Genomic DNA, 57,671 nt, shown 5'->3' on the forward strand with positions numbered 1-57,671 from the left:
TTACAGGCACGCCGTAAACCCGTCCCTGGGGGCTCCGCTGCTGCTTCCCTGCGGCAGAGGGCCTGAAATGCCAGCCAGTCACACCGCCCTTGCATCACCTAAGCATTAAAATGCTGGCCTTTATTCGCTTGCAGCGTGTGTCGGATTTCCAGCCCCTCGAAGAGCTCAGCCCTGAGTCTCATCGAAGAAACACGTCATTGCGGCGGAGGCCGCAACCTCCCAAATAGCGTGGCTGATTTGAAATCGTCCTTTTCACTCGCTATCGCAATAACTGGCTCATTGGTAATTGCAACGCTGCGAGTTGCAGCAGGAGGTCCCGGCCTTCGCCGTATGACGGTAGTATTTTGTAACGCACAATGGTCAGGCTCGCTGTAAAATCAAATGACTATCAAAAGCGCATAAAAAGCAGTTTTTTGTGAATAAATAGTCTGATGCCCACCCATCCCGGTTGTTTTTTAAAGGGGTGCGTGATACTTATTCTGTTTAAAATCAACTTAACCGGATCGATCATGGATGCAAATGCAGTAACATCGTTACTGGCCGAAGCGGGCACACTGATGATAGTGGGTATGGTCTTTGTCTTTACCTTTCTGACACTGCTTATCGGTGGCATTGACGTTATTGCGCGGTTCTGCCGGCGCTTTCCGGGAGAGCAGGAATCTCTCGACACGCCAGACATTGCGGCGCCGCGTCCGCAACGCAATGAAAACGAACATGATCCCCGCATCATCGCTGCAATCAGTGCGGCCGTTCAAACGCATCGTAAATCCCGTCAACGTCGTCTCACAAAGGAGTGACCATGACCAAGCCCCTAGCTTTAACTGAACTTGTGCTGCGTGACGCGCATCAGTCTCTGCTCGCAACACGCCTGCGCATCGAAGATATGCTACCCATTGCGCAGCAACTGGATAACGCAGGTTTTTGGTCTGTAGAATCCTGGGGGGGCGCCACCTTTGACGCCTGTATACGTTATCTTGGTGAAGATCCCTGGGAGCGTATTCGCCAGTTGAAGGACGCAATGCCTAATACCCGTCAGCAGATGTTACTCCGTGGTCAGAATTTGCTCGGATATCGCCACTATGCCGACGATGTAGTGCAGCGTTTCGTTGAGCGCGCGGCAACCAATGGCGTTGACGTTTTTCGTATTTTCGATGCCATGAATGATGTCAGAAATCTGGAAACGGCAGTTAAAGCGGCCATTGAGTGTGAGGCGCACGCCCAGGGCACCATGGCCTATACGGTATCGCCGGTGCACACGCTCGACACCTGGCTGGAGATGGCACGAAAAATTGAAGACATGGGTTGTCATTCGTTGTGTATCAAAGACATGGCGGGGTTACTAAAACCGTATGAATGTGAGCAGCTGATTAAAGGGCTTAAAGAGACCATTGATATTCCCATCGCCATGCAATGCCATGCCACAACAGGCTTAAGTACCGCGACCTATCAAAAGGCAATTGATGCCGGCATTGATATGCTCGACACGGCAATTTCGCCAATGAGTATGACCTACGGCCACACGGCAACCGAGACCATTGTCTCAATCGTAGAGGGCACAGAGCGGGATACGGGTATTTCGCTCCCCGAGCTTGAAGATATTGCCGGGTATTTCCGTGCCATTCGTAAGAAATACAGTCAGTTTGAGGGTAGCCTGAAAGGCGTTGATGCACGGATTTTGCTCGCGCAGGTGCCTGGTGGCATGCTGACCAATATGGAAAGCCAGCTCAAAGAGCAGGGCGCGCAGGATAAATTTGACGAGGTGCTGGAAGAGATCCCGCGGGTGCGTAAGGATCTTGGTTATATTCCGCTGGTTACGCCTACGTCTCAGATTGTCGGTACGCAATCGGTCATTAACGTACTTACCGGTGAGCGCTACAAGAGCATTACCAAAGAAACCGCCGGTGTACTGAAAGGTGAATATGGCGCAACGGCCGCGGCGGTTGATGAAAAGCTGCAGCAACGTGTCCTCGATGGCGCTGAGCCCCTGACATGCCGGCCGGCTGATCAGCTTGAGCCGGAAATGGAAAAACTTGAAAAAGAGCTGGACTCGGTAGCAGGCGAGAAATCTATCACGCTGGCTGACGACAAAATTGACGATGTGCTTACCTATGCTTTATTCCCGCAGATCGGCCTTAAATTCCTTGAAAACCGCAACAATCCGGACGCGTTTGAAGCGCCACCATCGGAAGAGTCGGAACAGCAGGCACCTGCGCAGCCCGACGCCGGGGAGCCCGGGCAATATGACGTCCGGGTTGACGGTAAAGTGTATTCAGTTGAAGTCGCTGCGTCCGGTCAGTTAGAAAAGGTAGAAGCGGCCGACGATAGCAAGCCGGCTAAGGCTGAACAGCCGGCAGAGACAAAGTCCACAGCGACGGGCGGCCAGGCGATTAACGCTCCTATGTCAGGGAATATCTTTAAGATCAACGTGACAGAGGGTCAGCAGGTCGCCAATGGCGATGTGGTGATGATTCTGGAGGCCATGAAAATGGAAACGGAGATCCGCAGTGCCCATGACGGTGAAGTCACGGAGATTCTGGTGAAGCAAGGCGACAGTGTTACCAGTGGCCAGCCTCTGATTTCACTGGGGTAGGGCATGGATAAACTAAGTGTTCTCTGGGAGAGTACGGCGCTGGCCCATTTTCAGCCCGGTCAGCTGGTAATGATGGCCGTTGGGCTACTGCTGCTTTATCTTGCCATTGTGAAAAAATTTGAGCCGTTACTGCTTATCCCGATTGGGTTTGGTGCGTTGCTGACCAACATTCCGTTGGCCGGCTTCAGCGAGCCTGGTGGGTTGCTGTACTTTATCTATGAAGTAGGTATTGATACCGGTGTGTTTCCCCTGTTGATCTTTATGGGGGTGGGCGCGATGACGGACTTCGGCGCGCTGATTGCCAACCCGCGTATGCTGCTGCTTGGTGCTGCTGCGCAGTTTGGTATCTTCGCTACGCTGTTTGGTGCCATTGCACTGAATCTTATTCCAGGGTTTGATTTTTCACTTCAGGATGCCAGCGCGATTGCTATTATCGGCGGGGCCGACGGGCCTACCGCCATTTTCCTGGCCTCTAAACTGGCTCCCGAGCTACTTGGCGCCATTGCGGTTGCGGCCTATTCTTACATGGCGCTGGTACCCATTATCCAGCCGCCCATCATGAAAGCACTGACCACACCTGAAGAGCGTAAAATTGAAATGGCGCAGCTGCGGCCGGTGTCGACCCGCGAGAAAATTTTGTTCCCGCTGGCCGTGCTTTTACTGACGATTTTATTTCTGCCTTCGGCGACCCCGCTGGTCGGCATGTTCTGCTTTGGTAACCTGATGCGGGAATGTGGCGTGGTAGAGCGCTTAAGTAAAACCGCACAGAATGAACTGATTAATATCGTTACTATCTTTCTTGGTCTGTCTGTGGGCTCGAAGCTGTCCTCCGATAAGTTTCTCACTGTCGAAACGCTGGGGATCCTGGCACTCGGGGCGGCGGCGTTTGCCATAGGTACCGCGACTGGCCTGCTGATGGCGAAACTTATGAGTCGCCTGTCCGGCGGTAAGATAAACCCATTAATCGGCGCTGCAGGCGTTTCAGCGGTCCCAATGGCGGCCCGCGTGGTGAACAAAGTGGGCTTGCAGGCTAACCCGCATAACTTCTTGCTGATGCATGCCATGGGCCCGAATGTGGCCGGCGTGCTGGGCTCAGCAGTAGCTGCCGGGGTATTGCTGGCGCTGGTGGGGTAAGCAGGCCAGCCGTTGCGCTGGCAGTATTCCAGCCCAGCCAGCGCTGGGATTGGTCCGGATGATAAATTCGCACCTCTTCTAGCGCAGGGTCTGCTGGGGCACCAGCGACTGGTACGCCAGGATCAGCTTTTTGGTGACCTCATGCTGTGGCCAGCGAAACAGCGTTTCTGTTTTGCCAGCCTCAACGATATTGCCGTCCTGCATCACAATAAGCTTGTCGGCAATATGACGAACAATCCCCAGATTATGGCTGATAAACACAAACGCCAGTCCCATTTCCTGCTGGAGTTTCAGGATCAGGTTCACAGTTTGCGAACGAATAGTGGGGTCCAGTGCGGCAAAAGGTTCGTCTGCCACTAACACCTTAGGTTGCAACATAATAGAGCGGGCCAGCGCCACACGCTGTTGTTGTCCGTCAGACAACATATGCTGATAAAAATAATAGTGCTCTCTGAGCAGCCCGACTTTGACCAGGTTGTCACTGATTATGGCCTTGCGAGTGGCTTCATCAGATCCAGTATTGAGGCGTAACGGCTCGTCCAGGATCCGGCCAACGGTAAGCGCGGGGTTCATCGACTCGTTGCTGTGCTGGAATATCATTCGGATATCAGAGGTGCGGCTGTTACGGCTGGCCTTTTTATTAAACCTGGCGTCATAAACGTTATTATTCAGGACAATCTCGCCACTGTTGGCTTCAACAGCGCCAACCAGCAGTTTTGCCAGCAGCGATTTGCCCGAACGGTTCTCGCCAATAATGGCAATGGTCTCACCGCGCTTAACATTCAGTTCAATCGGGCCGAGCTGGAATATTTCAGGCTGTGCAAACCAGTGTTTTTTCTTTTCATTCTTAAAAGTCAGCCCCTTCACCTGCATGATGTCTGTCATAGCTTCTCCATATGTAAGGGGAAATGGCAGCTGTAAGTATGATCATGGATACGTCGCACTGCAGGCGTCGATACACAGGCGCGTTGTGCCCGGGGACAGCGGGGACCTAACCGACAGCCGATGGGCATATGCTGCAGTGTCGGAATCGATCCATCCAGCGTCGGCAGACTGGATTTCGGCGGCAGATTGGTACGAAAGCTTGGCGCACTGTCCAGCAGCGCTTTGGTATAGGGGTGCAGCGGCCGCTTGCGAAGGTGCTTCATTCTACCCGATTCGACGGTCTGTCCGGCATACAGTACGGTCATTGAATGCGACATACTGGCGATAGCCAGCAGATCATGGCTGACGAACAGGATAGACAATGCGCGGGTCTGATTTAAGCGTGTAAACAGCTTCAGTACCTGCGTTTTAGTAGTGGGCTCCATGCCCCGGGTCGGGTCATCGGCTATCAGTAGTTTGGGTTGCGATACCAGCGCCATGGCGATCATAAATTTTTGTACAATATCCGCCGACACCTGATGGGGAAACGCATGGATATAGCGTTTGTGCTGCTTAATACCCACTTTATGCATGGTGCTGATAGCGATTTTCCGGCGCTGCTGACTGCGTTGCCAGAACCAGGTACCCCGTATAAACTCGTTGGGAATACTTTCTTCCAATTGTGCGCCCAGTGGCGCTGACGGATCCATTGCACCGAGCGGATTCTGAAACACAACCGCGATGTCTCTGCGCATTACTTCGCGTCGCTGAGACACCGACATGCTCAGCAGGTTGTCACCATTCCAGCTCATGCGATCAGCGGTAATGCGCCATTGTGGCGGTAATACGCCGGAAATGGCTGATACAATCAGGCTTTTACCTGAGCCGGATTCACCTACCAGCGCGCGAATTTCGCCACTGTTGACCGACAGGCTGACTTTGTCCAGCGCTTTAATCACCGAGTCGCCGGTATTAATTTCCAGTGTCAGATTTTTGATATCAAGCATGGCCATTAGTGACTGACCCTCTTTCTTAATGCGGAACGCAAGCCATCACCCACAACATTGATGGATAACACCATCAAAAAGATGGTCAGGCCGGGCAGAGCCACGTTCCAGGGCGCGATGTAGGCCACATCCAGTCCGTCGGCAAGAATGGCGCCGAGCTCCGGCAGCGGTGGCTGTGCGCCCAGGTTCAGAAAGCCCAGCGCCGAAACATCCAGCACGGCAATCGACAACGCCAGCGTACCCTGCACGACCAGCAATTCAATCATATTGGGTAATATCGAGTTAAAAAACAGCTGAAAATTACTTGCCCCGTCGAGTCGTGACGCCAGTACATATTCTTTTTTCATCTCGTTGCGCACGAAGGTGCGGGTATGGTGAATAAACTGCGGGATGAGCGCCAGCGTGATGGCCCACATGCTGTTGACTAGACCGGTACCGAGTATGGCCACAATAATAATCGCGATAAGCAGTGTAGGGATTGCCATGAGCGCATCAAGCAGGTGGTTGAGTATGCTTGAGCGAACCCCGGACATAATCCCGGCGATCGCGCCGATACTGACGCCAACCAGCATGGCCAGAATGACCAGTATAAAACTGCTTCCGAGGGTCACGCGACACCCGTAAATAATGCGGGAAAACAAATCCCGGCCCAGTGCATCCGTGCCGAACAGATGACTGACAGTGCCGTTGAGTTGCCAGCTTGGCGGGATGAGCAGGCCATCCACATTCTGCTCCAGGGGATCATAGGGAACCAGCCAGGGGGCAAAGACTGAAAAAATAATAAACATGAGCAGCACAAACAGACCGACAAGGGCAATGTGACTGGCACGAAACTCCTGCCAGGTCTGTTGCCAGGGGGAAGGGTGGAATTCCTCGTCGTAGAGGCTAAATCGCGCCACGTTCGAACCTCTCTCGGCCGGGGTCGAGCATGCGGTTGAACATGTCGACCAGAATGGTCAGTGATATCACCAGCGTTGATACGGCCAGCATACCAATCCGCAGTGCCGGGTAATCCCGCTGATAAATGGCCTGGATCAGCCAGTTACCAATCCCTGGCCAGGAAAACAGCGTTTCAACAATCATGGCATTGGTGATAAGTGTGGTTATCTGAATGGCCATTAACGGCAGTATAGGTAATGACGCGTTACGCATCACATGGCGAACAAAAATCTGTGGTCGCGACAGGCCCCGCGCCCGTGCGGCCGCAATATAGGGTTTTTGCAGAACATCGATCACCGAACGTCGGGTAATACGGATCATCGCTGCGGTGGTAATTGTGCCAATCGCCAGGGTTGGCAGCAGCAGATGGTGAAGCGCGTCCCGTAAAGCCAGCCCATGATCGATATGTTCACTCAATAAAATATCGATCAGGATAAAACCAGTGACGGACGGAATGTCGAACATCAGGCTGATACGCCCGGATAGCGGGGCGACACCAAGCTCGAGACTAAAAAACAAAATAAGCACCAGCGCCAGCCAGAAAACGGGAACGGAATAGCTTATCAGGCTGACCGAGTTTATCGTCCGGTCACTTAACGAATAACTGCGTATACCGGCGTAGTAGCCTACCGGAAGTCCAATAAACAGCGCCATCAGCATGGCATAGGTACTTATTTCTATTGTCGCAGGCAACGCCAGTCCTACTTCCTCGCGTAGCGGCAGTCCCGACGTGAAGCTGTAGCCCCAGTTGCCGTTCATTAATTGTTGGAGGTAGTGCCAGAACTGAATCAGGTAAGACTGGTCCAGACGGTATTGCCTGACCAGCGCGTCGCGCTGCACCTCGTTTTCCGGGGTAATCCCGGACAGGTTAACCAGCACATCACCAGGGAACAGGTAGGCAAGCACAAACGACAGCGCGGTAAGTACCAGCAGAGTGAGCACAAAAAGTACACTGTAACGGACTAAAATACGAATCACTGCGCTTTTTTCACCCCGCTAAATCTGACACCGCCATAGGGATTTATCGCCATACCAGAAAGGACTTCGCGATAGGCCTGATACCGATAGGCGTGGGCGATAGGAACCAGCGGTAATTTCTCGTAGAGCAGCCGGTTGGCCTGCCGGTAGATAGCGCGACGTTTTTCGATTTCATCGGTTTGCAGCGCTTGGTTGATCAGTTGCTCGTAGTCTTCATTGCACCACATTGCGCGGTTGGTCCCTGAAGGGATGGCGCTGCAGCTTAACAGCGGGCGATAAAAGTTATCAGGGTCGCCGTTGTCAGCCGACCAGCCAATCAGCACAGAGTCGTGCAGGCCGTCGCGCAGGTGACGCCGGAAGGTACTCCAGTCATAACTGACAATGGTTGCACGGATCCCGACATCGGCCAGGTAACGCTGGATCAGCTCTGCCATTTTCGTGGCATTTGGGTTGTATGCCCGTTCGACAGGCATCGCCCATATCGTCATCGAGAAGCCCGGTTCAATACCGGCATCATCCAGTAGTTTTCTGGCTAATACCGGGTTATAGGCGGTATCGTCAGCATCATCCTGGTAGGCCCAGCTTGCCGCAGGCAGCAGTGTCTTGGCGCGAGTGGCACTGCCAAAATATACGGCCTCCAGCAACGTGTTTTTATCGATGGCAAATGCCAGTGCCCGGCGCACATCTGGATTATCAAAAGGCGGGCGCTGGGTATTGAATGCCCAGAAGCCGATATTCAGTCCCGGCTTTTCTGCCAGCATCAGGTTTTCACGGTTGCGAATCACATTAAGCTCGGTTTGGGCAGGGAAGGCTGTCGCATCGCATTCCCCGGTAATGAGCTTTGCCAGACGTAATGAACTGCGCGGTGTAATATCAAAAATCAGTTGCTCGGCACTGTGTTTGTTCTGCCAGTAGTCAGGGTGGCGGTGATAACGGATATAGTGATCTTTTCGATGTCCGACAAACCTGAACGGGCCAGTGCCAATTGGGAATTGATCGAGACGGGCCGGGATACCCTGCTTCAGCAACTGATCGGCATACTCTTTAGACAGAATAACCGAAAAGTCAGTGGCCAGGTTGGCGAGAAATGAACTGTCACGCTGGCGCAGCGTAATTTCTACCCGGTACCCGTTGATGCGTTCGACGGACGCGATGTTATCCGCTAAACCGAGGCTTTCAAAATAAGGGTAACGACCGCCGGAAACCGGGTGATACGGATGAGACGGCAGGCGCCAGCGATTAATGCTGAAAATAATATCGTCAGCATTAAAGTTTCGTGTCGGCGTGAAATAGCTGGTGGAATGAAACGAGACGTCTTTGCGCAACTGGAACGTATACGTCAGGCCGTCATCGGATATCATCCAGCTGCTTGCCAGGCTGGGCACAATACGGCCGCTGTCTGGTTCGAAGTCCAGCAACCTGTCATATAACTGATGCGATGTGGCGTCGGTTGTGGTGCTCGACGTATCCAGTTGTGGGTTGAAATATACCGGGTTGCTTTCAGAACAGTAAATGACACCGCTCTGATAAAACGCATCATCAGCAGACTGGGTACAGCCGCTAAGCAGGCACAGCGCTGTGATGAAGAAAAGTGGGAACGTAAGCTGGCTGCGCGGTATCATCAGGCTTCCGCCGATTCCGCTGAAGAATCGAGCAAATTATACTTTTTAAGGTAACCCCGCAGCTGATGGTAGGTAAGACTCAATTTTTCGGCCGTCTTTTTCTGATTAAACTGACTGTCTTCCAGCGCCTGCCGAATCATTTCAATTTCGTACTCCTGAGAGCGTTCTTTTAGATCGATAGGATAGGTCAGTGCCGCTGCTGTAGGGGCTGTCACCACGGCCGGCTCGGCAGCAACTTGCTCCTGAGACTCGACAGATATCGGCTCTGGTGTCGCAGCCACCGTGCGATCCTGCGTTTTAATACGCGTGCGGGGACGAAAGGCTGATTCAAAAGGATTTAATACAATATCGTGAACGGGCAAATGGGGGTTATTGGTCCGGTATACCGCGCGCTCAACCACGTTTTTCAGCTCCCGGATGTTGCCTGGCCAGTCGTAATCGAGCAGGATGCGCCTGGCTTTCTCAGTAAAGCCGCTGAACAGCTCCATTTCCAGCTCACGGGCCATATTGATAGCAAAATGCTCGGCCAGCATCATAATATCTTCCCGTCGTTCCCGTAATGGCGGGATCGTAATGACATCGAATGCCAGCCGATCCAACAGATCGGCGCGAAATTCCCCGGCATCGGCCAGCGTTGGAAGATCTTCATTGGTAGCAGCAATCAGGCGTACATCCACTTTAAGGGTTTTGTTACCGCCAACCCGCTCAAACTCACCATATTCAATCACGCGCAGCAGCTTCTCCTGAATAAGGCCTGATGTATTGGCCAGTTCATCCAGAAACAGGGTTCCGCTGTGCGCGACTTCGAAGCGTCCTTCCCTGCGTTTTGCTGCACCGGTAAATGCCCCTGATTCGTAGCCGAACAGTTCACTTTCCAGCAGGTTTTCATTGAGGGCGGCACAATTGAGTTTGACGTAGTTTTGATCCCAGCGTCTAGACAGGTAATGTAATCGCGCTGCGATTAACTCTTTACCCGTCCCGCGTTCGCCAATCACCAGCACCGGTTTATCCAGCGGTGCAATCTGCGAAATCTGCTCAAGAACTTCCAGGAAACTGTTGGCCTGGCCCAGCAAATTATCCTGTTGGCGATATCTGCTCATTAAATCCCTCAAATGTTAGTCATTTCGACCAATATGTAGTGTAGAGTAAAATGCAGTCATATTCGACTACTATTTATAATTCGCAAAAGTCTTTATAAACAGGGTTTTATAAATTCGTGTGAGTTGGCAAGTAATTTGAATGGTACTTCACCAGGAATGCCAGTTGGCATAATTTCAACACGAGTTAGAGGTAATGATTATGGGTATCTTCTCGCGTTTCACTGATATTGTGAATTCAAATATAAATGCTTTACTGGATAAAGCTGAAGATCCGGAAAAAATGGTGCGCCTCATCATCCAGGAGATGGAAGATACGCTGGTAGAGGTACGCTCGGCATCGGCGAAAACGCTGGCCAACAAAAAAGAAATTGTGGCCCAGATTGCTAAATATGAAACAGATGCGCAGGACTGGGAAGCGAAAGCCGAACTGGCCTTAAGTAAAGAGCGCGAAGATCTTGCCCGCGCAGCCCTTCAGGAGCGCAAAAAATGCGCGGAAGCAGCTGAGGCATTAAATACTGAGCTTAGCGCAGTCGAAGAACAGATTTCGAAGTTGCAAGATGAGATTTCGCAGCTTCAGGAGAAACTGGCAGATGCGAAGAGTCGTCAGAAAGCGATTATCATGCGTCAGAAAACGGCCAGCTCGCGTCTCGAAGTCAAGCGTACGCTGGATAGCAGTAAAGTAGATGATGCGATGGGGCGCTTTGAGCAGTACGAGCGTAAAATTGATGACCTCGAGTCGCAGGTAGACGCCTACGACTTAGGTAAGAAAACGCTGAATGACGAGTTTGCTGAACTTGAGTCCGATGACAAAGTTGACGAAGAGTTAGCTGCGCTTAAAGCCAAAGTGAAAGGTGGGCAAAAAACCACCGCAAAGTCTAAGAAAAAGTCATAAAACGGCTATAAGCACTGTATTGCGTCCCGCCCGTTGTTGCCGGGCGGGGATAGCAGCGAACTAACGTGGAGGTATGGTTATGGAAGAGGGAATTTTAGCACTACTCATAATGCCCTTTGTCATTTTCATGATATTTGTGGCGCCTATCTGGCTGATTCTGCACTACCGCAGTAAAAAGCAGGTCAGCCAGGGGTTAAGCCCGGAAGATTACCGCTCTTTGAAGGAGTTAGCAGCGAAAGCGGAGAAAATGTCTGATCGCATCGAAACCCTGGAATCGATTCTCGACAGTGAAGCGCCAGAATGGAGGAATCGCGCATGAAGAAGCAGCGGTCTTTATATCGGGATAGCGAACACGCACGGATCGCCGGTGTATGTGCCGGTATCGCTAACTACTTCGGACTGGAAACCTGGTTAGTGAGGATCCTGGTGGTCACGGGCTTCTTTCTGTTGGCGGGGCCGTTCATGATTGTCGCTTATGTGGCGGCGTGGTTTATCCTGGACAAGCAGCCACCGGATTATGATACCAGTGTTGCCTCTGCGCCCATCGATTTATCAGGGAAAGGCTGGCGAAATGCACCAAGCGAGTCTGGTTCACGCAGCGCATCAAAGGTTGAGGTGAAAACCAAAGTTTGGCAGGCCGGCGAGCCGCCTAAACAGGCACTGCATGATATTTCCAGTCGTTTCGATGCCGCAGAGACACGGTTACGGAAGATGGAGACGTATGTCACCTCGAAAGAGTTTCAGCTCAATCGCGAAATCAGCCGTCTCTAAAAAAAGTAAAAAGTAAAAAGTAAAAAGTAAAAAGGTCCCAAATATAAAGCAGGCTTTCCATTAGGAGCCTGCTTTTTTTGTCTGTTGTGCAGGGTCAATTACGCCGCCTTGTAAATTTATTGTTACGTCAGTTTCAACGTCTCGTTATGGCCCATCTCTTTAGTCGAGGGTAAATATCATTAGACTGATAGCAAGGTTAACAATAAACAGGTCAGACGTAATGAAGTCTACGCAGTATAAGTCGAGAGAATCTGACGAAAATGGCATCATCCACTGGAGCGATGAGGAGAACCAGATATGGTCAGAGCTCTATGCCCGTCAAATTCCCCTGGTGAAATCCAGGGCGTGCCCGCAGTTCCTTGAAGGGCTGGACAGAGTAGGACTGAGCGAAGATCGGATCCCACAGCTTCCGGACATCAATCGTGAGCTGAAAGCCGCGACTGGCTGGCAGACAGCCGAAGTGCCGGCGTTGATCCCGTTTTCAGAGTTTTTCCGGCTGCTGGCAAACAAGCAGTTTCCGGTTGCTACGTTTATCCGTACCCGTGAAGAATTTGATTATCTTGAAGAGCCCGACATCTTCCACGAGGTGTTCGGGCACTGTCCGCTGCTGTCTAACCCTGCGTTTGCGCACTTTACGCATACGTACGGCAAGCTGGGGCTGGAAGCGAGCAAAGAAGACCGTGTATACCTTGCACGTCTGTACTGGTTTACGGTGGAGTTTGGTCTGGTCAAATGCAACGACGAGTTGAAAATTTACGGGGGAGGCATTCTGTCTTCACCCGGCGAGACGGTGTATTCACTGGACAGCGATAAGCCTCAGCGCAAGCCGCTGGACCCTATGGCGGCGCTGCGCACACCGTACCGTATCGATATAATGCAGCCGCTTTACTACATTCTTGAACAGTTTGATGATCTGTTCTCGCTGGCAGAAATGGATATCATGGCGATGGTTCAGGAAGCCAAAAAACTGGGGCTGTTTGAGCCGCTGTTTCCGCCTAAAGAGAAAAAAGCCGGCTAAGCATCTTGCCACCACCCGGCGCACTGTCGCCGGGAGCGCTTCCCTAATCTTCATCACTTGTTATTTGTCGTGACGGCGCACACGTTACGCAGTTGTCACATTTTTATTACACCCTGCATAAAGTGTGATATCCTGTAAATATTAGTTTACAAGTGAAGTCGTTATGCGTTTAGAAATCAGTTGTCAGGATCGTCTTGGGATCACTCAGGATGTATTGGATATCCTTGTTGCTCATGAGATTGACTTACGTGGAATTGAGATAGACCCAACGGGTAAAATTTTTCTTAATTTCCCCAATATTGAATTTGCCGACTTTCAGCACCTGATGCCAAAAATCCGTCGTATTCAGGGTATTGATGACGTTAAAACAACGCTGTTTATGCCCGGAGAGCGCGAGAAAAAACAGTTGCTTGCGATATTACGGACCCTGCCAGACCCGGTGTTTTCAATCGATACACGGGGACAGATACTGATGTGCAATGAAGCGGTCACCAGCGGCCTGGAAATGGCCTATGCCGAGATAGGCGGAAGTGATATCAGTGAACTGGTCAAAGGGTTTAATTTTCATCGGTGGATGGAAAATGACGACGTGCAGCCACAGTCGTCAAAGGTTAAGTTTATCCAGCAGGATTATCTGGCGGATATGTTGCCTATTACCGTAGCTGACGAAGAAAATAATGTGATCATGGCCGGCGCTGTGGTCATGCTAAAGTCTGAAATGCGCCTGGGGCAGCAATTCAGTGCTTTCCATCAGCCGCAAACGGACAGTTTCGATCATTTTGTTACCGTGTCATCCGCCATGGCTAGAACGGTAAAAGAAGCCAAACAGGTTGCGGATCTGGATGCGCCAATTGTTATTTTTGGCGAAACCGGGACCGGCAAAGAGATGATTGCCCGGGCCTGTCACAATGCCAGCCGTCGCCAGTCGGCAGCTTTTCTTGCCCTTAACTGTGCCTCGTTGCCTGACAGTGTCGCTGAAACAGAGTTATTTGGTTACGGTCCGGATACCTACAATCAGCAGGAGGCACGTCCGGGACTGCTGGAGCAGGCAAAAGGCGGGACATTGCTGCTTGATGAGGTGGCAGACATGTCGTCGCAGCTGCAGGCCAAACTGTTAAGGGTACTGGAAGACGGTGAGTTCCGACGGGTCGGTGAACGGGACCCTGTGCCTGTGGATGTACGTTTTATCTGTACGACCTGTCGCGACCTTGGTCAACTGGTAGAAGAAGGGCGGTTTCGCAAAGAATTGTATTACCGTCTGAATGTACTGAGTCTTATCATGCCGTCGCTGAAAGAGCGCCGTCAGGATATCGTGTCGCTGGCAGAAAGCTTTATTCAGCAGCATAGTGCCAAGCTTGGGCGGCGGCCTGCAAAACTGAGCAAGTCATGTGTCGACTTTCTGCTTCAGTACCCATGGCCGGGCAATGTACGGCAATTGCAGAATGCGCTGTACCGGGCTCTTTCATTGCTTGATGGCAACGAGCTGACCAAAGAGGATATTCAGTTGCCCAGTTGTGCGCCCAGCGTCACCTACATCGATGAAAACTTTGAAGGTACGCTGGATGAAGAGGTGAAAAAGTTCGAAAAAGATCTGCTTCGTCGCCTGTATCCGTCTTATCCCAGTACCCGCCAGCTTGCCAAAAAACTGGGACTAAGCCATACCGCCATTGCCAATAAGCTCAGAGAGTATGGGATTAACAAGGCCACGGTAAAACTATAAACGAAGCATCAGACAGGGGCATAGCTCCTTTCCCGACAGATGTGAATAATTCGTTACAGCGCTGCAGGGCTTATCCGCTGAGCCCTCCGCTGCTTTCCTTTCCGAATCGCTGTACAACTCGGCTTACATGCACAGTTTTGCCTGACACACGATGACTTTTCAGCGCTGCATTAATGGTGTCTAGTATGTACATCAGAATTGCAATGGTAAGGAATCGGGCTCAATGAAATTTGCGACGTACAAAAATGACACACGCGACGGCCAGCTTATGCTGGTTTCCAGAGATTTAAGCCGCACCTGTGATGTGGGGGATATTGCGGCAACGCTGCAGCAACTGCTGGATAACTGGCAGACACTGGCGCCGCACATGGAGCGACGCTACCAGGCATTAAATAATGATGATGTAAAAAGTGAAGCGTTTGATCAGTCACGTTGTGAGTCGCCACTTCCCCGCGCCTATCAGTGGGCAGACGGCAGTGCGTATGTCAACCATGTTGAACTGGTACGTAAAGCCCGTGGCGCTGAGATGCCGGAGAGCTTCTGGAACGATCCGCTGATGTATCAGGGCGGCTCTGATGATTTCATCGGGCCCTGGGATGACATTATTTTACCCAGTGATGACTGGGGAATTGACTTTGAGGGCGAAGTGGCTGTGGTCACGGACGATGTGCCTATGGGGTGCACACCGGAGCAGGCTGGCGAGCGTATTCGCCTGTTGATGCTGGTAAATGATGTGTCATTGCGCGGGCTTATCCCCGGTGAACTCGCTAAAAGCTTCGGTTTCTTTCAGTCGAAACCCGCGTCAAGTTTCTCGCCTGTGGCCGTGACGCCGGATGAACTGGGCGATGCATGGCAGGACAACAAGGTCCACTTTCCGCTGCGCTCTACGTACAACGGGGCCCTGTTTGGTGAGCCGGAAGCAGGCGAGGATATGACCTTTAATTTTGGTCAGTTGGTGGCGCATGCTGCTAAGTCCCGGAATCTGGGGGCAGGCGCAGTCGTCGGCTCAGGTACAGTGTCGAATAAACAGGGGACAGAGCATGGCTCTGCAATCGAGGAAGGGGGGCGCGGATACTCCTGCATTGCGGAAGTGCGCATGATTGAAACTATTCGTGACGGCAAGCCGTCTACCCCCTTTATGCAATTTGGTGATCGCATCAAAATTGAAATGCTGGACCATGACGGCCACAGCATCTTTGGCACCATTGACCAGCAGGTAAAGCCACTGAACTAAGTGGCTCACAACAGGTGAGTTTTGGCTATGAGCATTAAACTGTATGGGTACTGGCGTTCTACTTCTACCTACCGGGTAAGAATTGCGCTGAACTTAAAGCAAATTGATTACGAGTATGTGCCTGTTCATCTGCTGGAAAATGGCGGTGCGCAGCACGCCAGTGCATACAAGCGGATAAACCCCTCAGAGCTGGTGCCGTGCCTGGTTGATGACGATGCAGACATTATTCTCAATCAGTCGCTGAGTATCATTGAGTATCTGGATGAGCGCTTTACTACTGGCAGCCCGCTACTGCCTGCGCATGCGCTGGAACGGGCCCGGGTGCGGGGATTGTCGCAGGATATTGCGTGCGATATCCAGCCACTTGGAAACCTGCGTGTGCTGAACCAGTTGCGGGAAACGTTTAGTGCCGATCAGGACGCTATTAATCGCTGGACCGCGCACTGGATAGAGACGGGACTCGGTGGCATAGAAACACGGCTGCAGACGCAGGCCGGTAAATATTGTTTTGATTTTGATGTCACCATGGCAGATGTCTGTCTGGTGCCTCAGGTGTACAATGCAATTCGCTTCGGCGTCGATATCAGCAAGTACCCGCTGATTGCCAAAATCACTGAAAATTGTGAACAGCTTGAGGCGTTTCAGAAAGCGCACCCGCAAAACCAAATTGATGCTGTAAGTTAAGGAAGATGCGAATAAATCTATCATCACTCAGCGAGTCCTGAAGTGCGTAGTCGCAAGGCAGGTTTCGCAAGCAGTGGCTTATCCCTTGGTAAGAACTTGCTTAAGGGGGAAGGCAGTCTTCCCCCATAGATTACTGGCTCTTGATGGGCAGTGCGGTGGTGTTCTTCACTTGTTTGAGCGCAAAGGTCGAACTCAAATGATCGACTAACGGCAGATGGGTGAGTCGATGCTTAAGCAGGTATTCGTATTCTTCAATACTTTCCACAATTACTTTCAGCAGGTAATCTTTTTCACCACTGGTCGTGTGGCACTCAACAATCTCATCTATCGACTGCACGGCATTCTCAAAATCAGTCAGCGAGTCGCCGTCGTGATTTTTCAGTGTTACATAAATAAATACAGACACGCCCAGGTTGAGTTTTTTACTGTTTAGCAGGGTGACTTTTTTTAGTATTATGCCGTCGGCTTCCATGCGCTTTACCCGACGCCAGCAAGGCGTATGGGAAAGGCCAACCTGCTGACTGAGATCTGCCATGGAAACGGTCGCGTCCTGCTGTAAGACGCGCAAAATTTCACGGTCAAATTTGTCCAGCTTCATACACAATATTCCGGAAAAATGATGATGGGCATTATATATTAAAAAGGATCCTAGGATACACATCCTAGCTTCAATCTGATCACTTTATTTTTCATCCACTTTGTTAATTCCGTTAACAAAAGTTTGCAAGGCCTGTCCTCCCACAAATGCGTTACACTACGGGCAAATTCATCAACCATGAGTCCTTATGTCGGTATTTGATCACCCGGAATTTGATAACCACGAACATGTGTCGTTCTACCATGATGAGAAAGCAGGCCTGAGCGCAATTATTGCCGTGCACAATACAAATTTAGGGCCCGCACTTGGCGGTTGCCGGATGTGGCCATATATCAACAGTGCAGAGGCGCTGACAGATGTACTCAGGCTGTCGAAAGGGATGACCTACAAGTCGGCGATGGCTAATCTTGAGCTTGGTGGTGGTAAATCTGTAATTATCGGCGATCCTCGCAAAGCCAAAACCACTGAGATGATGACGGCCATGGGGCGTTTCGTTGACTCTTTTAATGGCTCGTATTTTACTGCAGAAGACTCGGGCATTGCGGTGACTGATCTGCAAACCATGGCGAAACAGTCTGACTACATTGCCGGCGTGAATGCGAAATATCACGTTGCCGGGGAAGTGCCTGATGGCAATCCGGCCCCGTCAACAGCCTATGGCGTATTCGTCGGGCTTAGGGCAACGGTAGAGCAGGCATTAGGTCAGGGGCTGGATGGTATCAGTGTCGCTATTCAGGGAATGGGTCACGTTGGCTATCGTCTTGCGCAACATCTTAAGCAGGCTGGGGCCAGGTTATACGTGACCGATATTTTCCCGGAAGGTGTGAATAAGGCGGTCGAAGAACTGGGGGCAACAGCGGTTGCACCAGAAGAAATCTATAACCTGGATGTGGATGTTATTGCACCTTGTGCACTGGGCGCCTCAATCAACGATGAAACGCTGCCGACCATTAAAGCTAAGGTGATTGCCGGTGCGGCGAACAACCAGCTGGCACGCGAAGAAATGGGCGATCTGCTGCGTCAGCGGGGCATATTGTATGCGCCTGATTATGTCATCAATGCCGGTGGGGTTATCGATATTTTCCATCAGCGTATGCCAGAGTCATCTGACGAGAAAATGCGTGCCCATATTGAACAAATTGGCGTCACACTAAAAGAAATCTACAGCCGCGCCGATGATGAGCAGGCACCCACCAACCGGGTTGCTAATATCATTGCCGAAGAACGATTCCAGTCTAAAGGTTGAAAGTTAGCGGCCAAGTCGTCATAATGCGCCGCGCATCGGGGCAGTGAACACGCTTTCACTGCCCATGCAAGTTTCAATGGTGGACCCCTGGTCCTCCCGCAATGATACTTTGTGAACCCGGTCAGGCCTGGAAGGGAGCAGCCGCAGCAAACGACTCATGTGCCGGGATGTGGCTGGGGGCCCGCCACCCTTCTCACGCAGACGCTGTCGGCGTCTTATTCTTCGCCTGATCCAGATACCGAAGCGCTTTATCGACGGCGTGCTCTACATTCATTTCCATTTGCTTACGTTCGCTTAACGGCAGGTAAAACGCCATATCCACCTCAAAACGAATATAGCGTGGCGGAACCTGATTCAGCGCCAGACAACATAAGTCAGCCAGGTAATCATCAGACTTACTTTTATCCAGCCCCAGCTCAGTAATACGCTCGGTGACCAGGTGTTCATAGTAATTATGGATGTCATTATCAAGCTTCATTCAGCGTTTCCTATTGTTTACAGGTAAGAGGCAGAGGGTCGGGTGCACCGACACCTGTTAAGCATGGTAGACTGCGGGCAAAAAGAAAAGACGGGCAGAGTATGAAAAAGAATATTGAACCTTGTTATTACGGTGACTATCTGCAACTGGATAAAATTCTGGGCGCTCAGTCGCTGGAGAGTAAAAAGTATGGTGAGCCGGCACATGATGAGATGCTGTTTATTATTGTGCATCAGGTTTACGAGTTATGGTTTAAGCAGGTGTTGCATGAGCTTAATGCGGTAATTGATACATTTACCCCGGAACGGCTGAGCGATACTGATCTTATCGGCGTCGTACACCGGCTTAACCGTATTATCCAGATCCAGCAACTGATGAATGATCAGATAAGTGTGATGGAAACCATGACACCCCAGCAGTTTCTCGCCTTTCGGGATTATCTGGTGCCAGCGTCAGGGTTTCAGAGTATCCAGTTTAAGCGACTGGAAATCTCACTGGGCTTAAAACGCGAGTACCGCATTGATTTTGATAAGCAGAGCTTCTACAGCCGCCTGACGGACGAGGACCGGGCTTTGCTCGAAGGGCTGGAGGCCAAACCGAGCCTGTTTGAACTGGTTGATCGCTGGCTGGCGAGGTTACCTTTGCTTAAAACAGCCGATTTTGATTTCTGGCAGCATTATAAGCAGGCCACGGATACGCTGCTGAATAATGACAAAGACACTATCGAAAACAATGACACGCTGAGCGATAAGGAAAAGCGCCAGGAATTAAATGACTGGCAGTCAACCAGAGAGAACTTTGATGCACTGTTTGATTCCTCGCAGTACGCGTCTCTGCGTAAAGAGGACAAATTCAGGCTCAGTCATAAAGCCATGTTGTCAGCACTGTTTATTAAACAGTATTCAGAAGCGCCCATATTCAATCTGCCGTTTCAGCTGATTACCGCACTGACGGAAATTGACGAGAAGCTGACCATCTGGCGGTATCGTCATGCGATGATGGTGCAGCGCATGCTTGGCACCAAAATAGGTACTGGCGGATCATCCGGCCATCACTACCTTAAGAAAACCACCGAGTCGAACCGAATTTTCAGTGATTTTTTCAACATGGCTACCTTTCTGCTGCCTAAAGATATGTTGCCGCCACTGCCAGCGAGTGTTTCCCGGTACCTCGGCTTCTATCTGAGCGAATCAACGGCGAACGACAGCGCCAAATAATTCTGGTTGCTGAAATACTGAGCAGAAAACTAAGTAAAAATAAAATTTTCTTTAAAATCAGCCATCTGACATTCACTTTTGTAAAGTGTTTGCGTATTTAACGTTATCTGTAAGTTAAATTTTACAGAAATGCGTAATTTCGATGAAAAAAAATTGAACTTTTGAAATACGCTCGTCGGATCACAGTTGACCCCTCGCTAAGGATGTGGTTATTATCAATCCCGAGGTTCAGACCTTATTAATAATAAGTCGTTCAAAGCGATTTAAAAAAAACACACACTAAGAGTTTTAGTGGTCCAGGGAGACAATACATGTTTACAAACTCTAAACTGGCGAAGTCAGTTAAGCTGGCTTGTGCCTTCGGTGCTGCATCAGCAGCCATGGTTGCACCTAACGCAGCTTTCGCACAGGAAAACACCGCCGACGAAGGTGAAGCAATCGAAAAGATTTCCGTAACGGGTTCACGCATCAAGCGTACTGACCTGGAAGGTGCGGCTCCTGTTGTTTCTATTACAGCACAAGATATCGAACTGGAAGGTGACTACACTGTAGCCGATGCGCTGCGTTCAAGCTCACTGAACTCTTTCGGTTCATTCTCAGAGCGTTCAGGTAGTTCAGCCCAGTCACAGGCTACCATCAACCTGCGTGGTGCCGGTTCTCGTCGTACACTGGTACTACTTAACGGTCGTCGTTTCCCAGGTTCTCCAACACTGGGTGGTGCATCTGCTAACCTTAACGCTATCCCAATGGCAGCTGTTGAGCGTATCGATATTCAAACCGAGGGTGCATCTGCGATCTACGGTTCTGACGCCATGGCGGGTGTTGTTAACGTTATTCTGAAAGAAGACTTCGAAGGTCTGACATTCAACATTGGTGCGGGTAGCCGTGACCGTGATAGCGGCACAACTAACACCGAATTCTCTATCCTTGGCGGTCTGTCAAACGACAAAGGTAACATCACCTTTGCTTATGACCATCAGGAGCGTGAAGGCATTGCTGACGCTGATCGTCATTACACTGCAGCGCAGCGTAACGATCTGAATGGTGACGGTGTTATCCAGGCTTACACAGAAACAATTGGTTGGTCTTGGTACGGTGCGACTGCCTTTAACAGCGATTTCTCGCTGGCGACTGCATCACCTGTATGTTCTGATCTTGAGTCAGAGTTCGGAAGTGATATCTTCCAGGAAACTGCGGCAGATGACGACTGGAGTGAAGGTTCTACCTACTGTATGTTCGCTTATGCGAATACGTCATACAACACGGCATCTATCGACCGTAACACGCTGTATGTATCCGCAGATTATGAACTGACTGATGATATTGAATTCTGGGGCCAGGCAATGGTTGTACAGAACTCTTCATTCGGTCGTTATGCACCACCAGCAGCACCAATTTTCGGTGTTGAACCTGAAGGTGTTCTGGGAGACGTTTACAACCCGTATGACGAAACGTCTCCACAGATTCTGGTTCGTTGGGCGGACGTTGGTACCCGTGACGGTAACGTAGACGACTACAACCAGGATTACACTGCAGGTCTGCGCGGTTCTCTGGACTGGAACAACGCAACGTGGGAAGTGTACTACCACTACAACAAGGCTGATAACAAGTCTGTAGGTAAATACTACCTGTCTTACGGCGGTCTGGCTTACAACGTAGCTAACGATATTCCGCTACGAAGCGATGCTGGTATTGCAAATACTAAAGTAACGACACTGCAAAACTCACAAGCGACGTTTAACCACTACTACGCAGGTATGGGCTTTGACATGTTCGATCTGCCAGGTGGTCTTGCATCTCACTATGTGGGTGTTGAGTACTTCGAACAAACTTACCTGGATGAGTATGACGGTCAGTCAGAAGCTGGTCTGGTAGGTGGTTCTGCAGGTAACACCTCTTCAGGTGAGCGTGACGTAACGGCTGCGTTCTTCGAATCTGTTCTGCCAGTAATGGACACAGTAGAACTGAACGTTAAAGCGCGTTTCGATGATTACTCTGACTTCGGTAACGAAACATCACCAGCCGTTTCTCTTCGTTGGGAAGCAACAGAAGACGTGATTGTTCGTGCGTCATACTCTGAGTCGTTCCGTGCACCAGGTCTTGACCTGCTGAACGCGGCGCTGACCTTCTCTGCCGAGCCAGCGATCGATTACGCGTCAGGTGCGACAACGTCTCGTCAGTACGATACGTATTTCGCGCCAAACCCTAACCTTGGTCCGGAAACGTCTGACTACATCAACCTGGGTGTGGCTTGGGATGTTAACGACAACCTGGGTCTGAAACTGGACTACTTCGAACTTGATATCAAAGACGTAATTCAGGAAAAATCACTGCAAACGTTGCTGTCTGAAGAGCAGGCTGGTCTTATCACTGCTATCTCTCCAAGTGCAACGCCAACAGATGTTTTCTACATCAAGCGTGCAGCCTCTGGTGGTCTGATTGAAGCAGGTACATCTTACTTCAACGGCACAGGTTTCACTGTTGAAGGTATCGACTTCCACATTAACGCGAACCTGTCTACCGAGTTTGGTGACTTCCGCTTCAACAACATCAACAGCTTCGTGCTGTCGTACGATACTGAAGTTGGTGGCATCATTCAGGATACTGCGGGTTGGTCTGGTCAGCCAGAATTCAAGTCAGTGGCAACGCTGGCATGGTCTCTGGACGATCACCAGATTTCGTGGAACGCAACCTACACTGACAGCACTACAGAAAACGAATCTGCACCACTTGACGCAGATGGCGACCCAATCGCTGGGGTGCCGTTTGAACAAACTGGTAAGCTGGACAGCTGGTTAATCCATAACGTTACCTACTCTTATGACATGGGTGATTATGGCCGCGTTCGTCTGACTGCAGAAAACGTAACTGACGAAGATCCGGTACTGACGTCTAACGGCGCTTGGGACGACCAGGATCTGTACAACAACTTTGGTCGCACATACCGTGTGAACTACGAAATCAGCTTCTAATTGAAGCGGTTTTAACGTAAAACAAAAGGCCGATGAAAATCGGCCTTTTTTATTTGTGGTAAAAAAATGAATAACTACTGGTCTACATACTGGCAGCAGGGGAAGCTGCACTCATTCGCTGATGCACCAGGTCAGAACTATGATGGTGACCTGGCACAACACTGGCGTAACTTTTTTGCGGAATATAAAAATAAGACCGCATCCATTGTCGATATTGGTTGTGGCAATGGCGCACTGTTCGAACTCGCGTTACGCCATCAGCAAATGGATAATGTCACATTCACAGGTGTAGATACCGCGACACTCAGCGTGCCTGACGCGCTGGACAAGCCAAATGTACGGTTTCTTGAAAACTGTCCAGCAGAGCATACTGGCCTGGAAAGTGGCAGTGTGGATGCGGTTGTCTCTCAATTTGGCATTGAATACAGTGACACTGAACAATCTTTTATTGAGGTCGCCCGGATCTTAAGGCCAGGTGGAAAAATCAGAGTCGTTGTCCATGACAATAATTCTATGATTATAAAGCGTAATGCCCGTACACTTGCGGCAGTGGAGGCGTTACTCGGACCAGCTAGCGCCATAGATGCGCTGCGTAAGTTAAGCAATGCACTGGACAAGTACGGCAAGCAGTCTTCATCCTCTGAACAGGCAAGGCGACACCTTAATCAGCTAACTGAACAGATGGTAAAAACGCACGGCCAGCAAGCTGTGTTAGACACCAATTTTTCAATCCTGCTAAAAACGGTTTTGTCCTCCTCACATGCTAAGAGCGACAAAAAAGCGGCTTTACGAGCGTTTGAAAAAGAAATGAAAGGGCACCAGCAACGCCTGATGCAACTGGTAAACGCAGCATACTCTGCTGAGGATAAAAAACAGACGCAAACGAAACTTGAGGCGTTGCATTTCGAAAATATCCGGTTCACTGACGTAAAAGAAAATAACCAGCTTATTGGCTGCGAAATTCAGGCAACAAAGCAATAGCAGACTTACCATGAACCGATTGAAGAATCCGCTCGACCGCCCGGTTTTTATTATTGCTGCACCTCGCTCAGGGAGCACCCTGCTTTATGAAACGCTCACCCGGCACCCTCAGCTTGTTTCCATGCGTAGTGAAAGCCACGCCATAATTGAACACATTCCTGAACTGAGTACAGTGAAGCGAGGATTTGCCTCTAATGCACTGGGTGCTGACGATGCAACACCGACAGTCAGGCAGACACTCACTGCACGTTTTCTGGACCACGCATCTGATTGCAAGGGGAACCCAGTCACGGCTAACGCACCGGTACGGTTTCTTGAAAAAACCCCGAAAAATGCGCTGCGGGTTACGTTTTTGCATGCGCTGTATCCAGATGCAAAATTCATCTATCTGATAAGGGAGCCGGTTGCTAATACCGCGAGTATTATTGATGCCTGGCATTCGGGGCGCTTCGTTACCTACCCAGACCTGCCGGGCTGGGATGGTAGCTGGTCATTGCTGCTGCCGCCTGACTGGCAAACCATGCGCAATCGGCCGCTAAGCGATGTAGCAGCATTTCAGTGGGCTCAGACCAACCGTCTTGCGACCGATGCCTTTAAAGGCATTGACAGCAGCCAGGTACTGCCGGTCTTTCATGACGATTTTCTTCGCTCGCCTCAGGCCGTTATCGACAGAATTTTAGCGTTCGCGGAATTATCACCGCAACCGAGTCTGATTGGGTCAGCCGAGCTGCCGCTTTCCCGTTACACACTATTGGCGCCAAGTAAGACAAAATGGTACCGGCATGCGGCAGCGATACAGCGCAGTCGCGCATTACTTGATACTGCGCTTCCCAGTATCAATGCGTATTTGGCCTCACACCATCATCAGTCTGTCGATCTGCATCATGAACTGGATGAGGTGGCTCAAAATCACGCACAAGCAGCGTCTGACACCAGTGTGATAACGGCGCCAGCTAGCCGAAACGCACCCTGCCCATGTGGTTCGGGACGACGTTACAAACAGTGTCATGGTAAGCTTAGTTAAGGAAGATGCGAAGATAACGTGCAACACAAAGTGATCACCACCAATGAAGCTTAAACACGAATTTATACAACTGCCTGTGCGATTTGATGTCGCTGAACTGCAGCGTGAGGTCGAGGCCATACCGCAGGATCGCTGGCGAGCCCATCATGAGGGATTTAAAGGGAATTACTCAGTTCCGTTGATTTCGGTAGAGGGTAAAGACAACAATGAATTTAAGGGGCCAATGGCACCCACTGATATTCTTCATCGCTCACCGTATCTGAAGCAGGTGATCTCCAGCTTCGGTGAAGTTATTGGTCGTTCGCGTCTGATGGCGCTGGACTCGGGTGCCGAGGTGCCGGTGCATTCTGATATCAACTACCACTGGTACAAGCGCGTACGCATTCACGTACCTATTACCACCACACCGGACGTTCGCTTTCATTGCGGCGATAAAGAGGTCAATATGCAGGCCGGTGATGCCTGGATATTTGACTCATGGAAATACCACACGGTGAAGAATAATTCCGATGTATTCAGGGTTCATCTGGTCATTGATATCTGTGGCTCAAGCCGCTTCTGGGAACTTACTGAGCGTGGCAATGTGCCCTGGCTGGATCCAGTGTCCGACGACGCTGACTTTCGTTTTATTGCGCCACATACCGACACAGACCCCGCCATTCGTACTGAAACGTTCAATACGCCGCTGGTTATGACGCCAGGCGAAATGGATGGCATGGCGCAGGAACTATTTGCTGAACTGCATCAGGGAAAGGGCAATGCTCAACAGGATGTAAGCGCGTTTATTCAACGGGTAGAGCAATTCTGTCAGGACTGGCGAGTACTTTGGGCGCAATACGGGATGTCAGAAGCCGGCTGGCCGCACTATCATTTGTTACGGGAAACGGCCTATGCGTCAGTGCGTGAGTATGAAAACAGGCTCACTCTGGGTAATGGCACACAAGCCCCGCGGATGTACCTTTTCTGTATGATTGATCCTGCACTAAACGTTGAAGTGGCCGGGCAGTTTGCGACGATAAACGCCAACCAGGCCGACCCTGGCGGCGCTCAGCCTGCTGGCGCACAACGTGATGCTGTGCCTGAGCCTCATTCACGTAATGCTCCCTGTCCCTGTGGCTCGGGGCAGCGGTATAAAACCTGCCACGGTAAACTGGCCTGACGACCAGGCGCACGTGTTCGCTTCCTTTATCGCATTTTCCCCAGCGCAGCATCACGCATAGCAGTGAGTTCCGCGATAGACGGGGTCGTTGTGGCAAATACTTCGGCGTACTGATCACCGCTGCCAATATTTCGGGTGCTGATAGGCTGACGCACCTGACTGGCGCTGGGGGTCAGCACCGGGCTGTCAGCCTGATGGAACGTCAGGCAATCAGCCTCAAAGGCAATACCGATTTGGCAAAACAGGCCTTTGATCGTCGCTTCCGGTGATTCCGCCAAAGCCTGATAGTCCAGAACCGTTACCCGGTCACCCAGTTTGGTTTGCCACAATGCCAGTAACCGGTAAAAACCCTGAATATACGTACTAATGTCCGATGGCGAATACGCATAGTCGTTGCCGTGACTAAAAAACTGGCGGTATAAGCTGCTGGCATTGTCCAGAACCGGGCGGGACAGGCAGATAATGGGTGAATCGGGAAACAGCGTGCGGATAAGGCCAAGGTGCAAAATATTATTGGGGTTCTTATCAATAAAATAAGTATGGTTGTTAACCGGGTATTGGCATGCCTGCTCAAAATAAAACTGGCGCAGTTGCGTTTTCTCGGACTCTGATATCTGAGCCAGACCAGATGGGTACTGACCGCGCTGCATTAAATGTAATGCGATACGTTCAATATAAGGCAGTTCATCAGTCGTGGTTATCTGACTGTGTGCGGCGAGGATCTGCTCAGTTAATGTAGTGCCACTGCGCGGGAGGCCGACAATAAAAACAGGGACGTGCGATGCCACTGACGACGTCGGGTCAAGCGACACATTATGTAAATCGTCGACTAGCTGTAAAAAGCCCTGGCGATTAAATGGTTTTACTGTGCACATAAGCCGGTTGGCTTCATGTAACTGTTGCAGCGCCGCCTTCTTATTACCACGCTGATGGAACATGTGATGTCTGGCAAAGCATAATAACGCGCACTGAAAAGGATCGTCAGAATGGGCAGTCTGCAGCGTCGCTTCATCGTCGTCGGTAAACCGATAGTGCTTGAGATCTGCCAGTGACCAGTACCCCGATCCTGCTGTCGCGGGCTGTAACCGGATATATCGGTGATACGCGGCAGCCGCCTTTTCTGTATCCGGTAGCGCTTTATAGGCATGGCCAGCTAACAGGTGTAATCCCGGAGAGTCGGGATCCCGCTCAATACAGGTATGTAGCAGTGAAATGGCATCCGTTACATCCCCAGTTTGCAACAAATACTGGGCAAGCCTGCTTTTTACACTGACATCGTCAGGGAGCAATGTGCAAAGCCGCCGCAGAACCCGAACAGCCGGAAAATAAAGTTCATAGCGTACTAGCACAGTAAGCAACGCCTGATACTGTGACGCTGTCCAGTTCTCGGCACCACTTAAATCAGTAAGCTGCCGCGTGCCTGTGATGAGATCGCCGCTGAAAAATGGCAGCTGGCCTTCAAGTATCGCGAGCTCAGGTGCGTCAGCATACTGACGGCGCAACTTACTGAGTGCCAGTTGTGCTGATGTGGTATTGCCCTGCGTGAGTGCCTGCTCCGCTTTAGTGATTAATCGGCGACCTCTGTCATCCATATACCGAACCTGCTTTTACTGCCATATTAGAAAACACTACGCGGGATGGTGTACCGCTTATTCGTACCAATGTTTATGGTATCTTGTGTAAACAACAATTAATAGAAAAGTTCCAGCAGGAAGCAATGGCGAATTCCCAGCAAATCCAACAGTATGTAAATCAGGCGATGCAATTGTTGCAGCGCGGTGACTATGAACAGGCACTAAAGATATTTGTGGCGCTGGAACAGGCAGGAATGCAGGACTTTCGTCTTTTCAGGGCGATGGCCAGTGCCTATGAGCGGTTACAACAGAATCAGCTGGCCAGCCAGTATTTTTCCCGCTCCCTCGCCATTAATCCAACGCAACCAGATGTGCTGATGTCGCTGGCAAGGCTGTATACTCTGCTACATGAATATTCCCAGGCCCAGGCATGTTATGAAAAGGCACTGGGAATAAACAAAGATGACGGGATGCTTATCCGCTATGCGCGCTTTTTGCTGCTAGAGGAAGTAGCGCAACCGCAGCAGGCACTGTCGCTCTTATCTGCGCTGACCGGGGAAGGGGCTATGACAGAGTCGGCTCTGTTGTTGCGGGCAAAAGCACAGGGGGATCAGGGTAACCGTGATGAGCAACAAGCGTTGCTGGAGCAGGCGCTGACGCGCTACCCTGAGTCCCGTGACGTACAGTCGGCACTGGCCTGGTATTACAAAGACACCGGCGACAATGAAAACGCACAGGTGTATTTTACTCGTGCAGCTCAGCATCCGAAGGCCCGTGCCGATGATGCCGAGGGCCTGGTATTGTTCTACCTGGCCACTGGCGCAATTGAAAGCGCGCGTCGCAGTCTGGCTGAAGCGCTGACCCATTATCCAGAGTCCCGCAAGTTAATGAAACTGCAGGCCTCGCTTCGTTATGAAATGGGCGACGATAACTATCTCAGCCATTATGAACGCAAGGCAGTGACCGAACTTCCCCCCGCACTGGCCTTTGATTATGTCGATCAGTGCCTGAACGCAAAAAAACTACACCAGGCGCAGATTGCGCTGGATTCATTACAGCCATTGCACCGCTCGAGTGCGTATCTGACGCAACGTTACGCATTGCTCAATTATGAGCGCGGCGATTACGCAGGCGCTATCGATCTTTTAAACGAGATTATTGTCAGGGAACCCGGTAACCCGCTACTACTGCAGTTGATGGTCAAAAGCCTGTTTGCTGCCGGTGACATTGCAGCGAGTCAGCCCTACATTTCCCGTTTGCTTGAACAGGCACCGGATGACCAGTTTTACTGGGCACTGCAGAGCACGCAATGGCGGCTGTCAGGCGATGACAGGTATGCCTGGCTGTGTGATTACGCCTCACTTGTCAGGCCCGTGGAATTGCATTGCCCACCGGAGTATGGATCAACGACGGCCTTTCTGGCAGAGCTGAAAACCGTGCTGGAACAGTTACATACGACCAGGCATCAGCCACTGGAACAGTCGCTGGTCGGCGGAACACAGACGACGGGCTATTTGTTCGAACGTCGTCATCCGGTCATTCAGTCGTTGAAAACTGCGTTGCATGAGACCTGTCGTGATGCATTATCGACGTTGGTAGTGGATGAAACGCATCCGACTTGCAAGTCTGCGCAACGTGATATCAGCTTTGCGACAAGCTGGTCGGTACGGCTTCAGGATCAGGGGTTTCATGTTTCTCATGTTCACCCTAAAGGCTGGTACAGCAGCGCGTTCTATGTGGACGTTCCTGAATTGCCTGACAACGATGCCAATGCTGGCTGGCTGCACCTGGGCAAGCCGGGAATAATCACAGCGCAGCCTCTGGACGCTGAGCAATGGATACAGCCACAACCCGGCAAACTGGCATTATTCCCTTCATTCATGTGGCACGGTACCGCACCGTTTGAGAGTCAGCAGTCCAGGTTGACGGTTGCTTTTGACCTCAGTCATCAGCGTAAAAAATGATAACAATCTGATTAAGGAAAATGCGTAGATAAACGGATCTGTTAATGGAAGGGTAACCTAATATTGATAGTGTCGGTTTAATGATTGGCTAAATGTTTTACGTCTAATTAGTATCAGAATTACATTGACGCAACAGCGCCTATGGTCAATGATTACTGAGAAGGAAGCAGACAACGAAATAACGTGTGCTGTTTGCTTGGCTAATGTGAGAGTTCACACATCGCGGATCGCGCGTGGTAGCCAAATGTCCAATCAGCCACCAGCAATGGTATTGATGAGTGGTTGTCTTTTAATCAAATCAATATCCTAACGGTCTGTGTTAAGAGGCTGTTACTTGACTCCTCTCGGTAATCCGTGTGAGTATTAGGAGTTCGTAGTATTGGCGTTCTGGCGGCAATGACTACTGTCCTTAAACAATATAGCAAAAGTTTTTATACGCCCCTTGCCCGAGTAGTGTTTCATTTCGGCGAGGATTCAAATAAGAAATTTGGTTGGGAACTATGTCCAATATGAGCAAGAGAACTCTTATTGCTTCTACTGTTATGGGTGCGTTTGCACTGACAGGTAGCGCAGTCTCTGCAGATACGCTAGACAAACTTCATGAAGAAGAAGCAAAGATCCATGCGGCTGCAGCGAAATCTCAAGAAAAAATAAACACGCTGTTCGAACAGTCACAGGAACTTTTGGTGGAATACCGTCAGACTGTTGACGAAACAGAGAACCTGAAAGTTTATAACGACTATATTGCGAGCCTGGTTGCTGACCAACAGCGCAGTATTGACTCTCTGCAACGTCAAATCGACAGCATTGAAGACACCAAAAAAGGTATCGTACCTCTCATGTTCCGCATGATTGACAGCCTTGAGCAGTTCGTCAAGCTGGATCGTCCGATTCACCTTGAAGAGCGTCTTGAGCGTGTCGAACGCCTGCGTGACCTGATGGCTAACTCTAACGTCACTGTTTCTGAGCAGTTCCGTCAGGTTATTGAAGCCTATCTGGTTGAGGTCGAGTACGGCACCAAAATCAACTCTTATCAGGGCACCATTGATGCCAATGGTACAGAGGTCACTGTAGACTTCTTTAACCTGGGTCGTGCAGCGCTTATGGCACTGTCGCTCGACCAGAGTTCAGCCTGGGTCTGGAACAACGAAACGCGCGCTTGGGAGCAGTTAAGTGATGACTATGTATCATCTGTTGTTGATGCTGTGAAAATGGCTAACAACGTAATCCCAGCGGATCTGATCAAACTACCAATTAGAGCAGCGGAGTAAGTGTAGATGAAACCAGTATTCAAATCTCTATTAGCCGCTGCAACAATGGCGGTAGTAGCAACCGGTGCGCAGGCGCAGGAGTCTCAGACGCTGCAGGATCTGCTTAACCAGGTACAGAAAAATCGTGTTTCTGAAGCACGTATCAACGAAGAGCGTGAAGCAGAATTCCGTTCAGAGCGCGCTGACAAGCAGGCAATGCTGCGTCAGGCACAACAGGAACTGCAAGCGGAAACTGATCGCGGTGATCGCCTGCAAGAGCAGTTCTCGCAAAACGAAACAACGCTGACTGAGAAGTCTGCTGAGCTGGAACAGGCAACCGGTACTTTAGGCGAAATGTTTGGTGTGGTTCGTCAGGCCGCGTCTGAAGCCTATGGTCGTGTTTCTACGTCAATCGTAAGTGCAGAATTCCCAGGGCGCGCACAGTTCCTGTCTGATATGTCAGAAGAGTCGAAAGGCCTGCCTAACATTTCAGAACTGGAAGATCTGTGGTTTGCACTGCAAAAAGAAATGACTGAAGGTGGTGAAGTGTCTCGCTTTACGACAACGGTTGTTAACCTTGATGGCGGTACGTCAGAGCAGGAAGTAGTTCGTGTAGGTACTTTCAACCTGATCGGCGAAGCTGGCTACCTGGCCTATGACCTGGAAAATAACGTTGTTCAGCCACTGGGTCGTCAGCCTGACAGCCACCTGGTAGGTTCTGCAGAAGAGCTGTATGAATCAACATCTGGTCTGGTACCTTTCTATGCTGACCCGTCTCAGGGTGCAATCCTTGGCCTGCTGAAGCAAAAAGCAACCTGGTCAGAGCGTTATCATGCAGGTGGTCCGGTAGGTTACACCATCACAGTGATGCTGGTTATTGGTCTGCTGATTGGTGTGTACAAACTGGTCACACTGACATTATCTGGTGCGAAGATTCGCTCACAGCTTAAAAACCCAGGCAACCCATCAAGTGGTAATGCGCTTGGCCGTATCCTGAAAGTGTATCAGGAGAACAAAAACGCTGACGCAGAAAATCTAGAACTGAAACTGGACGAAGCAATCCTTCGCGAACTGCCTAAAATCGAAAGCGGTATTAACGTGATTAAGATTTTCGCAGCCATTGCACCGCTAATGGGTCTGTTAGGTACAGTTCTGGGTATGATTGAAACCTTCCAGACAATTACATTGTTCGGTACAGGCGACCCTCGTATGATGGCCGGCAGTATCTCGATGGCACTTGTTACAACTGCACAGGGTATCATTGCAGCATTGCCGCTAATCCTGATGCACAGCATTGTTGCTTCACGTAGCAAGTCAATTATCCATATTCTTGATGAGCAGACAGCAGGTATTGTTGCTGCCCATTCAGAGACGGAGAAAGCGTAATATGAATTACCTGATTGGATTATTTGAATCGGTCAGGGACTTTATCGCTACCGGCGGTGACGTGCTGTATTTCGTCGCTGCCGCGCTCTTTCTCATGTGGATGTTAATGATTGAGCGTTACTGGTATTTAATCTCCGTATTCCCGAAGGTGAAGAAAGACATTATCGCTAAGTGGGATGCGCGGGAAGATACCACATCATGGTATGCGCATAGAATCCGTGACGCGTGGATTTCTCAGGCGTCAGATGCACTGGATGCGAGAATGCTGATAATCCGCACACTGATAGCCATGTGTCCGCTAATAGGGCTACTTGGTACGGTAACCGGAATGATCAGTGTTTTTGAGACAATGGCAACACAGGGAACCAGCAATGCCCGTTTGATGGCAGGTGGTATCTCAATGGCAACAATCCCGACAATGGCGGGCATGGTTGCGGCGCTGTCAGGACTGTTCATCAGTTCACGTCTCGAAGCGAAAGTGAAGCTGGCAAGAGAAGGCTTGGTTGATAGCCTGCCACATCATTAGAGAGAGAGATTATGTCTCGTAAAGTCAGAACCGAGGAAGAAGATGCGCAGATAGATATGACTCCCATGCTGGATATTGTATTTATCATGTTGATCTTCTTTATCGTTACTACTGTTTTCGTTAAGGAAGCGGGTATCGAAATTAATAAGCCTGATGCGAGCCAGGCGGTTCTTCACAAAAATGCCAACATTTTCATTGCTGTTACTGAAGATGGCAATGTATGGATGGACAAGCGTGAAGTATCACCGGACAGCGTTCGGGCGAATCTGGAACGGCTGCTGAAGGAACAGCCGACTGATTATGTGATCATCCAGGCTGACGTGAAATCGAAGCACGGCGTCGTGGTTGAAATCATGGATCAGGTTAAAGCTGCCGGCGTCGATCGCGTTTCAGTAGCAGCAAGGGGTTAAGATGGCACGTTTTATTGTATCTATTCTGTTAGGTGCGGGTGTTGCATTTGCCTTGTTCGTCCTGATGGCGACATTGATTGAGAATTCCTCAAGACCGGCAGATGAAATACCGGAAGCACCGGTAATTGATATTGTGATGCAGGAACCGGAGGCCGACACGCAGACTCGTCAGCGTACACCTCCGCCTCCGCCACCACCACCAAAACAGCCTCCGAAGATGCAACCGGTAGAGCCGGAAGCTGCAGATCCGGATTCCAGTGGTTTCAACATGGATGTACCGAGTGTTGATACCGGCGGTGTAGGTGTAAATATTGGTGCGGTTGGCGCTATGCAACGTGACGGTGAAGCAACACCTATCGTTCGTATCGATCCGAAGTATCCACCAGAAGCTGCCCGTGATGGCAAAGAAGGTTGGGTTAAATTATCTTTTACTATCAATGAAGTTGGTGGTGTGGAAGATATTGAAGTGATTGATGCAGAGCCCAAACGTGTATTTGACCGCGAAGCGCGCCGTGCGCTGCGTAAGTGGAAATACAAGCCTAAGGTAGTTGAAGGGAAAGCAGTGAAGCAGACTGATATGTTCGTTCAACTCGACTTTAAACTGGAGCAATGATCATGATGAAAACATTCAAAATGTCTGCAATTGCTTTGGTAATGGGTGTCGGTGCGGTCACTGCCGCACCAGCCATGGCGCAGTCGTCGGCGATTGTTTGTCCCGGCTATGAGAAGGGAAAAACAACGCTGGTCGGTGAGCGTACAGGTAAAAAAGTGCAAAAGGCCTTTGAAGCGTACAACGAAGATAAGACCAACGAAGCACTTGATATTCTGTACGACATTGAACCATCAGATGACTTCGACAAGGCCTACGTGGGCAGATTCATCGGTAACCTGCTGGCCTCTCAGGAAGGTCAGGGAACTAAGGCGTTAGGCTACCTGCGTGACGCAGTTGATCCTAAGGTGTTAAACGATACCGAACATGCTCAAACGCTGAAATTGATTGGCGATTTGAGCATGCAGGAAGAGAAGTACACTGATGCTATTGACATGTATCAGAAGTGGATGGACTTCACCTGTAAAGAAGATGCAGACGTTTATACACGTATGGCACAGGCCTATTACGAGTCTGGTCAGCTGGCAAAAATGGTTGAGCCAGCCGATAACGCTATCAGGTTGCTAGAAGAGCCGAACAAAAATCCTTATGTACTGAAGATGACATCTTATTACGAAAGAAAGATGTATCCGGAAACAGTTGAGGTAGCACGACAGCTTGTACAACTGTTCCCCGAAAATCCTCAGTGGTGGATTCGTCTTGGCTTCTTTTACATGCTGGTCGAAGACTATAAGCTGGCGCTTTCAACTTTTGATATGGCCTATTTACAAGGCTTTTTGAAGAAAGAAAGTGAGATTAAAACCTTAAGTCAGCTTTATGCAACAAATGGTATGCCATGGCGTGCTGCTAAGTTGCTGGTCAAGTATGTCGACTCCGGTCTTCTGGAAGATGATGCGGAAATGCTATCGAACATAGCTAATTCGTTTCATCAGTCCAAAAACTATGAGACCGCAGCAAACTATTATGGTTTGGCAGCTCAAAAGTCTAATGATCCTGAACACTACCGTAAGAAAGGTACTCTGTTGCTGGTCGCTCAAGACTATAAAGGCGCTATCAACGCGCTTAAAAATGCCTTGGAGCGTGGCGCTGAGTCCCCTGCATCCATTCACTTCTCGTTAATGGAAGCAAATTTCTACGCAGGTAACTTCAAAGAAGCTTACCGTCATGTGCAGGAAGCTAAGAAAGATCGCGCTGTGCGCCGTAATGCGGTGGCATGGGAACCTTATATCAAGGAAAAAGCGAAAAATCGCGGCATCGAAATCTAGCATTAACAAAAGCCTCCGCTCGGAGGCTTTTTTATTCGTGCTGACCCGTCCTAAATAACGGTCACCCTTCCTAAACTGAGCAAAACCATACTATTGGCTTGCATTGTTCGGCCTATCACGTTGAAACGTCTTTGAGATAACGGCTGATCGCCTGCCTCAGTTCCTGTTGTGCTGCCTTTTTTCCTGCTAACCCTAATGCACTGGCGACACCTCCTATGGATGTCAGCGAATGTAGTTGTCTGTAACGTGAAACCGTGCTGTTAGTGGTGAAATACCGCCAGGCCGCGCCAAGCTGGTCGAAACTGCGTGAAGCCCCGGCGAATTGTGAAAGTCGCTTTATCATTATTGAGTGGCACTGCGCTGTCGTCTGATCAGCGGGCTCATATAAGTCAGTTACCGGGCGTATACCCGTGTCGAAGTCATAAAGCTGTGTGAGCATTGGCAATTCTGACTTTATAACTGAGGATAGCGGTCTTACGACCAGGGCACTACTGGCACCGCTGGCTTTGTCCATTTTCACGCCGCGATGAACAACGGCAAACTGATTGCGTTGCCAAAACGCAATCAGCGTGTCGGAAGCGCCAAATGAACTGAGCAGTGCATCCACGTACCGGTCTTTCGCGTAGTCGAATACAAAGGCCAGACATTGACTGCCAATACCCATCGATTGATAGTCTGGTCGCACCGCGATGCGGTTAATACGCCAGTAGCACTGTGTTGCCAACGCTTCTGAGGCCGTAATCAGCGCCAGTCGTTGAGCGCCCAAATGGCCTTTAACCCGGCGGCGGCCCGCGCTTATCTCTGAAGCAAGTCCTTGCAAGGGGTCACCGCCTTCACGATTGATCACACAGACTGCCACAACCAGGCTGTCCTTCATGCCAACAATGACAAAACTGTCGGGCGCATCAATCAGGCGCATAATGTCATCCGGGCTAGTCTGGTAATGGGCGTTGCTGAGTAACTGAACTGTCTGCTGAAGCTGCGCTTCGCACATCGAACTAAACTGCGTAACAGACCAGGTAACCCCCCGTGCCGTACAATTTTCAGCGTCGCGTGCTGAAGGCTCGCATAAAAGCAGTGCCTGTTGGCAGAATTTTTCAAGAGGATCGCCCTGATACCAGCGTATCGGTGCGTGCAACTGATGCTGCGTGAGGCACTTTTGTGCAGCGAGCCATGGCAAAAAACGGTGAAAAAAGCCCTGACCACTACCTTCGTAACCATGCGTCGTCGTAGCCAGTATTAGTGTATCAGCCTGCATTGCCAGTTGCTTTATGACCGGCAATGGCAAGGACGCCGCTTCATCAACAATAAGGTACCTGTGTCGTTGCTGAGTGAGCGCAGGGTTGTCGGGCGCATACCAGCTCAGGCTGCGGGTTTTGCTGTTTATGCTTATCTGCACAGCGTTTGGGCTGCCTGAATGCACACTGGTATGTTGTCTGACCGTTTCAATCAGGGTGGCAGTATTATACGTGACCGGACTGGTCAGGGCTATATCGCAGCCCCTTTTTAACAGATCGGCAGCCAGTAGTCCCAACAGCGTAGATTTGCCGCGCCCACGCGGGGCAGTAATCACAATCGCTGTATTACTGCTTTGTAGCGCGCTTTGGATTGCATTAAATGTATTTGCCTGGTCCAGTGTTGCAAAAGGGGCGGGAACACTGTCATCAGCAGGGGTTGCGTTACAGACCGGCAGGACGGCGTGTGCATCGTGCCAGCAGGCAACGCCACTCGATTCATCCGCGTCTGACAAGTTACGCGTCAGGCGTTTCAGGTACGGGCTCTCAGTCAGTGTATAACCGTACGTCAAAAAGTGAGTAGCCAGCACCTCAGGTGACTGGTGCCAGCGCTTGTGTGGCGGGGTAAGAAGGAGCAGACGGCCGCCTTTTTTTACGGTGCCAGCCAGCGCCATGAGTGCACTGGGCCGAAACGGCTGATGCGCGTCGTAAACGGCAATATCAAACTCCTGCCCCAGCAGCTGAGTGGCATGACGGATATATGTCTGACGGCCAGCTGGATGTTCACCGGGGCCTGCCCAGCATGTTTTTATATGCGGTGGCAGTGCGTGAAGCAGCGCGTGCGCTTTCATGTAGCATTGCGATTGCGGGCCACTGACATGCAGAAGCTGCCGGTGCACCGGTGTGCGCCCTGGGTTCTGACCTGCCAGTAACCATTTGTTTATTGATACTACAGCCATTGTTTCAGATATCCGGTATACTTAGACGCTCAGGGCAGGGAAGGCTTCGCTGTGACGCCGACACCATCATCGTCTCAGGTAATGACAATCTTGCCCGCGTCCTGGCCATTTATAGTAACGACAATCGATGAGGAATTCGAATGCGATTTTTGTCCCGCAGACTGGTAATGCCAAATGATCTTAACTATGCCGATTCACTGTTTGGCGGCAGGGCATTGGAATGGATTGACGAAGAGTCAGCCATTTATGCCATCTGCCAGCTCGAGACAAATTGCCTGGTAACCAAACACATTGGCGAAATTAATTTTGAGTCACCCGCCATGCAGGGAGATATCGTTGAATTTGGGCTGGAAACTAAGTCAGTAGGTCGTACGTCAATTAAAGTCAGCTGTCTGGTACGCAACAAGGCGACCAAGAAAACCATTTGTCTGGCTGACGATATCGTGTTTGTGAAAGTCGATCCCGTTACCCGTCAACCTGTCGCGCACGGAAAAACACTGGAAAGCCTGAAGGCACAAACCGAAGAAGAAATACGCAGGCTGAACCTGATCCTGACTGAGAAAAGCAGCTAAGCAAAAGCGCGGTCTGCACCTACAGGCTTTGGTTAGCCATAAGGCTGGGCAGTTAAGACTGACGTGATGACCTCTTGCTGGGTGTCGTCAAAGGCGTCCTGATAGGGCGCCGCTGGTGTTGTGTGGTCGAATGTGGGCATGATACTGCTCATGGCAATGTCGTGGAGTACCGGTACACTGATTGGCGCAGGTTGCCCGGCTATCGTCGTTCCCGGCTGGTTGTCACACAGTGCCCACAACTGACGGTTCACCGCACCAGGCATGCCCCACTTCAATAACATCAGTGATGACGTACCGTACAAACATATGCCCACCTCGTCGCGGATCCTTTGCCGGAACTCAGCGAAGTGACGACTTTCGTGCCAGAGCCGAAGTACCCGTTCACTGTACACACACTCTTTGTGAAAAAGCAGGAGCAGCGAGAGCAGACCAAACAGTAGCAATGCCTGTTGACTGTCGGTACGGAGTTTCGTTGCCAGTCTTTCGGACAGCAGCATGCCGTCAATTAACTGCTCTATATCAGGAAACAGGCTTTGCGCTGACAGCTGCTGCTGCGCCGCAAACAGCACCGCAAAGTGTTTTATGTTGGTCAGGCCAAGGTTGCGGCTGAGCGCCTCCTCAAGGCTCGACGGTATTTTGCCATAAATCGCCCGGCTGGCTCTGGCGAGAATGTGCGCCTGAAAAATCGGATCCCGTTCGATGATCGTCACGACATCCTGTAGCCGCATTGTCTTGTCATCCAGTGACAACAGAGACTGCACCGTTTTTGGCAACGGTGGCATGGATGTCACAACATCATCCAGTTGCTGGTTGCCGCGCTGGAACCGCAGTCTGCTACCCAGAAGCCTGAGCTGGCCCGGGTTTATGCCTGTGTATTCTTTGTAACTGCGATCAAATGCCCGACGGTCGGAAAAGCCGAGCAGCTCTGAGACTGCCTGTGCACGGTTCCCAGCCAGCAGGTGACGGGTCGCCAGATCATGAATTGCCCCTTTGAGTAGCTGATTAAACGCAATACCTTCAGCTTTCAGCTGTTTGCGTAGTACTGCCTCACTGAGACCAAGATGTTGTGCGACGCCAGGGAGTCGCAATCGGGCAGGCTGACGGCTGGCATCAATCAGTGCGATAACTCTGGCCTGAGCCGAGTCGCTGCTGCCTGGCATCAGACTTTTCTCAATAGCATTCAGCAATGCCGGGTTTGCATAAAAAGACGGGACGTTAAGCCACGTCTTTGCAACAGATACCTCACACTGCCCGGACGATACCCTGGTAGTTGCACACAGTGGTCGTAACAGTGAACATGCAGCCGCAGGTAGCTGCGCCTGGATAAAATCGAAGCGCTGTCCGGCCTGATACCTGAAAAGCGCCAGCAGTATGTAGGCGTAACACCCATCATCCAGAGGATTCCCGGAGGCTTGCCAGCGCACGGTGATCTGCCCTGCGTGGTCAGCATGGGTCATCTGTGCGCCGGGCGGGTAGAAGTAGTCGGGGTACTGGCGCAGCAGAGTCAGTGAGGCCCCGATGTTGTCACTGCTCACCATCGCCACCATCAGATTTCCCATCCGGCTGACGTCAAGGTAATGATTGAGCAACTGGCCTGCGATATCCAGGGGTGTCTTCTGCAGCAATTCAATGAAGTAACGGTAGGTATTGTCCGGCGTGGATTCATCCTGCTTGCGCAGGTACGTCAGCGCCAGCTCATCCTGCGCTTCTGCCAGTTGCTTGTCTCGCCGCACTCCCAGCAACGCCCGCAGCATAGCCAGCCAAACATGTTGCTGTCGTTTCCCTGTCATCCGTTACACTCCTGTTAATGACGCATCGTGTATATCCAGCTTATGTTTATACGAAACTAATAGATTTAAGCACACCATTAAAGGGGGAGTATCATGAGAAATTAACCCGGAAGTAGCGCAAAGTGTCATGGTATCTGTCAGGCTGGGCATTTAAGCTATTGGTTGTCTGTTCGGCTCTTTTGGGTGAACCGCCAATCCTTACCCGACTTCCGGAGCCGGACAGCACCCAACCAAGGAATAACGATGACACCACGTCTGTGTGCGTACAGGCTGGTTCGCATTTTCCTTAAGGTCGTTCTCGTCCTGACTGCGGAAAACGTCCATCCTGTCAACCGGACGTTTTCTTTTTGCAGACCGACGCTTACCGTTTCGCCATGCCGCTTCAGTCAGCCTGAAATACAACAGACCGCAAGATAACCGCATTCAGAACTTGACGGAGCACACCGTCCTGTTACACTCGCTGCGCTGTTGGCCTTGCGCCAGCGCACCAAGGGGTGCCGTAAACGGCTGAGATCCACATGATGGGAACCCTTTTACCTGATCCGGATAATACCGGCGTAGGGATGGTTGACACAGCATAGCCTTATCACCTGCCGTAATACCGGGTCTTTTCTTCTTATCAGAAAAAGAGATCCTCATGTTTCATAAATTAATATCTGTTTCTTTTTGTGCGGCGTCTGTTGCCTCTGCACTATACACGCCACTGACGTATGCGCAGCAGTCTGACAACACGACAGACGAGGTTGAACGGATTGTCGTCACGTCTGACTTCCGACAACGAACGCTGGACCAGCTAAGTGCCAGTGCCTCTATCATCAGCGCCACACGCTTAAGCTCCCGACAGGCCACCCACATTGACAGCGTGCTGGCTGCGGCGCCCAACGTAAATTTTGCCAGCGGTGCATCACGCGGTCGGTTTATTCAAATACGCGGCATTGGTGAGCGCAGTCAGTTTTCTGAGCCGGTTAACCCATCGGTGAGCTTTCTGGTGGATGCGTTTGATTTCTCAGGGCTGGCGGCCGCCGGTCTGCTGTTTGACACGCGCCAGATGGAGGTTTTTCGGGGACCTCAGGCTACGTTGTTTGGCACCGGTGCGCTGGCGGGGGCGATTAAGCTCAACAGCTATGCACCAGGTCAGGATGGACCGGATTACATTGAAGGGCGGGTGGCGACGCAGAACAGCTACCGGCTCGAAGGGGCAGTGGGTGGTGCCATGAGTGATGACTGGGATTACCGCGTGGCAGCCATGCATAATCGCAGCGATGGTTTTGTCACCAACACGTTTTTAAACCGGGATGACACCGACAACATTGATGAATCAGCCGCCAAAATTGCCATCGCAGGTGCGCTGGATGCGCGCACCCGCATGGAAGTGAACTACCGTTTTTATGATATCGACAACGGCTACGATGCATTTTCGCTGGAAAACACCTACAACACCCGCTCTGATGAACCCGGCTATGATCAGCATCAGACCCATGCAGTCAGTCTAAAAACAGTTACCACCACGCAAGGCGGCGATCTGACAGTGATCGCTACCCATGCCTCGCATAATATTGCGTACGGCTATGATGAAGACTGGACGTATACCGGATTTCATCCTGATGGTTACAGTTCGTTTGATGCCTACTTTCGCGACATTGATACACAAACCGCCGAAATCCGCTTTAACAGTAATGACAGTGCGGCGTTATTTAACGGCAGAACCAGCTGGCTGGTGGGCGCACTTTACAAAACCAGTGAAGAAGCACTGCAACGCCAGTATACCTACGCGGCACAAGACTTTGCCAGTACCTATGAGCCAGATACTTCAGCCGCCTATCTGCAAACCGATACGCGCCTGACCGATGACCTGAGCCTGGTGCTGGGAATACGAGCCGAAAACTACGCGTTTGATTATACAGACAATGCCGGGCTGCAACGTAAGCATGATACCAATATGTTTGGCGGTAAGGCAGCGCTGCAGTATCAGCTTGGCCGCCATTTCTGGTACGCAAGCGTGTCGCGGGGCTATAAAGGGGCAGGGTTTAATCCGGATGAGCGGGTCAGTGAACAGAGCCGCTTTTTTGACGAAGAATACAACTGGAACTATGAGTTGGGTGTGAAAGGACCCCTTACTGATACGCTCACCCTGCGGGCCGCAGTGTTTTACATGGACAGAACCGATACTCAGGTCAGCGACTATGACGTGTTACTCAGGGACAACGGCAGCGCAGAATTTATCGATATCATTGACAATGCCGACCGCGGCACAAATCAGGGCGCGGAAGTGGAGTTCAGCTGGCAATTGCTTGATAACTGGTCAGTGAAGGGCAGCGCCGGCTACCTGGATGCGACGTTTGAAGGCTACACTGCTGCCGATGGCACAGTGGTGGATGAGCAGCGTCAGGCACAGGCTCCGGAGTTTACCGGCAACCTGTTCAGTGAAGTGCTACTGCATCAAAACTGGCTGTGGCGACTGACCATCGATTACAAAGACGAGTACCGCTTTTCTGACGGTCATGATGAGACGTCGCCAGCAACAACGCTGGTCAATACGGAAGTGGTATGGATGCAACAGGACTGGCAAACCACCTTGTGGGTGAACAATGCCTTCGATAAAGAATACTACGTTCGTGGTTTTGGTGGCTTTAATAACGATCCTCGGGAGGGCTACTTTCCCAGTGAACCCTATTATCAGTTGGGTGATGGACGACAAGTCGGCGTCACGGTCAGGTATGAATTTTAGGAGAGTAACATGCAGGTAATGGTAGAGTTATCCTTATATCCGTTGGCAGAAAACTATTTGACACCCATAAAGTCTTTTATCGAGCGCCTTAACCGGTACGAGGGACTTCAGGTGAATACATCAGCCACCAGTACCCAGGTTGCCGGTGATTATCGCCAGGTAATGGACGTACTGGGTAAAGAAATGCAGCGCACCCATGAGGAAGTGGGGCAAGCCGTTTTTGTCGCTAAATTCCTGAACTTTGACAAAATGCAGGGCAATAGCGGGGAATGAACGAGGTTATTTCCACCTTCCTGAGCCAGATTGCGGCAACCTCTCCGGCAGAGTGGGTGGCGGTGATCCTGGCAGTCGGTTACGTGTTTCTCGCCGCCAGGGAAAATCCCTGGTGCTGGGCCTGCGCATTGCTAAGTACGGCAATCTACACCTGGTTGTTCTGGCAGGTTAGCCTGCCGTTTCAGTCTGCGCTGAATTTGTTCTATATGGTCATGGCTGTCTATGGCTATTATAAATGGCACGGCGGCATTCGGACGCAGTCTGAACTTGCAATTCGCAGTCTTCACTGGTGGCATCATCTGATCCTGGTGCCTTGTGTCAGCGGCGTTGCGTATGTGCTGGCAACACTTGCCGCGTCGCAATTCAGTAATACGTATTTATACCTGGATGCCAGTATTCATTTGTTCAGTGTTGTGACAACATTCATGGTGGCGCACAAATATTTGCAAAACTGGGTATACTGGTTTTTTATCAATATGGCCTCTGCATATTTGTACTGGCAGTCAGAACTGGTGTTATCAGCCTGTTTGTTTGCCGGGTACGTCGGCTTTTCGGTTTATGGGTATGTGCGGTGGCGAAGGCAGTGGAATAAAGGTGATGGATCAGCACTCAGTAATAGAACAACTCAGGGAAACGCTCAGCCTGTCGAATAAGGCGCAGGTTGAAACTCGGGCGTCGGGTGATGTGAACCGCGTTTTCAGGATCACGGACAAATCCCGCGCTTACGCAGTGAAATGGGTCGGTGATGATACGTTCACAGGCATCGACCGGTTTCATCAGTATGTGTTGCAGGGACAGCTGGCGCAGCGCGGTCTGGCACCCGAGCCAGTCTGGCTAAGCGACGACGAAAGGTTGTGGGTCGAAAACTGGGTGGAAACTGGCCGCCAGGCGCTTACTACCGACAGAACAGAGATACTGGCCCGGGTACTGGCCGATATTCACAGTCAGCCAATTACCGCGCGACCACTGGCACTGTCGGGGCGCTGGGATCATTATATTCAGGCCGCTGATTTGCTTGGCAACGAAGCGGTAATGACGCGTTGTCAGGCGCTTCGCCCGCTATTGCTGGCGTCTGAGCAAAACGTCGATGATCTGGTGCTATGCCATAACGATTTGTCCTACGGTCATATCGTTGATCAGAAAGCACATGTGGTAGTGGACTGGGAATATTCAGCCATGGGAAACCGCTATTTCGATATTGCCAGTTGTGCCATGATTAATGACTTGTCAGACTTGCAGTGCCAGCGACTGTGTCAGCACTACGCGCAGCAAACCGGCATTGATGTGCAGACAGTAGCGACGCAGGTGGAACAGCAGTGGGATGTGGTCGCGTTTACAAACCGGTTGTGGCAGGCGGCGCTGGATGCCACTACCACGCTAACGGGCACGCATTAACCTGCTGTCAGTGGTCGCAAATTGTACGAATTGGTGTAAAGCTGAGCGATAAATCTTCTTCGCGCATAAAATGCTTTACCTTTGTTTAGGCATACGTATAATGCTCGGCGCACTAGGGGTGTAGTTCGAATTGGTAGAACAGCGGTCTCCAAAACCGATGGTTGGGGGTTCGAGTCCCTCCACCCCTGCCATTCCCTCTCTGTTTCCTTTACACTGTCTGATTAATGCAGCAAGTGCTAATAACAGGATCCATGTCGTGGTAACGCGTTTTCAACAAGCCGTCTTACAGGAAATGGGGATCCCGCTCTGGGTGCCCCAGGATGAAGTGAAGCCGGACGACACAGCTATTGCCGCCCCGCGTACGCAAGCATCGGTGCCGTCGCAGCAGGCCACCAGCCAACCGGCGACGCGCTCAGATAACAGCTCCGGTCATTTAGCCGCAATCCGTCAGTCGCTTGCTGATAAAAAGCCTGATAATAAAACCGATAAAAAACCAGCGACATCCACAACCACAGACGCACCGGCAGCAAAGCTGCAGGCCCTGTCTGAACAGGCTCAGAGCTCAGCATTTATGAACGATGTGCGCACTGCGTTTGCGCAAACAGGCCGTGCAATGCCCGCTAAAGTGTTGGTCGGGGAGACGTTAGGCCTGACCCCTGATGCACTGACGCTGCCGGGGGAGCCTGGCAAGCTGGATGCTGCTGACAAACGCCGTTTATGGGCGCTGATTGTCGAAGGTCATACCGCGTGACACAGACGGTGCAGTTACTGTCGCAGAACAATGTTCAGGCGGCGTATGCGTTACATTGCGAAGTACAGCCTAACCCCTGGTCTGTGACCACCTTTGAGGATTGTCTGACTGCCCCTTATTATGCGTTGGAAGTCACCTCGGACAATCAGTTTGCAGGCTATGCGCTGGTGCTTGAGGTGGTGGATGAAGCCACGCTGATGGATATCGCCATTGCGCCAGCCGCGCGCCGACAGGGATTGGGACAGACGCTGCTTGACGGCGTCATTGCTGCCTGTCACTCGCATCACATGCAGAGCCTGTGGTTAGAAGTGCGTGCCGGCAATCTGCCTGCCCTCGCACTTTATCAACGGGCCGGCTTCACGCAAATTGAAACCCGTAAAGGGTATTACCCGACTGAGGACGGACGTGAGGATGCCAGTATCATGTGTCTGTCGCTTAGCCAGACAGGTACGCGGTAAACCAAGGGACGGTGTGAATAGGCCTCGAAGGACAATAGACGTATTCGCATCTCCCCAAGTGCATTTGCCCGTGTATTGCGTATTACAGGCATTCAAATTTAACCGGTAAGCGGGTACAATTCGCGCCCTTAACTCATTCTGGACCGAAGACGCTGCATGTCACTACCACAGGAAATCGCCAAACGGCGTACATTCGCCATCATCTCGCACCCGGACGCCGGTAAAACGACGATCACCGAGAAGGTGCTGTTGTTCGGTCGTGCCTTGCAGACCGCAGGTACTGTCAAGGGGAAAAAGTCCGGCCAGCACGCCAAGTCTGACTGGATGGAAATGGAGAAGGAACGGGGGATCTCGGTGACCACCTCCGTCATGCAGTTTCCGTATCAGGAACACCTGGTAAACCTGCTTGATACCCCGGGCCACGAAGACTTCTCGGAAGATACGTACCGGACACTGACGGCTGTGGACTCGTGCGTCATGGTGATTGATGCGGCCAAAGGGGTCGAGGCGCGAACCCGTAAACTGATGGACGTCACGCGTCTGCGCGATACCCCCATTCTGACCTTTATGAATAAGCTGGATCGCGATATTCGCGACCCCATGGAGCTGCTGGACGAGGTCGAGACCGAGCTGGACATTCTGTGTGCGCCAGTCACCTGGCCGATTGGCAGCGGCAAAAATTTCAAAGGTGTGTATCACATTCACCGCGATGAAACTATTCTCTATCAGAGTGGTCAGGGCCATACTATCCAGGATGTGCGCATCGTCAAAGGACTGGATAACCCCGAGCTGGATAAGGCCGTTGGTGAAGCCTATGCCAGTGAACTGCGCGATGAACTGGAACTGGTCATGGGCGCCTCTAATGAGTTTGATAAAGAACTGTTTTTAACCGGTCAGCTGACCCCGGTATTTTTCGGTACTGCACTGGGGAACTTTGGTGTCGACCATATGCTGGATGGGCTGGTAGACTGGGCGCCGCAGCCGCAGGGCCGCGAAACCGAAGACGGACGCATCGAGGCGGATAATGACGGCTTTAGTGGCTTTGTATTTAAAATTCAGGCCAATATGGATCCCCGTCACCGTGACCGTATCGCATTTTGTCGTATTGTGTCCGGCAAGTACGAAAAAGGCATGAAAATGCATCATGCGCGGATAGGTAAGGATATCCGTATTTCTGATGCACTGACCTTTCTGGCCGGCGACCGGGAATTACTTGAAGAAGCCTATGCAGGGGATATTATCGGCCTTCATAACCACGGTACCATCCGTATTGGCGATACCTTTACCTCAGGGCAGGGCTCGCGCTTTACCGGCATTCCTAACTTCGCGCCGGAACTGTTCAAACGTATTCGTCTGCGCGATCCGCTCAAGCAAAAGCAATTACTGAAAGGCCTGATCCAGCTTTCTGAAGAAGGGGCCGTGCAGGTATTCAGACCGCTTGCTAATAATGACCTGATTGTTGGCGCGGTAGGTGTACTGCAGTTTGACGTGGTCGTAGCCCGGCTGAAGGCTGAGTATAATGTGGATGCCCTGTATGAGCACATTAACGTGAATACCGCCCGCTGGGTATACAGTGACGATGAACGCAAGCTGGATGAGTTCCGCCGCAAAGCTGAGGTCAACCTGGCGCTGGATGGCGGTGATAACCTGACGTACATTGCACCGACCGCTGTCAATCTGCAACTGGCGCAGGAACGGTATCCGGATATTCAATTTACGCATACACGCGAACACTAGGCATACAACGCTATGAACATACATGCATTACTGGTCAGCCGTTTTAGCGAAGCGCTGACGGAAATGGGCATTGAAGACGCACCGATACCGGTATCCCGCAGTGCCCGCCCCGAGTTTGGTGAATACCAGTTTAACGGCGCCATGGCGCTGGCTAAAAAGCTGAAGCAAAAGCCCCGCGATATTGCCGACAACATCGTGAATACTGTGAAGCTCAGCGATATCGCGGACAAGCTGGAGGTCGCCGGTCCGGGCTTTATTAACGTCCACCTGTCTGATGCCTGGCTGGCCAATCAGTGCGAACTGGCATTGCATGATCCGCGTTTAGGTGTCGCTAAAGCACCGCAGAAGACGGTGGTAGTTGATTACTCGTCGCCCAACCTGGCCAAAGAAATGCACGTGGGCCACCTGCGGACCACGATCATTGGCGACGCTGTGGTCAAAGTTCTCGAATTCCTGGGGCACAAGGTTATTCGTCAGAATCACATGGGCGACTGGGGAACGCAGTTCGGCATGCTGCTGGCGCATTTATCTGACAAACTTGAGCATGAAATGGCTGAAACGGCCCTGTCAGATCTGGAAGACTTCTACCGTGAAGCCAAGATCCGCTTTGACGAAGAAGAGAGCTTCGCTGATCGCGCCCGTGAATATGTGGTGCGCCTGCAAAGTGGTGATAAGCAATGTCTGGCGCTGTGGGAAAAATTCATTGATATCTCTATTACTCACAGCGAAGAAGTGTACGACAAACTCAACGTCAGCCTGACCCGTGACGATATTATGGGCGAGTCGGCGTATAATCATGATCTGGCCAACGTGGTGGCGGACTTAAAAGACAAAGGCATTGCTGAAGAAGATCAGGGCGCGCAGGTGGTGTTTATTCCTGAGCTGGCCGATAAAGAAGGCAATCCGGCGGTCTATATCGTGCAAAAATCAGGCGGCGGCTATTTGTATGCGACGACTGATCTGGCGGCCATGCGTTATCGCAGCCAGACACTGGACGCGGACCGCACTCTGATCCTGACCGATGCCCGTCAGGCGCTGCATTTCAAGCAAACCGAAATTGTCGGTCGTAAAGCTGGCTTTATGCAGGACACCCAAACCTATGAGCATTGCCCGTTTGGCATGATGCTCGGCAGTGACGGCAAGCCGTTTAAAACCCGCAGTGGCGGAACCGTCAAGCTGGTAGAGCTGCTTGATGAAGCGGTAGAACGGGCCAGATCACTGCTTGCAGAGCGTGACACGGATCTCAGTGCCGAAGAACTTGATGACGTGGCCCGCATTGTCGGTATTGGCGCGGTAAAGTACGCTGACCTGAATAAAAACCGGACCACCGATTATATGTTCAGCTGGGACAGTATGCTCAGCTTTGAGGGCAATACCGCCCCCTATCTGCAATATGCCTACACCCGCGTGCGCAGTCTGTTCAGAAAGTCTGGCATGGGGCTGGACAATCTGCCCTGCGATATCACCCTGACTGAAAAACAGGAGCATGCACTGGCTGTGCAGCTGATGCAGTTTGAAGAGGTGGTTGGGACGGTGTCACGCGATGCCACACCGCACGTACTCTGTACTTACCTGTATGATGTTGCCAGCGCGTTTATGACGTTTTATGAGGCCTGTCCCATTCTTAAACCGGGCACCAAAGATGCGGTCAAACACAGCCGGCTGGCGTTGTCAGCACTGGTCTCACGCACCCTTAAACAGGGGCTGACGCTGCTGGGTATTGAAACCCTGGAGAAGATGTAGCAAGGTTACAAGTCTGTAATACGCGAAAAGGCAGTGAGCAATTCACTGCCTTTTTCGTATCCCCTACAAGTAATGAAGACGCGCACGGTGCTTGCGTCGAACAGGTAAAAATACAAACCAGAAGGAATACATGATGACGAAGCTGCTGGCATTTGCAGGAAGTACCCGGAATGGGTCGTTTAACCAGGCGATTCTGGATGTCGCTGTCGAGGGCGCACGGGAAGCGGGTGCTGAAGTGACGCTTATCAGCCTGGCTGATTTTGAGATGCCCATCTTCAATGAAGACGATGAAAGCGAGCATGGGATCCATGCCAATGCCAAAGCCTTCAAAGAATTACTGAAATCCCATGACGGCTTTCTGATTGCCACGCCGGAGTACAACTCCAGTTACCCTGCGCTGCTAAAGAATGCCATCGACTGGGCCTCGCGCATGGAAGAAGGGGAGAAGCCCCTCGAAGCCTACAAAGGTAAAGTGGCCGGTATCATGGCCGCCTCTCCGGGTGGTCTGGGTGGTATGCGGGCACTGGCGGCGCTGCGTCTGCTGCTGGAGAATATCGGCACTATGGTGCTGCCTAATCAGCGCTCGGTTGCCAAAGCCGGTGACCTGGTAGACGACAGCGGCAAGCTTACCGATGAGAAAACGACTCGGTTCCTGAAAAACTTAGGGCGTGATACGGCGCACCTGGCGCAGAAAGTGTCGGGTAACTAAGCATTTCCGTTTTCCCGGTCAGTGCGCTGTCACTGACCGGTCCTTTCCTAAGGAAAATGCGAATAAGTCTACCGCCGCTCAGGCTTACAGCCAGGAGCCTGGTCAAGGCGGTCTTTTGCAGGCCTAACGGGTTAAGTCAAAAAAAAGGCCAACGCAGAGCAGGTGCTTGGCTGTAAGCCCCGAAGGGCGAGCCCTGAAGTACGTATTCGCTGCGTCAGCTTTCTTACCAAGGGATTAGCCATTGCTTGCGAAACCTGCCTTGCGACTACGCACTTCAGGACTCGCTGAGTGATGATAGACTTGTTCGCATCTTCCCTAACAATTATCGCCTTGCGGCTATCAAACTTTACTCAAATTCGGTAACATCCGCGGTCTTATCCAATTAACACCAAAGCGGACTATGTTTGAAGTAAATCCTGTAAAACAGTCAATTGAGGACATCCGCGAGCGCACCGAAGCGCTCAGGGGGTATCTTTGACTTTGATACAAAGTCAGAGCGATTAGAAGAAGTTAACCGGGAAATGGAAGATCCCGACGTCTGGAACGATCCGGACAAAGCGCAGGCACTGGGCAAAGAAAAAGTCGCGCTGGAACAGATTGTCGATACCATCAACAATCTGGATCAGGGGGTGGACGATGTTGAAGGGTTACTCGAGCTGGCGATAGAAGCCGAAGATGAAGAGACCTTCAACGAAACGAAAGACGAGATTAACGACCTGATTAAGCAGCTGGAAAAGCTGGAGTTCAGACGCATGTTCTCTGGTCCCAACGATGCCAGTTTCTGCTATGTGGATATTCAGGCAGGCTCCGGTGGTACCGAGGCGCAGGACTGGGCCAATATGCTGCTGAGAATGTACCTGCGCTGGGGCGAGGCACATGGCTTCAAAACTGAATTGATCGAAGTCTCCGACGGCGATGTGGCAGGCATAAAAAGTGCGACGCTGCGCGTTGAGGGCGAGTATGCGTTTGGCTGGCTGCGCACCGAAACCGGCGTTCACCGGCTGGTACGTAAGTCGCCGTTTGACTCGGGTAACCGTCGGCATACGTCGTTTTCTTCTGCCTTTGTGTATCCGGAAGTGGATGATGACATAGATATTGACATCAACCCTGCTGATCTGCGCATTGACACTTACCGGGCGTCAGGTGCCGGTGGTCAGCACGTTAACCGGACCGATTCGGCGGTACGAATCACCCATGAGCCGACCGGTATCGTGGTGCAGTGTCAGAATGATCGCTCGCAGCATAAGAACAAAGATCAGGCCATGAAACAGTTGAAGGCCAAATTGTTTGAGCTGGAACTGCAAAAGCAGAATGAAGAGAAGCAGGCCCTGGAAGATAACAAATCAGATATTGGCTGGGGCAGTCAGATCCGCTCTTATGTGCTGGATGATTCGCGTATCAAGGATTTGCGAACCGGTGTGGAAACACGCAATACCCAGGCGGTGCTGGATGGCGATCTGGACAGGTTTATTGAAGCCAGTCTGAAATCCGGGCTGTAATTCGAACAACGTTTTAAGTGAACAGGTTATGACAGACCAACAAACTGACGAAAATAAATTAATTGCCGAGCGCCGGGCTAAACTGAGCGCAATTCGTGAGCAGTGCCGCGCCAACGGCTTCCCGAATAGTTTCCGCCGTGAAAACTATGCGCAGGAATTGCAGGTGAGTTTTGGCGAGAAAGACAAAGAGGTGCTTGAGAGCGAGGCAACGCAGGTGAGTATTGCCGGACGGGTGATGGCCAAACGTGGTCCGTTTTTGTTGCTGCAGGACATGACTGGCCGTATTCAGGCCTATGCCAGCAAAGATACGCAAAAAGAAATTAAAGCGAAGTATGGCGCTCTGGATATTGGCGATATCATCGGCGTCGCCGGTATGCTGACGAAATCAGGCAAGGGCGATTTGTATGTGCACATGGAGCGCTATGAGCTGCTGACTAAAGCACTGCGTCCGTTACCGGAAAAATTCCATGGTTTATCCGATCAGGAAACCAAATACCGTCAGCGCTATGTCGATCTCATCACCAGTGAGCAGACCCGTAAGAACTTCCGCATCCGCAGTCAGATTATTAACGGCATTCGCCAGTATCTGACCGAGCGCGACTATATGGAAGTGGAAACGCCGATGCTGCAGGTGATCCCGGGCGGCGCCACAGCCAAGCCCTTTGTCACTCACCACAATGCGATGGACATTGACATGTACCTGCGTATTGCCCCGGAGCTGTATCTGAAGCGTCTGGTAGTCGGCGGTTTTGAGCGGGTATTTGAAATTAACCGCAACTTCCGCAACGAGGGGCTTTCAACACGCCACAACCCGGAATTTACCATGCTGGAATTCTATCAGGCCTACGCTGATTACGAAGATCTCATGGATTTAACCGAGGATATGCTGCGCACTCTGGCTGAGAATATCTTAGGTACCACGACACTGACTGCCAGTGAGCGTGATGAAGATGGCCAGGTGCTTAGTGAAACCCAGTATGACTTTGGTAAGCCTTTTGACCGCCTGAGTATGGGCGATGCGATCCTGAAGTACTGGCCACAGGCCAATGAAGCGGCGATTCGCGACCCCGAGGCGCACCTGGATGAGTTAAAAGCCATGGCCCGTGAGCTGCACGTTAAAGAGCCCGAGGTTGACGGGATTTGGGGCGCGGGCAAATACCTGTGCGAGATTTTCGAAGCCTGTGCCGAGGAAAAGCTAACACAGCCGACCTTTATCACAGAATACCCGTGGGAAGTGTCACCGCTGGCCCGTCGTAACGATGCGAACCCGTTCATCACAGATCGCTTTGAGTTTTTCGTGGGCGGGCGAGAGATTGCCAATGGCTTTAGCGAGCTCAATGATGCAGAAGATCAGGCCGAGCGGTTTGCCAAGCAGGTTGCAGAAAAAGATGCCGGTGACGATGAAGCCATGCATTTTGATGAGGATTACATCCGCGCACTGGAGTATGGTCTGCCCCCGACTGCCGGCGAAGGCATCGGCATTGACCGACTGGCGATGCTGTTTACTGACAGCAACACCATTAAAGATGTCATTTTGTTCCCGCACATGAAGCCACAGGCGAAAGAGCAGGAAAGCGAGTAAACCTTATCGCTGCTTAATCTGTTCAACTAAAAAGGCATGGCGCGACGCGTTGATGCCTTTTTTTCTGCCTGTTTCCACGATATAGCCATTAATGGCATCAATTTCCGTTTTGCGGCCCTGGTGATAGTCCTGATGCATGCTGGAATAGTTTTTTGCAGTATTCATTGCCACATTCAGTACGTCCTCCAGCAGTTCCGGTGTACTGAAAAATACATCACAGCTGGCGGCAACGGCTACGGTTTCTGCGCACAGCGCCTGTAGCTCTTCGCGGTAGCCCTTGTACAGCAGGTTTCCATTCACGACATTATGCAGGGCCGTGAGCGGATTAATGGCGGCATTGATTGCCAGTTTATGCCATAACGCGCGGTGCATATCATGCCGCCAGGTCACGGGGGGCAAAAATGTTGACAACGTATGCATCATGCGGCTATCCAGATCGGGCAGGGTGGCCTTGTCCAGCTTACCCAGCATGGTGTGTCCGACGCCGGTATGGATCACTGTTTCAGGGTCGGTCTTCAATGCGCCGTGACTGGTGGTTGCTACATACACAGGCTGCTTTGCCGGTAGTATGCGTCGGGCGGTTTCGTAGCCTCCCATGCCGTTATGCAATAACAGCACCGGCGTATCCTGGTGGAGGTAAGGCTGCCAGCTGCTAAGTGCGGACGCCAGCTGATAGGCTTTTAGCGGCAGAATAAGGCAGTCCTGCGGCGTCGTTGCTAACGGATGCGCGGTAAACGAGGTCAGGGTTACTGCGCCATTGCCCGCATGCACGTCAATTGACGACGATACCGGCGTACGCGGTACCATGGCATACCGGGCTTTGGCGCGACAGGCCCCGGCGGCTACCAGTGCGCCTATGGCGCCGCTCCCGGCGATGTAGACTGTGGTAAAACCGGGGGGAGTCATGATATGTCACCGGTACTACTCAGGCTTTTCACCCGCGGCCAGTGCAGCGTGTCAGGTGCGGGTAATTCGCTCAGCCAGTTGTGTACAGCCGGATGTGCAATTTGCTCACCACTGTCAGGTAAACAGCTCGCATGGACCGGCTTTCCCTGATAAGCGAACCCTAACTGCCAGGCATGCAGATATAGCCGGTCGCTTTGTTGCCCGCCGTAGCGACCATCGCCCATAATCGGACTGCCAATACTTTTCATGGCGACCCGGATCTGGTGTGTTTTGCCGGTATAGGGACGCACGATAACGCCGCGTATACCTTGTCCAATGCCATAGCTGAAAAATTGTGTGATGGCCGGGTTTTGTCTGGATTTGAGCAGCATATGCTGCCCCTGCCGCCGGTTTTTCATATCACCGATAATCGTGCCCTGCTTTTTAGCGGGGCGCGATGTAGTCAGAGCCAGGTAGTACTTCTGTATTTTTGTCTGCGCGAATAAGGCCCCCATTGTTGCGGCGGCCTCTGCCGTACGCGCAATGCACAAACAGCCTGATGTGCCGGTATCCAGCCGGTGACACAGATACCAGTCGCTTTCGCCAGTCTGCTGACGCAACAGACTAATGACACCCCTTTCATTGTCGTGCATGGGAATGCCTGACGGCTTATTGATAATGATAAAGTCGTCATGATCGACCAGACGAGTAAAGCGTGTGTTCATGGGGCGTCGGTTAGGATGGCGATGGCCTGTTGGTAGTCCAGTTCCTCGATCGCCGTTTGCAACCGCTGTTTTTCACCGGCGGGCAGTGTCAGTGATGTCAGGTACGTGTCCAACTGAGCGCCAGGGATAAACTCACTGGCATGTAATGCGGCCAGAAGTTCACTGTGCGCCGCGGGTTGCTCAGTCGCTGAAGGCGTTGCATCGACAGGGGACGTGAACTGGCTGATTTTCTGCAGCGTACGATCAAGAATAACGACAAAGCCTGCGTAGTCTTCGGGGAGCGACTGATTCCCCCGAATAGCCAGTTCAACCTGCTTACTGGCATGCTGGAGAGCCGTCAGCCCCAGATTCGCACTGACCCCTTTTAGCGTATGCAAAAGGGTAAAGGCGCTATCGTAAGCCTGCTGATCCATCATTTCCTGTAACCTATCGTTCAGGTCGCGATATTCGTCTGAAAACTTACCCAACAGTGTTATGTAGAGGTCACGGTTTCCGCTAAGCTGGGAAATACCGAAGTCCGTATCGATGAGAGGCGAAGTAGGTTCCATGGGGTACTCCCGTTCAAACAGTGCGTAGTCGCAGTGTAATGAGCGTAACACAATACCATTGACTTAAGGAATCTATACGCATGGCACGGGGCCATAAACGTTACTGAGCCGAAGTGTAAAAGCTTCACGATAGCGGCGACAACATAGTGGCGAGTCTGGTACCCTCACTCTCCCGATCTGATTCCAACTCTGAATAAGGATATGCATGCCTGCTACCCTGATCCGATGCTTTATATGCCTGGCTCTGGCGTTTGCTGTCACTGCCTGCGAACAAACGCCTGCGCCTGCTGAGCAAGAAGCTGCGACCTCGTCGGTTTCGATTGACCACCAAAAGTATACGCTGGACAACGGACTGACGGTTATTCTTCATCAGGATACATCGGACCCGCTGGTGCATGTAGATGTTACCTATCATGTGGGCTCAGCGCGCGAAGACGTGGGTAAGTCGGGCTTTGCCCACTTTTTTGAGCACATGATGTTTCAGGGCTCAAAGCATGTGGCGGATGAACAGCACTTTAAGATCATTACCGAGGCTGGCGGTAGCCTGAATGGGTCAACCAACAGCGACCGCACCAATTATTATCAAACCGTGCCAGCCAATCAGCTCGAAAAAGTGCTGTGGCTGGAGTCAGACAGAATGGGCTTTTTACTGGAAGCCGTGACCCAGGAAAAATTTGAAAGTCAGCGTGACACAGTCAAAAATGAGCGTGCACAGCGCATGGACAATCAGCCTTACGGGCTGGTGTCAGAGCGAACAGCTGAAGCCCTGTATCCGTCAGGTCACCCCTATTCCTGGTCAACGATCGGTTACGTAGAAGATTTGGACCGGGTCAGTGTAGATGATTTGAAAGCGTTTTTTGCGCGCTGGTACGGGCCAAACAATGCGGTGCTTACCATTGGCGGTGATATCGACACTGAACAAACCCGGGCCTGGGTAGAGAAATACTTCGGCAGTATTGCACGCGGCCCTGAGGTGGAAGAGCCCGAGCCGCGGCCGGTGTCACTTAAACAGGACCGGTATGTCACACTAGAGGACAATATTCACCTGCCGTTGTTACAGATTACCCTTCCCACGGTGTACGCCCGCCATCCTGACGAGGCGCCCCTTGATGTGTTGGCTGATATTCTGGGCGGCGGCAAAACCTCAATGTTTTACAAGAATCTGGTGAAAAGCGGGCAGGCCGTTCAGGCGGTCGTCTCGCACCCGTGCCGGGAGCTGGCGTGTGAATTTCAGATGGTAGCGCTGGCCAATCCTGGTCAGGTAAAACAGCTGTCGACGCTTGAAGATGTCATTCAGCAAACTCTCAAAGAGTTTGAAAAGCGGGGGGTTACCGCTGACGACCTGGCACGCACCAAAGCAGGCATTGAAGCCGGTACCGTATTTGGTCTGCAAAGTGTTGCCGGTAAAGTATCGACACTGGCAGCCAACGAAACATTTTATGCCACACCGGACCTGGTCAGCGATGATATTCGTCGCTACAACGAGGTTACCGCTGACGATGTCATGCGCGTTTATCACCAATACGTCAAAGACGCCGCAGGCGTGGTACTGAGTGTGGTGCCTGAAGGGCAGCGTGAGCTGGCAGCGGCAGCACAGAACTTTACGTTACCGGCGCGTGATATTCCTGACTATGGAGCGGCTGAGTATACCGCGAAGCCGGTCAGCGATTCCGTAAACAGACAGTCAGTCCCACAAGCCGGCCCGGCACCGGTTGTGACTGTGCCAGAGTACTGGCAGAGAACGCTGCCTCAGTCAATTGACATGCTTGGCGTCACCAGTATGGAAACCCCGACCGTGACACTGTCGATTAATCTGGAAGGCGGTATGCTGCTGGACCCAGAAGGTAAAGAAGGGACCGCTTATCTGACAGCATTGATGTTAAACGAGTCCACTGCCAACTACAGCAACGAGGAAATGGCCAATGCGCTTGCGCAATTAGGCAGCGCAGTGAATGTCAGTGCGGCAGGGCGCTATACGCAGATTTACCTGTCAAGCTTAAGCAAGCATTTCGATGAAACACTGGCGCTACTGGAAGAAAAACTGCTTCGTCCTGCCTTCCTCGAAGCTGATTTCGCCCGTCTTAAAGCGCGGGTGATGCAAAGTATTCAGCAACAACAAAAAAGCCCGGGACAACTGGCCAGCCGCGCCCGGGATACCGTGCTGTTTGGCGAACAAAATAGAGTCAGTATGCCTGATGAGGGCACACTTGCCTCCGTTAGAGCGATCACGCTGGCCGACATTAAAGCGTTTTATAAACGCTACTATTCGCCAGCCAAAGCAAGCGTGGTTGCTGTCAGTGATCAGTCGCCCAAACGGCTGACCAACGCCTTGTCGTTTTTTGAACAGTGGCAGGGCGAGGACTACACCTTCCCCGAGTTCGCGTCTTTTCCTGCGCATGACAAGCGTACCATCACACTGGTCGATAAACCGGGGGCGGTGCAGTCAGCGCTATACGTGGTTAAGCGAGCCATGCCCTACGATGCGACGGGGGATTACTTTTATGCACGACTTATGAACTTTCCGCTAGGTGGAGGCTTCAATAGCCGTATTAATTTGGATTTACGAGAGAAGAAAGGCATTACCTACGCCGCGAACAGCAGTTTCATTGGCGGCAAAACGCTGGGCTGGTTTGAAGTAAGTACCGATGTGAAATGGCAGGATACTGCCACCGCGATTTCGGCTATATTTGATGCACTTGATACCTACCGGGAAAATGGCATGACCCGTAATGAACTTGAGTTTATGAAAAATGCCTTTACCTTAAGCGATGCGCTCGAATACGAGACACCCACCAGTAAAGCACGTTTTTTACGTCAGCTGATGGCCTATGACTTAGACGATGATTACCGGTCACAACAACTTGAGATT

Annotated in this window: 50 protein-coding genes, 1 tRNA gene, 1 other RNA gene and 1 riboswitch (1 of these 53 running past the window's edge); of the genes, 38 read left to right on the forward strand and 14 right to left on the reverse strand. The window is 51.4% G+C overall.

What is annotated here, in order from left to right; genetic code table 11:
- The first annotated feature begins 509 nt into the window (after window positions 1–509).
- From IE054_RS01025 to IE054_RS01035, 3 genes are read left to right on the forward strand one after another with little or no spacing between them, the layout of a single operon-like run.
- The gene (locus IE054_RS01025; protein WP_189403231.1) at window positions 510–797 is read left to right on the forward strand and encodes an OadG family protein; all 288 of its coding nucleotides are present in this window, start codon (window positions 510–512) and stop codon (window positions 795–797) included.
- A gap of 2 nt (window positions 798–799) precedes the next feature.
- On the forward strand, window positions 800–2,590 hold the full coding sequence (gene oadA / locus IE054_RS01030; RefSeq protein WP_189403232.1) for a sodium-extruding oxaloacetate decarboxylase subunit alpha: 1,791 nt from the start codon (window positions 800–802) through the stop codon (window positions 2,588–2,590).
- Between the two features lie 3 nt (window positions 2,591–2,593).
- Window positions 2,594–3,724: a sodium ion-translocating decarboxylase subunit beta gene (locus IE054_RS01035; protein ID WP_189403233.1), complete on the forward strand. Its 1,131-nt coding sequence runs from the start codon at window positions 2,594–2,596 to the stop codon at window positions 3,722–3,724.
- A 78-nt stretch (window positions 3,725–3,802) separates the two neighbouring features.
- On the opposite strand, the gene IE054_RS01040 is transcribed toward IE054_RS01035, so the two are convergent.
- From IE054_RS01040 to pspF, 6 genes are read right to left on the reverse strand one after another with little or no spacing between them, the layout of a single operon-like run.
- Window positions 3,803–4,609, reverse strand: coding sequence for an ATP-binding cassette domain-containing protein (locus IE054_RS01040; RefSeq protein ID WP_189403234.1), 807 nt, complete (start codon window positions 4,607–4,609; stop codon window positions 3,803–3,805).
- A complete protein-coding gene (locus tag IE054_RS01045; RefSeq protein ID WP_189403235.1) occupies window positions 4,606–5,601 on the reverse strand; it encodes an oligopeptide/dipeptide ABC transporter ATP-binding protein in 996 nt (331 codons plus the stop codon). The genes IE054_RS01040 and IE054_RS01045 overlap by 4 nt, the downstream gene beginning before the upstream one ends.
- On the reverse strand, window positions 5,601–6,494 hold the full coding sequence (locus IE054_RS01050) for an ABC transporter permease subunit (protein ID WP_189403236.1): 894 nt from the start codon (window positions 6,492–6,494) through the stop codon (window positions 5,601–5,603). Before IE054_RS01050 ends, IE054_RS01045 begins: the two co-directional genes overlap by 1 nt.
- Window positions 6,481–7,512 (reverse strand): ABC transporter permease, encoded by a 1,032-nt coding sequence (locus IE054_RS01055; RefSeq protein WP_189403237.1) that lies wholly within the window; start codon window positions 7,510–7,512, stop codon window positions 6,481–6,483. Before IE054_RS01055 ends, IE054_RS01050 begins: the two co-directional genes overlap by 14 nt.
- A complete protein-coding gene (locus IE054_RS01060) occupies window positions 7,509–9,134 on the reverse strand; it encodes an ABC transporter substrate-binding protein (RefSeq protein WP_189403238.1) in 1,626 nt (541 codons plus the stop codon). The genes IE054_RS01055 and IE054_RS01060 overlap by 4 nt, the downstream gene beginning before the upstream one ends.
- Entirely contained in the window at window positions 9,134–10,234 is a 1,101-nt protein-coding gene (pspF, locus tag IE054_RS01065; protein WP_189403239.1) for a phage shock protein operon transcriptional activator, read from the reverse strand. Before pspF ends, IE054_RS01060 begins: the two co-directional genes overlap by 1 nt.
- A 199-nt stretch (window positions 10,235–10,433) precedes the next feature.
- On the opposite strand from pspF, the gene pspA reads away from it, so the two are divergent.
- The 7 genes from pspA to maiA all read left to right on the forward strand — a co-directional run bounded on the left by pspA (window position 10,434) and on the right by maiA (window position 16,553).
- Window positions 10,434–11,126, forward strand: a complete 693-nt coding sequence (pspA, locus tag IE054_RS01070) for a phage shock protein PspA (protein ID WP_189403768.1) — start codon at window positions 10,434–10,436, stop codon at window positions 11,124–11,126.
- A gap of 79 nt (window positions 11,127–11,205) precedes the next feature.
- Entirely contained in the window at window positions 11,206–11,445 is a 240-nt protein-coding gene (gene pspB / locus IE054_RS01075; RefSeq protein WP_189403240.1) for an envelope stress response membrane protein PspB, read from the forward strand.
- The gene (gene pspC, locus IE054_RS01080; RefSeq protein ID WP_189403241.1) at window positions 11,442–11,897 is read left to right on the forward strand and encodes an envelope stress response membrane protein PspC; all 456 of its coding nucleotides are present in this window, start codon (window positions 11,442–11,444) and stop codon (window positions 11,895–11,897) included. Before pspB ends, pspC begins: the two co-directional genes overlap by 4 nt.
- A gap of 220 nt (window positions 11,898–12,117) precedes the next feature.
- Window positions 12,118–12,915 carry a phenylalanine 4-monooxygenase gene (gene phhA / locus IE054_RS01085; protein WP_189403242.1) on the forward strand — a complete coding sequence of 266 codons (798 nt, stop codon included), beginning with the start codon at window positions 12,118–12,120 and terminating at the stop codon, window positions 12,913–12,915.
- 163 nt (window positions 12,916–13,078) lie between these two features.
- On the forward strand, window positions 13,079–14,635 hold the full coding sequence (tyrR, locus tag IE054_RS01090) for a transcriptional regulator TyrR (protein ID WP_189403243.1): 1,557 nt from the start codon (window positions 13,079–13,081) through the stop codon (window positions 14,633–14,635).
- 223 nt (window positions 14,636–14,858) lie between these two features.
- Entirely contained in the window at window positions 14,859–15,869 is a 1,011-nt protein-coding gene (locus IE054_RS01095; protein WP_189403244.1) for a fumarylacetoacetate hydrolase family protein, read from the forward strand.
- A gap of 27 nt (window positions 15,870–15,896) precedes the next feature.
- Window positions 15,897–16,553, forward strand: coding sequence for a maleylacetoacetate isomerase (maiA, locus tag IE054_RS01100; RefSeq protein ID WP_189403245.1), 657 nt, complete (start codon window positions 15,897–15,899; stop codon window positions 16,551–16,553).
- Between the two features lie 130 nt (window positions 16,554–16,683).
- Here the strand turns inward: maiA and IE054_RS01105 are convergent, their stop codons facing one another.
- Window positions 16,684–17,151 carry an Lrp/AsnC family transcriptional regulator gene (locus tag IE054_RS01105; RefSeq protein ID WP_189403246.1) on the reverse strand — a complete coding sequence of 156 codons (468 nt, stop codon included), beginning with the start codon at window positions 17,149–17,151 and terminating at the stop codon, window positions 16,684–16,686.
- Between the two features lie 187 nt (window positions 17,152–17,338).
- On the opposite strand from IE054_RS01105, the gene IE054_RS01110 reads away from it, so the two are divergent.
- On the forward strand, window positions 17,339–18,397 hold the full coding sequence (locus tag IE054_RS01110) for a Glu/Leu/Phe/Val dehydrogenase dimerization domain-containing protein (RefSeq protein ID WP_189403247.1): 1,059 nt from the start codon (window positions 17,339–17,341) through the stop codon (window positions 18,395–18,397).
- An 85-nt stretch (window positions 18,398–18,482) separates the two neighbouring features.
- Window positions 18,483–18,579: signal recognition particle sRNA small type (gene ffs, locus IE054_RS01115), an RNA gene on the forward strand.
- A gap of 11 nt (window positions 18,580–18,590) precedes the next feature.
- Here ffs and IE054_RS01120 read toward each other — a convergent pair.
- Complete coding sequence (locus tag IE054_RS01120; RefSeq protein ID WP_189403248.1) at window positions 18,591–18,875, reverse strand: late competence development ComFB family protein; 285 nt, start codon at window positions 18,873–18,875, stop codon at window positions 18,591–18,593.
- A 101-nt stretch (window positions 18,876–18,976) separates the two neighbouring features.
- Between IE054_RS01120 and IE054_RS01125 the strand changes: the two genes are divergently transcribed.
- From IE054_RS01125 to IE054_RS01145, 5 genes are all read left to right on the forward strand, one after another.
- Complete coding sequence (locus tag IE054_RS01125) at window positions 18,977–20,092, forward strand: tryptophan 2,3-dioxygenase family protein (protein ID WP_189403249.1); 1,116 nt, start codon at window positions 18,977–18,979, stop codon at window positions 20,090–20,092.
- 311 nt (window positions 20,093–20,403) lie between these two features.
- Entirely contained in the window at window positions 20,404–23,064 is a 2,661-nt protein-coding gene (locus IE054_RS01130) for a TonB-dependent receptor (RefSeq protein WP_189403250.1), read from the forward strand.
- A 66-nt stretch (window positions 23,065–23,130) separates the two neighbouring features.
- Window positions 23,131–24,045: a class I SAM-dependent methyltransferase gene (locus tag IE054_RS01135; RefSeq protein WP_189403251.1), complete on the forward strand. Its 915-nt coding sequence runs from the start codon at window positions 23,131–23,133 to the stop codon at window positions 24,043–24,045.
- 10 nt (window positions 24,046–24,055) lie between these two features.
- Window positions 24,056–25,069: a sulfotransferase gene (locus IE054_RS17810; RefSeq protein WP_229804960.1), complete on the forward strand. Its 1,014-nt coding sequence runs from the start codon at window positions 24,056–24,058 to the stop codon at window positions 25,067–25,069.
- Between the two features lie 43 nt (window positions 25,070–25,112).
- A complete protein-coding gene (locus IE054_RS01145; RefSeq protein ID WP_189403252.1) occupies window positions 25,113–26,228 on the forward strand; it encodes an aspartyl/asparaginyl beta-hydroxylase domain-containing protein in 1,116 nt (371 codons plus the stop codon).
- A gap of 26 nt (window positions 26,229–26,254) precedes the next feature.
- Here IE054_RS01145 and IE054_RS01150 read toward each other — a convergent pair whose 3' ends face one another.
- Window positions 26,255–27,820 (reverse strand): sulfotransferase, encoded by a 1,566-nt coding sequence (locus IE054_RS01150; RefSeq protein ID WP_189403253.1) that lies wholly within the window; start codon window positions 27,818–27,820, stop codon window positions 26,255–26,257.
- Window positions 27,821–27,945: 125 nt separating this feature from the next.
- On the opposite strand from IE054_RS01150, the gene IE054_RS01155 reads away from it, so the two are divergent.
- The 7 genes from IE054_RS01155 (at window position 27,946) to IE054_RS01185 (ending at window position 35,213) form a co-directional block, all read left to right on the forward strand.
- Window positions 27,946–29,766: a putative 2OG-Fe(II) oxygenase gene (locus IE054_RS01155; protein ID WP_189403254.1), complete on the forward strand. Its 1,821-nt coding sequence runs from the start codon at window positions 27,946–27,948 to the stop codon at window positions 29,764–29,766.
- 509 nt (window positions 29,767–30,275) lie between these two features.
- Window positions 30,276–31,037, forward strand: coding sequence for a DUF3450 domain-containing protein (locus tag IE054_RS01160; RefSeq protein ID WP_189403255.1), 762 nt, complete (start codon window positions 30,276–30,278; stop codon window positions 31,035–31,037).
- A 6-nt stretch (window positions 31,038–31,043) separates the two neighbouring features.
- A complete protein-coding gene (locus tag IE054_RS01165) occupies window positions 31,044–32,402 on the forward strand; it encodes a MotA/TolQ/ExbB proton channel family protein (protein WP_189403256.1) in 1,359 nt (452 codons plus the stop codon).
- A 1-nt stretch (window position 32,403) separates the two neighbouring features.
- Window positions 32,404–32,928 (forward strand): MotA/TolQ/ExbB proton channel family protein, encoded by a 525-nt coding sequence (locus IE054_RS01170; RefSeq protein WP_189403257.1) that lies wholly within the window; start codon window positions 32,404–32,406, stop codon window positions 32,926–32,928.
- Between the two features lie 11 nt (window positions 32,929–32,939).
- Window positions 32,940–33,338, forward strand: a complete 399-nt coding sequence (locus IE054_RS01175) for an ExbD/TolR family protein (RefSeq protein ID WP_189403258.1) — start codon at window positions 32,940–32,942, stop codon at window positions 33,336–33,338.
- Between the two features lies 1 nt (window position 33,339).
- Complete coding sequence (locus IE054_RS01180; protein ID WP_189403259.1) at window positions 33,340–33,951, forward strand: energy transducer TonB; 612 nt, start codon at window positions 33,340–33,342, stop codon at window positions 33,949–33,951.
- Window positions 33,952–33,953: 2 nt separating this feature from the next.
- Entirely contained in the window at window positions 33,954–35,213 is a 1,260-nt protein-coding gene (locus IE054_RS01185; RefSeq protein ID WP_373293791.1) for a tetratricopeptide repeat protein, read from the forward strand.
- A 115-nt stretch (window positions 35,214–35,328) separates the two neighbouring features.
- Here the strand turns inward: IE054_RS01185 and IE054_RS01190 are convergent, their stop codons facing one another.
- Window positions 35,329–37,407, reverse strand: coding sequence for a GNAT family N-acetyltransferase (locus IE054_RS01190; RefSeq protein WP_189403260.1), 2,079 nt, complete (start codon window positions 37,405–37,407; stop codon window positions 35,329–35,331).
- 140 nt (window positions 37,408–37,547) lie between these two features.
- On the opposite strand from IE054_RS01190, the gene IE054_RS01195 reads away from it, so the two are divergent.
- A complete protein-coding gene (locus IE054_RS01195; protein WP_189403261.1) occupies window positions 37,548–37,979 on the forward strand; it encodes an acyl-CoA thioesterase in 432 nt (143 codons plus the stop codon).
- Window positions 37,980–38,011: 32 nt separating this feature from the next.
- Here IE054_RS01195 and IE054_RS01200 read toward each other — a convergent pair whose 3' ends face one another.
- A complete protein-coding gene (locus tag IE054_RS01200) occupies window positions 38,012–39,769 on the reverse strand; it encodes a helix-turn-helix domain-containing protein (RefSeq protein WP_189403262.1) in 1,758 nt (585 codons plus the stop codon).
- Window positions 39,770–40,249: 480 nt separating this feature from the next.
- Window positions 40,250–40,350: riboswitch (TPP riboswitch) on the forward strand.
- Between the two features lie 56 nt (window positions 40,351–40,406).
- Here IE054_RS01200 and IE054_RS01205 point away from each other — a divergent pair.
- The 12 genes from IE054_RS01205 to lysS all read left to right on the forward strand — a co-directional run bounded on the left by IE054_RS01205 (window position 40,407) and on the right by lysS (window position 52,644).
- Window positions 40,407–42,497 (forward strand): TonB-dependent receptor, encoded by a 2,091-nt coding sequence (locus IE054_RS01205; RefSeq protein WP_189403263.1) that lies wholly within the window; start codon window positions 40,407–40,409, stop codon window positions 42,495–42,497.
- 9 nt (window positions 42,498–42,506) lie between these two features.
- Window positions 42,507–42,770 (forward strand): YkoF family thiamine/hydroxymethylpyrimidine-binding protein, encoded by a 264-nt coding sequence (locus IE054_RS01210; protein ID WP_189403264.1) that lies wholly within the window; start codon window positions 42,507–42,509, stop codon window positions 42,768–42,770.
- Window positions 42,767–43,423, forward strand: a complete 657-nt coding sequence (pnuC, locus tag IE054_RS01215) for a nicotinamide riboside transporter PnuC (RefSeq protein ID WP_189403265.1) — start codon at window positions 42,767–42,769, stop codon at window positions 43,421–43,423. Before IE054_RS01210 ends, pnuC begins: the two co-directional genes overlap by 4 nt.
- On the forward strand, window positions 43,368–44,165 hold the full coding sequence (locus IE054_RS01220) for a choline/ethanolamine kinase family protein (protein WP_189403266.1): 798 nt from the start codon (window positions 43,368–43,370) through the stop codon (window positions 44,163–44,165). Before pnuC ends, IE054_RS01220 begins: the two co-directional genes overlap by 56 nt.
- A gap of 114 nt (window positions 44,166–44,279) precedes the next feature.
- Window positions 44,280–44,356 (forward strand) — tRNA-Trp (locus IE054_RS01225).
- A 65-nt stretch (window positions 44,357–44,421) separates the two neighbouring features.
- Window positions 44,422–44,916 (forward strand): hypothetical protein, encoded by a 495-nt coding sequence (locus IE054_RS01230; protein ID WP_189403267.1) that lies wholly within the window; start codon window positions 44,422–44,424, stop codon window positions 44,914–44,916.
- Entirely contained in the window at window positions 44,913–45,374 is a 462-nt protein-coding gene (gene rimI / locus IE054_RS01235; protein WP_229804961.1) for a ribosomal protein S18-alanine N-acetyltransferase, read from the forward strand. The genes IE054_RS01230 and rimI overlap by 4 nt, the downstream gene beginning before the upstream one ends.
- 156 nt (window positions 45,375–45,530) lie before the next feature.
- On the forward strand, window positions 45,531–47,111 hold the full coding sequence (prfC, locus tag IE054_RS01240; protein ID WP_189403269.1) for a peptide chain release factor 3: 1,581 nt from the start codon (window positions 45,531–45,533) through the stop codon (window positions 47,109–47,111).
- 12 nt (window positions 47,112–47,123) lie between these two features.
- Window positions 47,124–48,854: an arginine--tRNA ligase gene (argS, locus tag IE054_RS01245; RefSeq protein WP_189403270.1), complete on the forward strand. Its 1,731-nt coding sequence runs from the start codon at window positions 47,124–47,126 to the stop codon at window positions 48,852–48,854.
- Between the two features lie 133 nt (window positions 48,855–48,987).
- On the forward strand, window positions 48,988–49,563 hold the full coding sequence (locus tag IE054_RS01250) for an NADPH-dependent FMN reductase (RefSeq protein ID WP_189403770.1): 576 nt from the start codon (window positions 48,988–48,990) through the stop codon (window positions 49,561–49,563).
- A 400-nt stretch (window positions 49,564–49,963) separates the two neighbouring features.
- A protein-coding gene (gene prfB, locus IE054_RS01255) for a peptide chain release factor 2 (RefSeq protein ID WP_189403271.1) occupies window positions 49,964–51,062 on the forward strand; the annotation gives its coding sequence in 2 pieces (ribosomal slippage) (window positions 49,964–50,038 and window positions 50,040–51,062; 1,098 coding nt in all).
- A gap of 28 nt (window positions 51,063–51,090) precedes the next feature.
- Window positions 51,091–52,644, forward strand: a complete 1,554-nt coding sequence (gene lysS / locus IE054_RS01260; RefSeq protein WP_189403272.1) for a lysine--tRNA ligase — start codon at window positions 51,091–51,093, stop codon at window positions 52,642–52,644.
- Window positions 52,645–52,647: 3 nt separating this feature from the next.
- Here lysS and IE054_RS01265 read toward each other — a convergent pair whose 3' ends face one another.
- From IE054_RS01265 to IE054_RS01275, 3 genes are read right to left on the reverse strand one after another with little or no spacing between them, the layout of a single operon-like run.
- A complete protein-coding gene (locus IE054_RS01265) occupies window positions 52,648–53,550 on the reverse strand; it encodes a ketopantoate reductase family protein (protein ID WP_189403273.1) in 903 nt (300 codons plus the stop codon).
- Entirely contained in the window at window positions 53,547–54,254 is a 708-nt protein-coding gene (locus IE054_RS01270) for a TIGR01621 family pseudouridine synthase (RefSeq protein ID WP_189403274.1), read from the reverse strand. The genes IE054_RS01265 and IE054_RS01270 overlap by 4 nt, the downstream gene beginning before the upstream one ends.
- On the reverse strand, window positions 54,251–54,802 hold the full coding sequence (locus tag IE054_RS01275) for an Hpt domain-containing protein (RefSeq protein WP_189403275.1): 552 nt from the start codon (window positions 54,800–54,802) through the stop codon (window positions 54,251–54,253). Before IE054_RS01275 ends, IE054_RS01270 begins: the two co-directional genes overlap by 4 nt.
- Window positions 54,803–55,007: 205 nt before the next feature.
- On the opposite strand from IE054_RS01275, the gene IE054_RS01280 reads away from it, so the two are divergent.
- Window positions 55,008–57,671, forward strand: partial view of a M16 family metallopeptidase gene (locus tag IE054_RS01280; RefSeq protein ID WP_189403276.1) — the 5' portion only. It continues 159 nt past the right edge of the window; 2,664 of the gene's 2,823 nt are visible here — the first part of the coding sequence; it begins with the start codon at window positions 55,008–55,010; its stop codon lies off the right edge, out of view.

This window comes from Alteromonas halophila (assembly GCF_014651815.1).
Classification (GTDB): domain Bacteria; phylum Pseudomonadota; class Gammaproteobacteria; order Enterobacterales; family Alteromonadaceae; genus Alteromonas; species Alteromonas halophila.

Coding starts and splice junctions, on each gene's coding strand:
- IE054_RS01025 (WP_189403231.1), top strand. CDS start 510: ATGGATGCAAATGCAGTAACATCGTTACTGGCCGAAGCGGGCACACTG.
- oadA (WP_189403232.1), top strand. CDS start 800: ATGACCAAGCCCCTAGCTTTAACTGAACTTGTGCTGCGTGACGCGCAT.
- IE054_RS01035 (WP_189403233.1), top strand. CDS start 2,594: ATGGATAAACTAAGTGTTCTCTGGGAGAGTACGGCGCTGGCCCATTTT.
- IE054_RS01040 (WP_189403234.1), bottom strand. CDS start 4,609: ATGACAGACATCATGCAGGTGAAGGGGCTGACTTTTAAGAATGAAAAG.
- IE054_RS01045 (WP_189403235.1), bottom strand. CDS start 5,601: ATGGCCATGCTTGATATCAAAAATCTGACACTGGAAATTAATACCGGC.
- IE054_RS01060 (WP_189403238.1), bottom strand. CDS start 9,134: ATGATACCGCGCAGCCAGCTTACGTTCCCACTTTTCTTCATCACAGCG.
- pspF (WP_189403239.1), bottom strand. CDS start 10,234: ATGAGCAGATATCGCCAACAGGATAATTTGCTGGGCCAGGCCAACAGT.
- pspA (WP_189403768.1), top strand. CDS start 10,434: ATGGGTATCTTCTCGCGTTTCACTGATATTGTGAATTCAAATATAAAT.
- pspB (WP_189403240.1), top strand. CDS start 11,206: ATGGAAGAGGGAATTTTAGCACTACTCATAATGCCCTTTGTCATTTTC.
- pspC (WP_189403241.1), top strand. CDS start 11,442: ATGAAGAAGCAGCGGTCTTTATATCGGGATAGCGAACACGCACGGATC.
- phhA (WP_189403242.1), top strand. CDS start 12,118: ATGAAGTCTACGCAGTATAAGTCGAGAGAATCTGACGAAAATGGCATC.
- tyrR (WP_189403243.1), top strand. CDS start 13,079: ATGCGTTTAGAAATCAGTTGTCAGGATCGTCTTGGGATCACTCAGGAT.
- IE054_RS01095 (WP_189403244.1), top strand. CDS start 14,859: ATGAAATTTGCGACGTACAAAAATGACACACGCGACGGCCAGCTTATG.
- maiA (WP_189403245.1), top strand. CDS start 15,897: ATGAGCATTAAACTGTATGGGTACTGGCGTTCTACTTCTACCTACCGG.
- IE054_RS01105 (WP_189403246.1), bottom strand. CDS start 17,151: ATGAAGCTGGACAAATTTGACCGTGAAATTTTGCGCGTCTTACAGCAG.
- IE054_RS01110 (WP_189403247.1), top strand. CDS start 17,339: ATGTCGGTATTTGATCACCCGGAATTTGATAACCACGAACATGTGTCG.
- IE054_RS01120 (WP_189403248.1), bottom strand. CDS start 18,875: ATGAAGCTTGATAATGACATCCATAATTACTATGAACACCTGGTCACC.
- IE054_RS01125 (WP_189403249.1), top strand. CDS start 18,977: ATGAAAAAGAATATTGAACCTTGTTATTACGGTGACTATCTGCAACTG.
- IE054_RS01130 (WP_189403250.1), top strand. CDS start 20,404: ATGTTTACAAACTCTAAACTGGCGAAGTCAGTTAAGCTGGCTTGTGCC.
- IE054_RS01135 (WP_189403251.1), top strand. CDS start 23,131: ATGAATAACTACTGGTCTACATACTGGCAGCAGGGGAAGCTGCACTCA.
- IE054_RS17810 (WP_229804960.1), top strand. CDS start 24,056: ATGAACCGATTGAAGAATCCGCTCGACCGCCCGGTTTTTATTATTGCT.
- IE054_RS01145 (WP_189403252.1), top strand. CDS start 25,113: ATGAAGCTTAAACACGAATTTATACAACTGCCTGTGCGATTTGATGTC.
- IE054_RS01150 (WP_189403253.1), bottom strand. CDS start 27,820: ATGGATGACAGAGGTCGCCGATTAATCACTAAAGCGGAGCAGGCACTC.
- IE054_RS01155 (WP_189403254.1), top strand. CDS start 27,946: ATGGCGAATTCCCAGCAAATCCAACAGTATGTAAATCAGGCGATGCAA.
- IE054_RS01160 (WP_189403255.1), top strand. CDS start 30,276: ATGAGCAAGAGAACTCTTATTGCTTCTACTGTTATGGGTGCGTTTGCA.
- IE054_RS01165 (WP_189403256.1), top strand. CDS start 31,044: ATGAAACCAGTATTCAAATCTCTATTAGCCGCTGCAACAATGGCGGTA.
- IE054_RS01170 (WP_189403257.1), top strand. CDS start 32,404: ATGAATTACCTGATTGGATTATTTGAATCGGTCAGGGACTTTATCGCT.
- IE054_RS01175 (WP_189403258.1), top strand. CDS start 32,940: ATGTCTCGTAAAGTCAGAACCGAGGAAGAAGATGCGCAGATAGATATG.
- IE054_RS01180 (WP_189403259.1), top strand. CDS start 33,340: ATGGCACGTTTTATTGTATCTATTCTGTTAGGTGCGGGTGTTGCATTT.
- IE054_RS01185 (WP_373293791.1), top strand. CDS start 33,954: ATGATGAAAACATTCAAAATGTCTGCAATTGCTTTGGTAATGGGTGTC.
- IE054_RS01190 (WP_189403260.1), bottom strand. CDS start 37,407: ATGGCTGTAGTATCAATAAACAAATGGTTACTGGCAGGTCAGAACCCA.
- IE054_RS01195 (WP_189403261.1), top strand. CDS start 37,548: ATGCGATTTTTGTCCCGCAGACTGGTAATGCCAAATGATCTTAACTAT.
- IE054_RS01200 (WP_189403262.1), bottom strand. CDS start 39,769: ATGACAGGGAAACGACAGCAACATGTTTGGCTGGCTATGCTGCGGGCG.
- IE054_RS01205 (WP_189403263.1), top strand. CDS start 40,407: ATGTTTCATAAATTAATATCTGTTTCTTTTTGTGCGGCGTCTGTTGCC.
- IE054_RS01210 (WP_189403264.1), top strand. CDS start 42,507: ATGCAGGTAATGGTAGAGTTATCCTTATATCCGTTGGCAGAAAACTAT.
- pnuC (WP_189403265.1), top strand. CDS start 42,767: ATGAACGAGGTTATTTCCACCTTCCTGAGCCAGATTGCGGCAACCTCT.
- IE054_RS01220 (WP_189403266.1), top strand. CDS start 43,368: ATGGATCAGCACTCAGTAATAGAACAACTCAGGGAAACGCTCAGCCTG.
- prfC (WP_189403269.1), top strand. CDS start 45,531: ATGTCACTACCACAGGAAATCGCCAAACGGCGTACATTCGCCATCATC.
- argS (WP_189403270.1), top strand. CDS start 47,124: ATGAACATACATGCATTACTGGTCAGCCGTTTTAGCGAAGCGCTGACG.
- IE054_RS01250 (WP_189403770.1), top strand. CDS start 48,988: ATGACGAAGCTGCTGGCATTTGCAGGAAGTACCCGGAATGGGTCGTTT.
- lysS (WP_189403272.1), top strand. CDS start 51,091: ATGACAGACCAACAAACTGACGAAAATAAATTAATTGCCGAGCGCCGG.
- IE054_RS01265 (WP_189403273.1), bottom strand. CDS start 53,550: ATGACTCCCCCCGGTTTTACCACAGTCTACATCGCCGGGAGCGGCGCC.
- IE054_RS01270 (WP_189403274.1), bottom strand. CDS start 54,254: ATGAACACACGCTTTACTCGTCTGGTCGATCATGACGACTTTATCATT.
- IE054_RS01275 (WP_189403275.1), bottom strand. CDS start 54,802: ATGGAACCTACTTCGCCTCTCATCGATACGGACTTCGGTATTTCCCAG.